General features: G+C 52.7%; 55 protein-coding genes, 2 tRNA genes, 2 rRNA genes, 1 pseudogene and 1 riboswitch (1 of these 61 cut by a window edge). Of the genes and pseudogenes, 44 read left to right on the top strand and 16 right to left on the bottom strand.

Going from position 1 to position 57274, the window contains the following annotated elements; genetic code table 11:
- The 12 genes from BZG74_RS06055 to BZG74_RS06110 form a co-directional block, all read left to right on the top strand.
- Positions 1–101 (top strand): 23S ribosomal RNA (locus tag BZG74_RS06055); the annotation flags it as partial.
- Positions 102–187: 86 nt separating this feature from the next.
- A 5S ribosomal RNA gene (gene rrf / locus BZG74_RS06060) occupies positions 188–303 on the top strand.
- A gap of 160 nt (positions 304–463) precedes the next feature.
- A tRNA-Asp gene (locus BZG74_RS06065) sits at positions 464–540 on the top strand.
- A gap of 146 nt (positions 541–686) precedes the next feature.
- A tRNA-Trp gene (locus tag BZG74_RS06070) sits at positions 687–763 on the top strand.
- 149 nt (positions 764–912) lie between these two features.
- Entirely contained in the window at positions 913–1293 is a 381-nt protein-coding gene (gene crcB / locus BZG74_RS06075) for a fluoride efflux transporter CrcB (RefSeq protein WP_077771799.1), read from the top strand.
- Between the two features lie 56 nt (positions 1294–1349).
- A riboswitch (TPP riboswitch) is annotated at positions 1350–1449 on the top strand.
- A gap of 93 nt (positions 1450–1542) precedes the next feature.
- Positions 1543–3519, top strand: coding sequence for a phosphomethylpyrimidine synthase ThiC (gene thiC / locus BZG74_RS06080; RefSeq protein ID WP_077771800.1), 1977 nt, complete (start codon positions 1543–1545; stop codon positions 3517–3519).
- The gene (gene thiE / locus BZG74_RS06085) at positions 3516–4184 is read left to right on the top strand and encodes a thiamine phosphate synthase (protein ID WP_077771801.1); all 669 of its coding nucleotides are present in this window, start codon (positions 3516–3518) and stop codon (positions 4182–4184) included. The genes thiC and thiE overlap by 4 nt, the downstream gene beginning before the upstream one ends.
- Positions 4168–4935 (top strand): HesA/MoeB/ThiF family protein, encoded by a 768-nt coding sequence (locus BZG74_RS06090; protein ID WP_077771802.1) that lies wholly within the window; start codon positions 4168–4170, stop codon positions 4933–4935. Before thiE ends, BZG74_RS06090 begins: the two co-directional genes overlap by 17 nt.
- Positions 4919–5116, top strand: a complete 198-nt coding sequence (gene thiS, locus BZG74_RS06095) for a sulfur carrier protein ThiS (RefSeq protein ID WP_069586810.1) — start codon at positions 4919–4921, stop codon at positions 5114–5116. The genes BZG74_RS06090 and thiS overlap by 17 nt, the downstream gene beginning before the upstream one ends.
- 2 nt (positions 5117–5118) lie before the next feature.
- Positions 5119–5892, top strand: a complete 774-nt coding sequence (locus BZG74_RS06100) for a thiazole synthase (RefSeq protein ID WP_077771803.1) — start codon at positions 5119–5121, stop codon at positions 5890–5892.
- Positions 5892–7043, top strand: a complete 1152-nt coding sequence (thiH, locus tag BZG74_RS06105; RefSeq protein WP_077771804.1) for a 2-iminoacetate synthase ThiH — start codon at positions 5892–5894, stop codon at positions 7041–7043. Before BZG74_RS06100 ends, thiH begins: the two co-directional genes overlap by 1 nt.
- A 13-nt stretch (positions 7044–7056) precedes the next feature.
- Entirely contained in the window at positions 7057–7287 is a 231-nt protein-coding gene (locus tag BZG74_RS06110) for a glutaredoxin family protein (RefSeq protein ID WP_069361819.1), read from the top strand.
- A 52-nt stretch (positions 7288–7339) separates the two neighbouring features.
- Here the strand turns inward: BZG74_RS06110 and BZG74_RS06115 are convergent, their stop codons facing one another.
- Complete coding sequence (locus tag BZG74_RS06115; protein WP_077771805.1) at positions 7340–9127, bottom strand: aminopeptidase P family protein; 1788 nt, start codon at positions 9125–9127, stop codon at positions 7340–7342.
- A gap of 63 nt (positions 9128–9190) precedes the next feature.
- On the bottom strand, positions 9191–10171 hold the full coding sequence (locus BZG74_RS06120) for a LysR family transcriptional regulator (protein WP_077771806.1): 981 nt from the start codon (positions 10169–10171) through the stop codon (positions 9191–9193).
- Positions 10172–10269: 98 nt separating this feature from the next.
- Here BZG74_RS06120 and BZG74_RS06125 point away from each other — a divergent pair, with 98 nt between their 5' ends.
- The gene (locus tag BZG74_RS06125; protein WP_077771807.1) at positions 10270–11475 is read left to right on the top strand and encodes a multidrug effflux MFS transporter; all 1206 of its coding nucleotides are present in this window, start codon (positions 10270–10272) and stop codon (positions 11473–11475) included.
- 207 nt (positions 11476–11682) lie between these two features.
- Complete coding sequence (gene tsrA, locus BZG74_RS06130) at positions 11683–11976, top strand: H-NS-like global regulator TsrA (RefSeq protein ID WP_077771983.1); 294 nt, start codon at positions 11683–11685, stop codon at positions 11974–11976.
- Between the two features lie 56 nt (positions 11977–12032).
- Here tsrA and BZG74_RS06135 read toward each other — a convergent pair whose 3' ends face one another.
- Positions 12033–12938: a DMT family transporter gene (locus BZG74_RS06135; RefSeq protein ID WP_077771808.1), complete on the bottom strand. Its 906-nt coding sequence runs from the start codon at positions 12936–12938 to the stop codon at positions 12033–12035.
- 132 nt (positions 12939–13070) lie between these two features.
- On the opposite strand from BZG74_RS06135, the gene rmuC reads away from it, so the two are divergent.
- The 9 genes from rmuC (at position 13071) to hemB (ending at position 21063) form a co-directional block, all read left to right on the top strand.
- Complete coding sequence (rmuC, locus tag BZG74_RS06140; RefSeq protein ID WP_077771809.1) at positions 13071–14603, top strand: DNA recombination protein RmuC; 1533 nt, start codon at positions 13071–13073, stop codon at positions 14601–14603.
- Positions 14604–14681: 78 nt separating this feature from the next.
- Positions 14682–15449, top strand: coding sequence for a bifunctional demethylmenaquinone methyltransferase/2-methoxy-6-polyprenyl-1,4-benzoquinol methylase UbiE (gene ubiE, locus BZG74_RS06145; RefSeq protein ID WP_077771810.1), 768 nt, complete (start codon positions 14682–14684; stop codon positions 15447–15449).
- 9 nt (positions 15450–15458) lie between these two features.
- On the top strand, positions 15459–16073 hold the full coding sequence (locus tag BZG74_RS06150) for a ubiquinone biosynthesis accessory factor UbiJ (protein WP_077771811.1): 615 nt from the start codon (positions 15459–15461) through the stop codon (positions 16071–16073).
- Positions 16070–17716 carry a ubiquinone biosynthesis regulatory protein kinase UbiB gene (gene ubiB, locus BZG74_RS06155; RefSeq protein ID WP_077771812.1) on the top strand — a complete coding sequence of 549 codons (1647 nt, stop codon included), beginning with the start codon at positions 16070–16072 and terminating at the stop codon, positions 17714–17716. Before BZG74_RS06150 ends, ubiB begins: the two co-directional genes overlap by 4 nt.
- 53 nt (positions 17717–17769) lie before the next feature.
- Positions 17770–18018, top strand: a complete 249-nt coding sequence (gene tatA / locus BZG74_RS06160; protein WP_077771813.1) for a Sec-independent protein translocase subunit TatA — start codon at positions 17770–17772, stop codon at positions 18016–18018.
- A gap of 3 nt (positions 18019–18021) precedes the next feature.
- Entirely contained in the window at positions 18022–18375 is a 354-nt protein-coding gene (gene tatB, locus BZG74_RS06165; RefSeq protein WP_077771814.1) for a Sec-independent protein translocase protein TatB, read from the top strand.
- 38 nt (positions 18376–18413) lie between these two features.
- A complete protein-coding gene (tatC, locus tag BZG74_RS06170; RefSeq protein WP_077771815.1) occupies positions 18414–19163 on the top strand; it encodes a twin-arginine translocase subunit TatC in 750 nt (249 codons plus the stop codon).
- Positions 19160–19942 carry a TatD family hydrolase gene (locus tag BZG74_RS06175; protein ID WP_077771816.1) on the top strand — a complete coding sequence of 261 codons (783 nt, stop codon included), beginning with the start codon at positions 19160–19162 and terminating at the stop codon, positions 19940–19942. The genes tatC and BZG74_RS06175 overlap by 4 nt, the downstream gene beginning before the upstream one ends.
- Before the next feature lie 68 nt (positions 19943–20010).
- Positions 20011–21063, top strand: coding sequence for a porphobilinogen synthase (gene hemB / locus BZG74_RS06180; RefSeq protein ID WP_069361806.1), 1053 nt, complete (start codon positions 20011–20013; stop codon positions 21061–21063).
- A 74-nt stretch (positions 21064–21137) separates the two neighbouring features.
- On the opposite strand, the gene asnC is transcribed toward hemB, so the two are convergent.
- On the bottom strand, positions 21138–21599 hold the full coding sequence (gene asnC, locus BZG74_RS06185) for a transcriptional regulator AsnC (protein WP_074213846.1): 462 nt from the start codon (positions 21597–21599) through the stop codon (positions 21138–21140).
- 128 nt (positions 21600–21727) lie between these two features.
- Between asnC and BZG74_RS06190 the strand changes: the two genes are divergently transcribed.
- The 4 genes from BZG74_RS06190 (at position 21728) to BZG74_RS06205 (ending at position 26675) form a co-directional block, all read left to right on the top strand.
- Positions 21728–24877, top strand: a complete 3150-nt coding sequence (locus BZG74_RS06190; RefSeq protein WP_235605716.1) for an ABC transporter substrate binding protein — start codon at positions 21728–21730, stop codon at positions 24875–24877.
- A gap of 35 nt (positions 24878–24912) precedes the next feature.
- Positions 24913–25692, top strand: coding sequence for a class I SAM-dependent methyltransferase (locus BZG74_RS06195; protein WP_077771817.1), 780 nt, complete (start codon positions 24913–24915; stop codon positions 25690–25692).
- Complete coding sequence (locus tag BZG74_RS06200; RefSeq protein WP_077771818.1) at positions 25693–26001, top strand: hypothetical protein; 309 nt, start codon at positions 25693–25695, stop codon at positions 25999–26001.
- A gap of 320 nt (positions 26002–26321) precedes the next feature.
- Entirely contained in the window at positions 26322–26675 is a 354-nt protein-coding gene (locus tag BZG74_RS06205; RefSeq protein ID WP_077771819.1) for an Hpt domain-containing protein, read from the top strand.
- 85 nt (positions 26676–26760) lie between these two features.
- Here BZG74_RS06205 and gorA read toward each other — a convergent pair whose 3' ends face one another.
- A complete protein-coding gene (gene gorA / locus BZG74_RS06210) occupies positions 26761–28116 on the bottom strand; it encodes a glutathione-disulfide reductase (RefSeq protein WP_077771820.1) in 1356 nt (451 codons plus the stop codon).
- Positions 28117–28399: 283 nt separating this feature from the next.
- Between gorA and prlC the strand changes: the two genes are divergently transcribed.
- Positions 28400–30442, top strand: a complete 2043-nt coding sequence (gene prlC, locus BZG74_RS06215) for an oligopeptidase A (protein WP_077771821.1) — start codon at positions 28400–28402, stop codon at positions 30440–30442.
- Between the two features lie 69 nt (positions 30443–30511).
- Here prlC and gppA read toward each other — a convergent pair whose 3' ends face one another.
- The gene (gene gppA, locus BZG74_RS06220) at positions 30512–32026 is read right to left on the bottom strand and encodes a guanosine-5'-triphosphate,3'-diphosphate diphosphatase (RefSeq protein ID WP_077771822.1); all 1515 of its coding nucleotides are present in this window, start codon (positions 32024–32026) and stop codon (positions 30512–30514) included.
- Between the two features lie 30 nt (positions 32027–32056).
- The gene (gene rhlB / locus BZG74_RS06225) at positions 32057–33349 is read right to left on the bottom strand and encodes an ATP-dependent RNA helicase RhlB (protein WP_077771823.1); all 1293 of its coding nucleotides are present in this window, start codon (positions 33347–33349) and stop codon (positions 32057–32059) included.
- Between the two features lie 112 nt (positions 33350–33461).
- On the opposite strand from rhlB, the gene trxA reads away from it, so the two are divergent.
- The 5 genes and pseudogenes from trxA (at position 33462) to fre (ending at position 38767) form a co-directional block, all read left to right on the top strand.
- The gene (gene trxA, locus BZG74_RS06230; RefSeq protein WP_021022211.1) at positions 33462–33788 is read left to right on the top strand and encodes a thioredoxin TrxA; all 327 of its coding nucleotides are present in this window, start codon (positions 33462–33464) and stop codon (positions 33786–33788) included.
- Positions 33789–33971: 183 nt separating this feature from the next.
- The gene (gene rho, locus BZG74_RS06235; RefSeq protein WP_077578169.1) at positions 33972–35237 is read left to right on the top strand and encodes a transcription termination factor Rho; all 1266 of its coding nucleotides are present in this window, start codon (positions 33972–33974) and stop codon (positions 35235–35237) included.
- A gap of 136 nt (positions 35238–35373) precedes the next feature.
- Complete coding sequence (locus BZG74_RS06240) at positions 35374–36393, top strand: hypothetical protein (protein ID WP_077771824.1); 1020 nt, start codon at positions 35374–35376, stop codon at positions 36391–36393.
- A gap of 74 nt (positions 36394–36467) precedes the next feature.
- Positions 36468–37907 (top strand): annotated as a pseudogene (gene ubiD, locus BZG74_RS06245) (4-hydroxy-3-polyprenylbenzoate decarboxylase); the annotation flags it as partial.
- A gap of 143 nt (positions 37908–38050) precedes the next feature.
- The gene (fre, locus tag BZG74_RS06250; RefSeq protein ID WP_077771826.1) at positions 38051–38767 is read left to right on the top strand and encodes an NAD(P)H-flavin reductase; all 717 of its coding nucleotides are present in this window, start codon (positions 38051–38053) and stop codon (positions 38765–38767) included.
- An 82-nt stretch (positions 38768–38849) separates the two neighbouring features.
- On the opposite strand, the gene BZG74_RS06255 is transcribed toward fre, so the two are convergent.
- Together BZG74_RS06255 and BZG74_RS06260 are read right to left on the bottom strand one after the other, a co-directional pair.
- Positions 38850–39734: a carboxylate/amino acid/amine transporter gene (locus tag BZG74_RS06255; RefSeq protein ID WP_077771827.1), complete on the bottom strand. Its 885-nt coding sequence runs from the start codon at positions 39732–39734 to the stop codon at positions 38850–38852.
- Positions 39735–39884: 150 nt separating this feature from the next.
- The gene (locus BZG74_RS06260; RefSeq protein ID WP_077771828.1) at positions 39885–40310 is read right to left on the bottom strand and encodes a universal stress protein; all 426 of its coding nucleotides are present in this window, start codon (positions 40308–40310) and stop codon (positions 39885–39887) included.
- A gap of 221 nt (positions 40311–40531) precedes the next feature.
- Between BZG74_RS06260 and ftnA the strand changes: the two genes are divergently transcribed.
- From ftnA to BZG74_RS06285, 5 genes are all read left to right on the top strand, one after another.
- The gene (gene ftnA, locus BZG74_RS06265; protein WP_046074610.1) at positions 40532–41062 is read left to right on the top strand and encodes a non-heme ferritin; all 531 of its coding nucleotides are present in this window, start codon (positions 40532–40534) and stop codon (positions 41060–41062) included.
- A gap of 52 nt (positions 41063–41114) precedes the next feature.
- A complete protein-coding gene (locus BZG74_RS06270) occupies positions 41115–41462 on the top strand; it encodes a universal stress protein UspB (RefSeq protein WP_077771829.1) in 348 nt (115 codons plus the stop codon).
- A 97-nt stretch (positions 41463–41559) separates the two neighbouring features.
- Positions 41560–42681 (top strand): mechanosensitive ion channel family protein, encoded by a 1122-nt coding sequence (locus BZG74_RS06275; protein ID WP_077771830.1) that lies wholly within the window; start codon positions 41560–41562, stop codon positions 42679–42681.
- Between the two features lie 76 nt (positions 42682–42757).
- Positions 42758–43942 carry a BaiN/RdsA family NAD(P)/FAD-dependent oxidoreductase gene (locus BZG74_RS06280; RefSeq protein ID WP_077771831.1) on the top strand — a complete coding sequence of 395 codons (1185 nt, stop codon included), beginning with the start codon at positions 42758–42760 and terminating at the stop codon, positions 43940–43942.
- A 241-nt stretch (positions 43943–44183) separates the two neighbouring features.
- Positions 44184–46064 carry a methyl-accepting chemotaxis protein gene (locus tag BZG74_RS06285; RefSeq protein ID WP_077771832.1) on the top strand — a complete coding sequence of 627 codons (1881 nt, stop codon included), beginning with the start codon at positions 44184–44186 and terminating at the stop codon, positions 46062–46064.
- A 57-nt stretch (positions 46065–46121) separates the two neighbouring features.
- Here the strand turns inward: BZG74_RS06285 and BZG74_RS06290 are convergent, their stop codons facing one another.
- Together BZG74_RS06290 and BZG74_RS06295 are read right to left on the bottom strand one after the other, a co-directional pair.
- Positions 46122–46757 (bottom strand): tRNA-uridine aminocarboxypropyltransferase, encoded by a 636-nt coding sequence (locus BZG74_RS06290; protein WP_077771833.1) that lies wholly within the window; start codon positions 46755–46757, stop codon positions 46122–46124.
- 87 nt (positions 46758–46844) lie between these two features.
- Positions 46845–48350: a hypothetical protein gene (locus BZG74_RS06295; protein WP_131825622.1), complete on the bottom strand. Its 1506-nt coding sequence runs from the start codon at positions 48348–48350 to the stop codon at positions 46845–46847.
- A 94-nt stretch (positions 48351–48444) separates the two neighbouring features.
- Between BZG74_RS06295 and BZG74_RS06305 the strand changes: the two genes are divergently transcribed.
- Positions 48445–48900, top strand: a complete 456-nt coding sequence (locus tag BZG74_RS06305; RefSeq protein ID WP_077771836.1) for an EVE domain-containing protein — start codon at positions 48445–48447, stop codon at positions 48898–48900.
- Between the two features lie 47 nt (positions 48901–48947).
- On the opposite strand, the gene BZG74_RS06310 is transcribed toward BZG74_RS06305, so the two are convergent.
- From BZG74_RS06310 to BZG74_RS06320, 3 genes are all read right to left on the bottom strand, one after another.
- Entirely contained in the window at positions 48948–49757 is an 810-nt protein-coding gene (locus tag BZG74_RS06310; RefSeq protein ID WP_077771837.1) for a Cof-type HAD-IIB family hydrolase, read from the bottom strand.
- Positions 49758–49858: 101 nt separating this feature from the next.
- Positions 49859–50878, bottom strand: coding sequence for an alpha/beta fold hydrolase (locus BZG74_RS06315; RefSeq protein ID WP_077771838.1), 1020 nt, complete (start codon positions 50876–50878; stop codon positions 49859–49861).
- A gap of 136 nt (positions 50879–51014) precedes the next feature.
- Positions 51015–52613 (bottom strand): AbgT family transporter, encoded by a 1599-nt coding sequence (locus BZG74_RS06320; protein WP_077771839.1) that lies wholly within the window; start codon positions 52611–52613, stop codon positions 51015–51017.
- Between the two features lie 250 nt (positions 52614–52863).
- Here BZG74_RS06320 and BZG74_RS06325 point away from each other — a divergent pair, with 250 nt between their 5' ends.
- The 4 genes from BZG74_RS06325 (at position 52864) to BZG74_RS06340 (ending at position 55449) form a co-directional block, all read left to right on the top strand.
- A complete protein-coding gene (locus tag BZG74_RS06325; RefSeq protein WP_077771840.1) occupies positions 52864–53868 on the top strand; it encodes an acyltransferase in 1005 nt (334 codons plus the stop codon).
- A 144-nt stretch (positions 53869–54012) separates the two neighbouring features.
- On the top strand, positions 54013–54372 hold the full coding sequence (locus tag BZG74_RS06330; protein WP_077771841.1) for a DUF4145 domain-containing protein: 360 nt from the start codon (positions 54013–54015) through the stop codon (positions 54370–54372).
- Between the two features lie 139 nt (positions 54373–54511).
- Positions 54512–55147, top strand: a complete 636-nt coding sequence (locus BZG74_RS06335) for a lysoplasmalogenase (RefSeq protein ID WP_077771842.1) — start codon at positions 54512–54514, stop codon at positions 55145–55147.
- A gap of 2 nt (positions 55148–55149) precedes the next feature.
- Positions 55150–55449: a putative signal transducing protein gene (locus BZG74_RS06340; RefSeq protein WP_077771843.1), complete on the top strand. Its 300-nt coding sequence runs from the start codon at positions 55150–55152 to the stop codon at positions 55447–55449.
- Positions 55450–55452: 3 nt separating this feature from the next.
- On the opposite strand, the gene BZG74_RS06345 is transcribed toward BZG74_RS06340, so the two are convergent.
- Together BZG74_RS06345 and rsmD are read right to left on the bottom strand one after the other, a co-directional pair.
- Positions 55453–55719, bottom strand: a complete 267-nt coding sequence (locus BZG74_RS06345; protein ID WP_077771844.1) for a DUF1145 domain-containing protein — start codon at positions 55717–55719, stop codon at positions 55453–55455.
- A gap of 10 nt (positions 55720–55729) precedes the next feature.
- A complete protein-coding gene (gene rsmD, locus BZG74_RS06350; RefSeq protein ID WP_077771845.1) occupies positions 55730–56341 on the bottom strand; it encodes a 16S rRNA (guanine(966)-N(2))-methyltransferase RsmD in 612 nt (203 codons plus the stop codon).
- A gap of 87 nt (positions 56342–56428) precedes the next feature.
- Here rsmD and ftsY point away from each other — a divergent pair, with 87 nt between their 5' ends.
- Positions 56429–57274, top strand: the 5' portion of a protein-coding gene (gene ftsY, locus BZG74_RS06355; RefSeq protein ID WP_077771846.1) for a signal recognition particle-docking protein FtsY. 417 nt of this gene lie beyond the right edge of the window; the window shows 846 of its 1263 coding nt (coding positions 1–846); the start codon lies at positions 56429–56431; the stop codon falls past the right edge of the window.

Genomic DNA, 57274 nt, shown 5'->3' on the forward strand with positions numbered 1-57274 from the left:
CTCTAAAGGGTTGTTCTAGACTAGAACGTTGATAGGCAGGGTGTGTAAGCGCTGTGAGGCGTTGAGCTAACCTGTACTAATTGCCCGTGAGGCTTAACCATACAACACCCAAGAGGTTTTGGGTTGGACTTGAAATAAGCCAGTTGATTGTGGCGAGAACGAACAGCTTTCTAGATTACCGAATTTGCTTGGCGACCATAGCGCTTTGGACCCACCTGACTCCATGCCGAACTCAGTAGTGAAACGAAGCAGCGCCGATGGTAGTGTGGGGTCTCCCCATGTGAGAGTAGGACATCGCCAGGCTTTAATTATAAATTGCGCCTATTGCTTGCGATTTTTGATAGCTGCGATGCTCATGTATTGGCATACACTGTGCGTCTCGCTTCAAAACTCTCTGCGCATAGCTCGCAATTTAATCATCAAAGCAGATTTGCGTAAGACTTTGATGAGACAGAATTGGTGCGGAGTGGTAGTTCAGTTGGTTAGAATACCGGCCTGTCACGCCGGGGGTCGCGGGTTCGAGTCCCGTCCACTCCGCCACTACTTAGAAACCCTAGCTGAAAAGCTGGGGTTTTTTGTTATTGGGTCGTTGGGGTGATTTGCTTTATAAATAAGCGATTAAACGTCTGAAGAGTAATTGGTGGTGGTAATTTGTCGCGGGATCGCTACAATAGGCATCTATCTACAGGGGTATAGCTCCAATTGGCAGAGCAGCGGATTCCAAATCCGCGTGTTGGGGGTTCGAATCCCTCTACCCCTGCCAAATATCAAAGCATCGACATTGTCGGTGCTTTTTTTGTATGTGAATCATCAGGCTTCTAGCAACTCAGCGTCTCTTCCCTTTTTCTTCCTCCTGTTTCTTGCCCACATGTCGCGGTATGATGACTTTTTACCAATCGAAAGGAGTACCCAGTGGTAAGCATATTGTGGGTAGGACTTGGTGGCGCACTAGGAGCGTCTTCGCGCTTTTTGGTCTCAGAGTGGAGCATCACAGTCTTTGGCCGTGGATTCCCTTACGGCACCTTAATCGTTAATGTGCTGGGCTCATTGGCGATGGGGGTCTTTTTAGCGGCGATGAGCCAAGAATTAATCGCCCCAGCTCCTTGGCGGCAGCTATTTGCGATTGGCTTTTTAGGCGCGTTCACCACCTTTTCAACCTTTTCTGTGGATACTTTGATGTTGTTCCAGCATGGTGAGACGGTAAAAGCTTTGCTAAACGTGGGCCTCAATCTCGCGTTGTGCTTGGGGGCGGCAGCTATGGGGGCTTGGTTACTAGCACGCATCACTGGCTAGGTGAAAACATTGTGTTACGTCGCTTGTTGTTGCGGCGGTGATTTCTTATACTGGCGTTGAACTTGTCGGAGTGCCAATTGGCTGAGACCACGTTAAGTGGGATCCGTTGAACCTGATCTGGTTAGGACCAGCGAAGGGAACAAGAGATGCATCAGATCACAGACCGTACGCGTCTGCCAGTTTGCTCACATCTCAATTCAGCGTTTTCCGGCAAGCATTAATTCCCATAATGAACACCGGAGTAATGCTATGTCGACCCGTAAACAGGCCCGTCTTGAGGCCAAATCTTTTATCGATTCTCTCTCTACGCAAACCTACCCTAACTCGGAAAAAGTCTATGTCGAGGGCTCACGACCTGATATTCGCGTAGGCATGCGAGAAATCCATCTGTCTCCGACCTTTGTGGGCGGGAGTAAAGACAATCCAAAGTACGAGGCCAATGAATCCATTCGCGTTTACGACACATCAGGACCTTATACCGACCCACAGAGTGCTATCGATATTTACCAAGGCTTAGCTCCAGTGCGCAAAGCCTGGATTGATGAGCGTGCTGATACTGAGTTTCTTGATGCAGTGAGCTCAGACTATGCAAAGACCCGCCTCAGTGATGAAACCTTGGATGATCTTCGCTTTAGTGCCTTACCGCCTATCCGTCGGGCGAAACCTCACCAATGTGTGACCCAACTTCACTACGCACGCCAAGGCATTATCACCCCAGAGATGGAATTTATCGCTATCCGGGAAAATATGGGTCGTCAGCAGTATCGTGAAGAGCAACTAAACCGCCAGCACCCAGGGGAAAGCTTTGGCGCGCATTTACCCTCAAACATCACCCCCGACTTTGTGCGCCAAGAAGTTGCTGAAGGGCGTGCGATTATTCCTGCCAACATTAACCACCCAGAAGCGGAGCCGATGATCATTGGGCGTAACTTTCTCGTGAAAGTGAATGCCAATATTGGTAACTCGGCGGTGAGCTCCTCCATTGAAGAAGAAACCGAAAAGTTGGTGTGGGCGACCCGTTGGGGCGCGGATACAGTGATGGATTTATCGACCGGACGCAATATCCACGAAACCCGCGAGTGGATTTTACGCAATAGCCCAGTCCCGATTGGCACTGTGCCTATGTATCAGGCGCTTGAGAAAGTGAATGGCATTGCCGAAGACCTGACTTGGGAAGTGATGCGCGATACCTTGATAGAGCAAGCCGAGCAAGGGGTCGATTACTTTACCATTCACGCTGGGGTGCGTTTGCACTATGTGCCCATGACCGCCAATCGCGTGACTGGGATTGTCTCGCGTGGTGGGTCGATTATCGCCAAATGGTGCTTGGCGCATCATCAAGAAAGCTTCCTCTATACCCATTTTCGTGAAATCTGCGAGATTTGTGCCGCGTATGATGTCTCTCTGTCACTAGGCGATGGGTTACGTCCCGGCTCAGTGGCTGACGCGAACGACGAAGCGCAATTCAGTGAGCTACGTACTCTGGGCGAGCTTACCAAGGTGGCATGGGAATACGATGTGCAGGTGATGATTGAAGGCCCCGGCCATGTGCCCATGCACATGATCAAAGAGAACATGGACGAGCAGCTCACCCATTGCCATGAAGCGCCTTTTTATACTTTAGGCCCGCTGACTACCGATATCGCGCCTGGTTACGACCACATCACCTCCGGGATTGGTGCGGCGATGATTGGCTGGTTTGGGTGTGCGATGCTTTGCTATGTCACGCCTAAAGAACATCTGGGTCTGCCCAACAAAGAGGATGTTAAAACTGGGCTTATCACCTACAAGTTGTGTGCGCACGCCGCCGACTTAGCCAAAGGACATCCGGGCGCGCAGGTGCGAGATAACGCCATTTCCAAAGCGCGCTTTGAATTCCGCTGGGAAGATCAGTTCAACCTTGCTTTAGATCCGGTGACGGCGCGTGCTTATCACGATGAAACACTGCCTCAAGAGTCTGGCAAGGTCGCACACTTTTGCTCCATGTGTGGGCCGAAATTCTGCTCCATGAAAATCAGCCAAGAAGTTCGAGATTATGCCAAAGAAAATGGCTATGCCGCCGCGGGCGAAGCTATTGATGTCACTATGCTGGAAGACCCGTTAGCAGGTATGCAGCAAAAATCGCAAGAATTTCGAGAAAAGGGCAGTGAGATCTACCTGCAAAAATCCCATCATTCGTCACCACAAGGCGCTGAGGTAGCGGACAGCGATAAGGTGGAGTCATGAGCCTGACCCCGTTTGCGCCTATGTCTGAAGGTATAGGCCCATTATATCCGGTGGTGGACGATGTGGACTTGCTCGAACGCTTACTTTGCTTGGGGGTGAAAACCGTGCAACTGCGTGTGAAGCAGCCAGCATATCCACAATTGCGAGATTGGGTACAGCGCGCGGTGGCATTGGGCCGCGCGCACCATGCGCAGGTGTTTATCAACGATCACTGGCAGCTCGCGCTTGAGGCTGGCGCTTATGGCGTTCATCTGGGACAGCAAGACTTACAAGAGGCGGATCTTGACCGGCTTGCGCGGCAAGGCGTGCGTCTTGGCGTATCGACACGCAGTCCCGAACAGCTCGCCGCAGCGGTTAACCTCTCGCCCAGTTATCTCGCCATCGGCCATATTTTTCCCACCACCACCAAACAGCTCGCCGAGCCACCGCAAGGCGTTTCAGCGTTAGCGCAGCAGGTGGCGACTGTGGATGGCCGTTTCCCGACGGTGGCGATTGGCGGTATTGATCTCGACCGAGCCCCTGACGTTTGGCGCACCGGCGTGGACGCCATTGCGGTGGTCCGTGCTGTGACGCAAGCGCCTGATTTAGCGGCGCGCATTGACGCATTTAATCGCTGTCTTAATCCATCAAGACAACAAGGAGGGCGTGATGCTATCGGACAGTGAATACCTGCGTTATAGCCGGCAAATCATGCTGCCAGAAGTTGGAGAGTGCGGGCAACAGGCACTGAGCAAGGCGCGCGTGTTAATGGTCGGTGCCGGTGGGCTTGGAACCACCGCGGGTCTCTATCTTGCAGGCGCTGGCGTGGGTCAGTTAGCGATTGCTGACTCAGACCACATTGAGCTATCTAATTTGGGGCGTCAGGTGGCGTATCGGGATGAACAAATCGGCACCGATAAAGCCGCAGCGCTAGCCGCTAACTTGGTCGCGCTGAATCCACATTGCCAGTGCCGAGCCATCAATGCCTATCTAGAAGGTGAACGTTTGGCGCTTGAAGTGGCGATGGCGGATGTGGTCCTTGATTGCAGTGATAATCTCGCTACTCGCCATGCAGTCAATCAAGCCTGTGTAGAGGCTGGCACACCCTTGGTGAGCGCAGCGGCGATCGGTTGGCAAGGCCAGTTATTGGTTTATCAACCGCATAGCGCATGTTATGCGTGCGCCTTCGCAGACGTGACGCTTTCTGAACCCACGCGCTGTTCTGAAGCTGGGGTAATGGGACCTGTGGTCGGCATGATGGCCACCGCGCAAGCGTTGGAAGGAATAAAACTGTTATTAGGGCAGGCGGTCGGTACCAATCGCTTGTCACTACTGGATGGACAAACCATGACATGGCAGCACTTTTCGCTGTCCGTTAATCCGCACTGTGCGGTTTGTCAGCCAATGCGGGAGGTAAAAGATGCGGTTAATCATTAATGACACGCCTACAGAGGTCAATGCCACGACCGTCGCGCAACTGATTGAGGAGATGAAGGTGCCGGCCGAATCAGTCGCGGTCGCGCTAAATCAGACCATTATTGCGCGTGATGCTTGGTCATCCACGTCACTCACCGCTGGCGATAGCTTGGCGGTCTTTCAAGCGATTGCTGGAGGATAATTATGTTAACCATTGCGGATACGACGTTTTCATCTCGCCTGTTAACCGGCACCGGCAAGTTTGCCAGTCGCAAGACCATGGCCGAATCACTGGCGGCCAGTGGTACTGAACTGGTCACCATGGCGCTAAAGCGAGTCGATGTGCATGCCACACAAGACGATATTTTAACGCCGCTGCGCGAGCTCGGTGTGCGCCTGTTGCCCAATACCTCAGGGGCGAAAAATGCGCAAGAAGCGGTCTTTGCCGCGCGTCTTGCTAGAGAAGCATTGGGAACGCATTGGGTGAAGCTGGAAATTCACCCCGACCCCAAGTATTTGATGCCTGATCCGATTGAAACCCTTCAAGCGGCGAAAACCCTTGTGGATGAGGGGTTTGTGGTGCTGCCATATTGTCATGCCGATCCTGTGCTGTGTAAGCGTTTGGAAGAGGTGGGATGCGCGGCGGTGATGCCCCTTGGTTCACCGATTGGATCCAACCAAGGACTGGCCTCAATGGCGTTTCTCGACATCATTATCGAGCAAGCCCGTGTGCCGGTGATCATTGATGCCGGCATTGGCGCACCGTCCGATGCGGCGTTAGCGATGGAGCGCGGTGCCGATGCAGTTTTGGTCAACACCGCCATTGCCACGGCTGGCGATCCGATTGCCATGGGCGCGGCGTTTAAACAAGCGGTTGAAGCCGGACGATGTGCGTATCGCGCTGGGCTGGCGGGCACACACAATCACGCCCACGCATCTAGCCCCTTAACCGCGTTTCTTGACGTTAAGGAGGCGTGATGAGCTTTTCTGAGCGGTGGGCGGCACTCGATTGGGATCATCATCGCCTTTCGATTTACAGCAAAACGCGCCAAGATGTCGAGCGGGCGCTGGCTAAGTCCTCGCGCAATTTGGACGACTTCGCTGCCCTGATCAGTCCTGCCGCTGAAGCCTACCTTGAGGCCATGGCTCAGCAATCTGCGGCGCTGACGCGGCAGCGGTTTGGCTACACCATGGGGTTTTATATTCCGCTGTACCTCTCCAATTTATGCGCCAACGTGTGTACCTATTGCGGTTTTTCGATGGAAAACCGAATCAAACGGCGCACGCTGGATGAAGCCGAAATCGCCGCCGAGTGTGAAGCGATCAAGAAAATGGGCTTTGACAGTGTGCTCTTGGTGACCGGTGAGCATGAAACCAAGGTAGGGCTCGAGTATTTTCTCCGCGCCTTACCCGTGGTGAAGCGATACTTTCATCATGTGGCGATGGAGGTGCAGCCGCTAGATACCGAGGCGTATCGCGCCTTGGTGGCACAAGGTGTGGATGCGGTGATGGTGTACCAAGAAACCTACCACGCTCCAACCTATGGGGAACACCACAAGCGCGGGAATAAAACCGACTTTCACTACCGGCTGCAAACCCCAGATAGGTTGGCACAAGCAGGGGTCGATAAGATCGGTCTCGGCGCCTTGATTGGCCTTGAGGACTGGCGCACCGACAGTTTTTTTACCGCCCAGCATCTGGATTATCTGGAAAAGCAATACTGGCAAAGCCGCTATTCGTTGTCCTTTCCACGCTTACGTCCTTGCGCGGGCGCGCTGCAGCCGAAATCAGTGATGACGGATAAGCAGCTGGTTCAGTTGATTTGTGCCTATCGGTTGTGGAATCCGCAGGTCGAGCTGTCGCTATCGACACGAGAGTCACCCCACTTTCGCGACAATGTGTTACCCCTTGGCGTCACGAGCCTATCCGCGGCGTCAAAAACCCAACCGGGCGGCTATGCGAACCCTGAGCCACAATTAGAGCAGTTTGCCATCAGTGATGAACGTAGCGCGGCAGAGGTGGCCGCCAGCGTCCGTGCCCTCGGTTTTGAGGTGGTATGGAAAGATTGGGATAACATCTACGATGTGGCGCGTCAGGCGCAAATGGCTTCACAAACGGCAGCGGGTTAGCGACAATGCGGGCATGAAACGTATTACTGTATATGTAGGTCCGCGCTGTCCTCACTGTGAGGCGGCCAAAGCTTACTTGGATAAAAAAGGGCTGCGTTATCGTGTTGTCGATACGGCCACGCCTAAAGGCAAGAAGCTGCTGGCGGCAACTGGCTCGCGGGGTGTCCCGGTGATTTGCATTGGCGATACGACTTTGCGCGGCTTTTCGCCCAAAGCGGTCGAGAAAGCCCTGAAAGGGGAATAAAAAAGCGTCCAATCGGACGCTTTTTGTTTTTCACACTCGGTGAAGACACGACTTAACGGCTTAGCGGTGCGGTCGCTTGTTTTAACCAAGCTTGGTCTTGATCATCGAGGTGGGGACTGATTTCATCCCACACGGTTTGATGATAGCGATTCCACCACTGGATTTCCGCCTCGCTAAGTAAGCTCACATCGACCAAACGGCGATCGATCGGTGCACGCGTGAGTGAGGCAAACCCGAGCATCGTCATGTCACCCTCGGTGGGCTTTTCTTCAATCAACTCGAGGTTTTCAATCCGGATCCCAAACGCGTCGGCGCGATAGTAGCCCGGCTCGTTTGATACCACCATGCCCGGCAATAGCGCGACGCTATTGGGCGCTTTGGAAATGCGCTGCGGACCTTCGTGCACGTCCAAGAAATGCCCGACACCGTGACCGGTGCCATGGTCAAAATCATAGCCGTGTTGCCACAAATACTGGCGTGCTAAGGCATCAAGCTGGCTGCCTGAGGTGCCTTTCGGGAACAGCGCGGTGGCCAGCGCAATATGCCCTTTAAGCACCAGCGTGAAGGCCTTTTTGATCTCAGCGCTGCATTCGCCCACCGGCACGGTACGGGTAATGTCGGTGGTGCCGTCATAGTATTGACCGCCTGAGTCGACTAAGTAGACGTTGTTGCTCTCAATCACGCTCGGTTTAGGCTGATTGTTGTGGTTATAGTGACACATGGCCGCATTGCCACCGGCGGCAGAAATAGTATCAAAGCTTAAGTCGACCAGTTGATCGTCTTGTTGGCGGAATTGATACAGGGTGTCCGCGAGCACGGCTTCATCAGGGCGTTCACCGGCGTCGACTTGACGGTCAAACCAGGCCAAAAAGCGGGTCACGGCAACTCCATCGCGCACGTGACAGGCACGCATACCGGCGATTTCTTTCGGGTTCTTGGCTGCTTTTTCAAGCGCACATGGGTCTTGCGCTTCCACCACAGTGACTTGCGCTTGTTGGAGGGTGTCCAGTGTCCACGCATTGGCACCGTTTGGGTCGACCAATACACGTTGACCGCTCAGCGCTTGCAGGGCATCAACCAGACTGTCTGGGTGCGCGACGCTCACGCCTTGGCCCACGTGTGCATCAAAGCCTTCGGGGAGACGGTCAGGGTCGATAAACACGGTGACGTCACCGGATTGCTTGATAATCGCTTGGGTCAGCACCACGGGTAAACGTGGGATGTCGCGACCACGGATATTGAGCAGCCAACAGACGGCATCGGGTTGAGTGAGTACCGCGGCATCAAGGTTCTGATCGGCTAACTGCTGGCCAATGGTTTGACGCTTATCTAAGCTGGCGCGGCCGGTTTTCTCTTCACCCAGTAAAATGGCAGGGCTATTAAGCGGGGCGGGGCGATCGTCCCACAAGCTTTCAATCGGGTTTTGCTCCACACTCACCAGTGTCAAAGCCCCATCCAACGCGCGTTGGGTACGTTTGTACCAAGCAGCGCTATGCATGCGAGCGTCGATAGCCAGCTTGGCACCCTTTGGCAATTGTTGCTGGGCCCATTGCACCGGTGGCTCATCAATCAGGTGGCAGTAGTCAAACAGGCCGGCGGGGACTTGCTTACGGACTTGAACCACATAGCGGCCATCAACAAAAATCGCTGCCTTGTCGCGGGTGATCACCGCGGCGCCTGCTGAGCCGGTAAAGCCGGTCGCCCAGTGGAGGCGTTCGTTGTGCTCAGGCACATACTCACCGAGATATTCGTCTTCATGGGGGATGAGTAGGGCGTCATAATCGTGTTGAGCCAGCCAGTGTCTTAGCTGCTCAATACGCTTGGTAAGGGTCGCGTCCATTATTCTTCCTTCTTTGTAGGGGGTGAACTTGCCATGTTCGGCTACGCGTAAAAAACCAGTGCGTTAGACCCTAGCGCGATTGGCGATAGGCTGCAATTTTGCTGGGCTAAATTGCTGACAGCGTGAAATAATCAAGGCTTTCAGCCATTGGTGCCCCGGGTCATTATCTTGATTTTGATGCCAAAACAAGGTGTACGCCATCGGCGGTATTGGCGTTGGTAACGGCCGTACCACCAAATTGAGCGACGCGGCAATATAATGCGCAAACTGGCTTGGTGAGGTAAACACCAGGTCGGTATAGGTACACAGGCTCGCCGCACTGTTGAAATCTGGCACGTACATGGCAATGTCACGCTCAATATTACGCTCTGCTAGTTTATAGTCCAACAGCCAGCGGTCATTCCCATCACACTTCACCTGTACATGTCGCAGTCCAAGGTAACGCGCTTCATCCCATGGGCCCTTGAGTGCTGGATGATCAGCGCGCATCAACACACACTGGTGATCTTGGCAAAGCTCTTGGTAGCGTACGCCTTTGGGCGGCATCATGGTCAGCATGGCATCGGCGGGATTTAAATCTTTGCCGGTAATGCCAAAGTCGATATTACCGCGCGCGAGACCATCAAAGGTGGTTTGATCCCAAGCAGCGGTATTAAGAGTGATAGCTGGAGCCGCTTCCAGCATATCGCCAATAAACTGTGGCAAAAGCAGTGGATAGGCGCTTTCTACCAACGAAAACCGGAAGCAGCGATCACTTAAGTGTGGTTGAAAGTGGTCCGGCTCGGTCATCGCCGCAACATCATTGAGTAAAGCCCGTAGTTTGGGTTGTAAGGCTTGTGCGCGTGCTGTGGGCTTTAACCCGTGAGCTGCACGGGTAAAAAGCGGATCGTTAAACTGCTCTCTCAGTCGCGCTAAGTTTTTACTCACCGCCGATTGGCTTAAATGCAGGCGTTTTGCCGCCCCCGTGACATTACACTCTTCCAATAATACATGTAAGCACACCAATAAATTAAGGTCGGTGCGCTGCAGCTGGTCCAAATCCATTACAGGTATTCTCCGTGGGAATAACTGCTTTTACTATAAACCATTATGGTTCATATCGTGAAGCCACTATACTGCGTGCCTGTATAGAGGAGTAACCAATGACACACACAAATTCACCGACATCGAATCGCTTACTGGTCGCCTTAATGGTGTTACTGGTGCTGTTTAGCCCGATGGCGATTGATATTTATCTGCCTGCATTACCGTATATGGCAGGTGACTTTAATGTGAGCCCAACCTTGGCGCAAGATACCGTCACTTGGTTTATGTTTAGTCTCGGTTTAGGCCAGCTGTTTGCTGGGCCATTGGCTGACCGCTTTGGTCGTAAGCCTGTCGCGATCATTGGTATTTCACTGTATGGCCTGAGCTCACTGATGGCGTGGCTCGCGACCTCGATGGACATGATGCTGGTGGCGCGTTTGCTGCAAGGTTTTGGCGCGTGTGCCACGTCCGTGTGTGCGTTTGCGGCGGTGCGTGACCGGTTCGGTGCCGAGCGCAGCGGCCATATGATTAGCTATCTCAATGGTGCGATTTGCTTTGTGCCCGCCCTGGCTCCGCTACTGGGTAGCTGGCTCACTCAAATGTTTGATTGGCGTGCCAACTTTAGCTTTATGCTGGGTTACGCGGCTTTGGGCTTGGTCTTGGTCAGCGTATTTTTGCCTGAGACACGCCCGACACACACAGACAACTCTGGGCGCTTATTCAGCTTACGCCGCTATTGGCAAGTGCTACGCGTGCCGACATTTACCTATCACATTATTCTTTGCATGCTGGCGATGGCGGTGATCTTAGCTTACGTCACTTCCGCACCTGTATTGTTGATGGATAGGTACGGTATTTCCATGAACAGCTTCACTTTTTGGTTTGGTGCCAACGCGGCCTTAAATATCGCTGCGGCGATGTTAGCGCCGCGCTATATGCAAAAATTCGGCAGCCGCCGTGCGCTCAATATTGGCTTGATGATGCTGGTTGGCTCAGGCGGGTTGATGCTGGCATTAAGCCCCATCGCCGCCCCTTGGGCTTTTATGTTGCCGATTTTTACCTCCTCATTCGGCTTTGCCTGGGTGCTAGGTGCGTCAGCAGGTGCAGCCTTAGCGCCGTTTTCTGACCGTGCTGGCACAGCGGCAGCCTTGTTGGGATTGTTCCAAATGAGCGGCGCAGGCCTGTTGGTTAGCCTGACTCAGCGTTTAGGTCTATCGGCCAGTGATTTAATGACCGTCCATATGTGGTTGCTGCTACCTGGCTTAATTATTTTGTGGTCACCGAAAGGCAAGCAATGGCATGCCAAAGCAGTAAGAGATTAAATAATCAGTAAAAGCGACAATTCAGTTGGCAAATATAATAAGACGTGCAAAACGCTGGGGTCTCGACAACCCATCATCCCTTTTCGCTGGCTTCGGCCAGCGTTTTTTTTATTTTGCTAAAAGCCCCAAATTGAGAGTATATTTACTAAGCAAACCAAATTAATGCTCATTCCTTTTCGTTTTATATCCAAAGGTCTGTTACACACTATGTCATTATCGGCAATCGAAATGGCGCGCGTCCTTGAGCAACTTGAGGAATCGCCCGAGAAAATCATGTTTGGCAAATTGCTGGCAGAATTAGGCAGCCAAAGTGAAGAGCGTGTACGTAGCGCCGCTCATCAGGTGCCACTGAAATATTTACGCGAACTGGTTTATCAATTTAATCAAGTGATAGATGAGCGCCGCTCTGAGCGCATTGAAGAAATCACTCAAGGCTTGGCGCAAGACGGTTTATCTGTCGACGAGCTTTATGAATATGTAATCCAACGCAAGATGGGCTGATCGCCCATCACTGAAGGGATTAAACGCGAACGCGTGGCGTGTGGATCGCGCCACCATTATGCGCTTGTGGCTGGTTGCTCACGCTTTTTGGGTTTACGTTGCTGAATAAGCAGGCCCACCACAATAAAGCTAAGGCCGATGAGGGTGCTGACATGAATGGTTTCGCCAATAATGGTGGCCAGTAACACCAAAGAGATAAAGGGCGAGATAAAGATCAGATTACTGATGCGAGAGGTATTCTGGGTATATTTCATTGCGCTTAGCCACAACATGAACGTCACGCCCATTTCAAATAATCCCACATAGCTTACCGCGAGCCATCCTTGCCAAGGGATCCCTGTCCACGATGCTGTCATTCCGGCTAACAATAAGGACACCGGTAGCGACAGCATAAAACTTAACAGAATGCCGAGCACGGGATCAGCGGGGTTTTTAGTGTTAAGTACCCAAAAACCTGCCCACAATAGGGTGGAGAGCAGCGCGAGACCAATCCCCAGCGGGCTATCAAATTGTAGCGAGAGCAATTGCCCTTTGGTGGCAATGACCACCACACCAAAATAGCCTAATGCTGCCGCGATCCAGTCTTGGCGGCGAATGGTTTGGCCGAGAAACACTGCTGCCATTAAGGTGAGCGTAATGGCCCAGCTGTAGTTCAAGGGTTGCGCTAAGGACGCGGGGAGAAGGTCGTAGGCTTTGAAAAGGACCAAATAATAAATTAAGGGGTTAATCATCCCTAGCAGGCAATAATAGCCTGGCCGACGACGAAACGTCGGCCACAGTGCCGATAGTTTGCCTTGCACAGCGGCAATGGCGGCGAGTACGACTACCGATACGACACTGGCGGCGGCCAGCATTTGAATCGGGGTCATATAGTTTAGGGTGATTTTGAACGCGGTCGCGACCGTCGACCACAATAGCACGGCAGACAACCCAAATATCAGTGCCTTACGCTCGTTGTGCATACTACCTCCTTGCAAAAATGCCTTTTAAATTAGGCAGTCTACGGTATTCGTACGCACCGAGATAGACTGGACATCTATCCAGTATCCCATTAGCCTTGCTGACATCAGTGACCGTACAATAGAGAACCCATTATGCTTGATGGCCTATCATTATCCACCTTGTCTATCCTGACGTTTTGTGTCGGCGTTATCAGTGCCTCAGGGCTGAGCTATTGGCTGCATCGGCGTGTGGTTGCCCAATATCAACAATGGTTTGATAGCCAATATGCCCAACAGCAGTCGACCGCGGACATGCAACAACAACAGCTTCGTGAGCAACTAGAGCAGCAACAACAAGAGTTGGATAGTTTGGATATTGAGCGCGATCGTCTGACGCAAGAGTTGCGCCAGTATTACGGCAAATTAACCTCTGCCAGTGAGAAGCTACGTCAACAGGAGCAATTACGCCAAGACAATCAAGCGCTATCAGACAAGCTGGATGCAGTACGCGAGGAAAAGTCAGAGCTGTTAGCTGAGCTTCGTGAAGTCAAAGCGAGCGCGGAGCAACAACTCAATGCGGCGAAAGAAAAGCACGCCTTATTGGAAAATGCAGAGGAACGCTTACGCGCCCAATTCGAACAGCTGGCCAATCAAGTGTTTGAACAAAAAGTTCACTCCGTTGACGAGCAAAATAAAATGAGTCTCGAGACCTTACTCGGGCCGCTGAAATCGCAATTAGAAGGGTTTAAAAAGCAAGTGACCGACAGCTTTGGCGAACAAGCGAAAGAACGCCATACCCTGATTCATGAAATCAAAAACCTTCAGCAACTGAACGCGGATATGACCCGTGAAGCGCACAACCTGACGCAAGCACTAAAAGGTGACAACAAGCAACAGGGCAACTGGGGCGAAGTGGTGTTGGCGCGTATTTTGGAAGAGTCTGGCTTGCGTGAAGGGCGTGAGTATCAAACCCAAGTGAGCTTTGAAAACGAGCAAGGTAAGCGCTATCAGCCCGATGTGGTGGTGAAATTACCCCAAGAAAAAGACGTGGTGATTGATGCCAAAATGGCTCTCGTCGCCTATGAACGTTACTACAACGCAGACACCTTGGCTGAGCAAGATGCGGCGCTCAAAGAGCATGTACAAGCCATTCGCCAGCATATCCGTGGGCTGGGGCGTAAAGACTATCATCAGCTTCATGGGGTGCGTTCACTGGACTATGTATTGATGTTCATTCCAGTGGAACCGGCTTTCCAAGTTGCGGTCGAGGCCGATGCCCGCCTGATCCGTGAGGCGATGGACAATAATATTATGTTGGTCAGTCCCACCACTTTGCTGGTGGCACTGCGTACCATCAATAACCTATGGCGCTATGAATACCAAAACCAAAATGCCAAACAAATCGCAGAGAAAGCGAGCAAGCTCTATGACAAGGTGCGTCTATTTGTCGGTGATATGGAAGCGCTAGGCAATGCACTGGGTAAAGCCAGTGACAGTTATCAAGGGGCGATGAATAAACTCAGCCAAGGCCGCGGTAATATTATTCGCCAAGCAGAGGGGTTTAAAGCGCTGGGGGTTGAGGTAAAAAGGGATATCAGCCCGTCGCTCGCCAGTGTCGCTACCGAGCCGGCGGCAGATGAACCTCTTAACCTGACCCAGGCCGAACGGGACGCCAGCCAGCAATAATTCTAATAAACTTGGCTGCACGCTTGGAGTCGGGATGGGCGATAAAGTAAACTGGAGCCAATACGTTAGGGGAACAAAATGACAGATAAAAACGCGCACCAGGATCAAGAGACCATCGACTTTGGCTACCAGCAAGTCAAACGCCAAGAAAAAGAAAGCCTCGTGGCCAATGTGTTTCACTCGGTGGCGGCGAAGTACGATCTGATGAATGATGTGATGTCGATGGGCATTCACCGGATCTGGAAACGCTTTACCATTGATTGCAGTGGTGTTCGTCCTGGGCAAAAAGTGCTCGACTTAGCCGGCGGGACAGGCGATCTGACGGCAAAATTTTCTCGCCTTGTCGGTGAGCGCGGTGAAGTGGTGCTCGCCGACATTAACAACTCAATGCTCAAGGTGGGCCGTGACAAACTGCGCGACAAAGGCATTGTCGGCAATGTCAGTTACGTGCAAGCCAACGCCGAGGCGCTGCCTTTCCCAGATGACCACTTCGATTGCATCACTATCGCGTTTGGCCTGCGTAATGTGACGGACAAAGATGCGGCCTTACGCTCAATGTTTCGTGTCCTTAAACCCGGTGGGCGTTTGCTGGTGCTGGAGTTTTCCAAGCCGGTTGCCGAGCCGTTGTCAAAAGTCTACGACGCCTACTCTTTCCATGTGTTACCGAAAATGGGACAACTGATTGTTAATGACCCAGACAGCTACCGCTACTTGGCCGAGTCGATTCGCATGCACCCTGATCAAGAAACATTAAAAGGAATGATGGAACAAGCCGGGTTTGAACAAACCAGCTACCACAACCTGACCGGTGGTATTGTCGCCCTGCACCGCGGATTTAAATTCTAAGGAGCCCACATGGCGCTTGATTCACTTTTATGCGCGGCCCTTGAAACAGCGTTAAATGCTGTGATTACCAAAGACGCCGACAGCCAGCGTCGCCTGGCTCGGCTAAAAGGGCGTTGTATCGGTGTTACGCTCCAAGAGCTTGATCGACAAATGATTTTTGTCTTCGGCCAACGTATTGATGTACTCAGTCATTATGAGGGCGTACGTGATGCGGATTTGTCATTATCACTATCGGCACTGCCGCAGTTACAGCAAAAGGCCAATTTAACCGCGCTAATCAAAGCGGATAAACTCACGCTTGATGGCGATATTGACGTGGCACAGCAGTTCTCACAGTTGCTCAGCGGTATCGAACTGGATGTGGCTGAGTGGTTGGCACCGTACACTGGCGATGTAATTGCCCACACGGTAGTGAGTCACGCCCAGCAGCGTTGGCAGCAACTCCAGCAATTGGCTCAGCAACAACAGCGTTATGTGGGGGATGTGATTACTGAAGAGTGGCGTTTAGCGCCTGGGCCACTTGAAGTCGCCGCCTACAGTGACCAAGTGGACGAGCTGCGCAGCGACGTGGCGCGACTGGAAGCCAGGTTTAAGCAGTTGGTAGAACGGGTGGAGTCTGCATGACACTCAATGAAATTCGTCGCTTGTATTTTATCATCCGTACCTTACTTCTGTACGGTGTCGATGCTTTATTGCCCAAACAGCCGTTAACTCGGCTTGCCCACCTTGGTCGTCAATCACTGTTTTGGTTGAAAAACCAGCACCCAGACAAGCCGGTAGGAGAACGCTTGCGGTTGGCGCTGCAAAGCTTAGGGCCAGTATGGGTCAAGCTGGGTCAAATGATGTCAACGCGTCGTGATCTCTTTCCGGGGGATATCGCCAACGAGCTGGCGCAACTGCAAGATAAAGTGGCGCCGTTTGATGGACACAAAGCCAAGGCACAAATTGAAGCCTCGCTAGGCGGCCCATTAGAAACCTGGTTCAGCGACTTTGATCCCCATCCACTCGCCTCCGCCTCAATCGCCCAAGTGCATACCGCTACGCTCAAATCGAACGGCCGCGAAGTGGTGCTGAAAGTGATTCGCCCCGATATTTTGCCGGTGATCCAAGCTGACTTGCGCTTAATGTATCGTGTGGCACGGTTGGTGGCGCGTTTTCTGCCTGATGCGCGGCGGTTAAAACCGGTCGAAGTGATCCGCGAGTACGAAAAAACCTTGCTCGATGAGCTAGATTTGATGCGCGAAGCGGCCAATACCATTCAGCTGCGCCGCAATTTTGAAAACGACCCGGCGCTGTATGTGCCCGAAGTGTTCAGCGATTACTGCCGCAAAGACGTGATGGTGTCTGAGCGAATCTATGGCATTCAAGTGTCGGATATCGAGGCGCTACAAGCCAATGGCACTGATATGAAGCTGCTGGCTGAGCGCGGGGTGGAGGTGTTCTTTACTCAGGTGTTTCGTGACAGCTTTTTCCATGCGGATATGCACCCGGGCAACGTGTTTGTCTCCTACGAGCACCCGGATGACCCGCAGTGGATTGGGCTGGATTGCGGGATTGTCGGTACCTTAAATCGCGACGATAAACGCTATTTGGCGGAAAACTTTATCGCCTTTTTTAACCGCGATTACCGCAAAGTGGCCGAATTACACGTCGACTCTGGCTGGGTGCCGCACGACACCAACGTGGATGATTTTGAGTTTGCCATTCGCACCGTGTGTGAGCCCATTTTCGAAAAGCCACTGTGCGAAATCTCGTTCGGTAATGTGTTATTAAACCTATTTAATACCGCGCGCCGGTTTAATATGGAAGTGCAGCCGCAGCTGGTGTTGTTGCAAAAAACCTTACTCTACATTGAAGGACTGGGGCGTCAGCTCTATCCGCAGTTAGATTTGTGGACCACGGCCAAGCCGTTTTTAGAGTCGTGGATGAAGCAGCAAGTGGGGCCCCAAGCGGTGTGGGCAGCGGTCAAAGAGAAAGCGCCATTTTGGGCAGAGAAGCTGCCTGAAATTCCAGAGCTCGTATACGATGGTTTACGGCAAGGTCGTCAGGTCAATCAGCGTTTAGAAGCCTATTATCACGGTTACTTGCAGACCAAACAGCGTCACTCGCGCGCCACTTATATGCTCGGGATTGGTGCGACGTTACTGCTAACGGCGACCATTTTGTTTGCCAATCGAGTCGAGACCTTACCGAGTGTCGCCGCTGCAGGTGCGGTTATCTTTTGGTTGTGGGGCTGGCGACTTTGTAATAAAACCTGTAATAAATAGCAGTTACACTGCTGCGCACATCAAGTTAACCAAACGGAAGAAAGGGAACCGGTATGGGTGGAATTAGTATTTGGCAGTTGCTGATCATTGCGGTGATTGTGGTGTTGTTATTTGGTACCAAGAAGCTACGTAACATGGGGGGCGATCTTGGCTCAGCGGTCAAAGGCTTTAAAAAAGCAATGAACGATGATGAAACCAAAACCACTGACAAAGATGCGGATTTTCAGCAGCAGTCGCTGGATAACAGTGACACCGATGCGTCGAAAAATGAGCAAGCACGCAAAGATAAAGAGCAGGTGTAAGCCGTGTTTGATATTGGTTTCTGGGAACTAGTACTGATTGCCATCATTGGTTTGGTGGTGCTTGGCCCAGAGCGATTACCGGTCGCGATACGCAATGTGTCGCGCTGGATGGGGGCGGCAAAGCGGATGGCAGGCTCCGTCCGTGATGAGCTTGAGCAAGAGCTCAAACTCAAAGAGCTCCAGGACAACTTACATAAGGCCGAACAAGCGGGGATGAAAGATTTGTCACCTGAGTTACAAGAGTCGGTCGACACCCTACGTCAACGCGCGGCGGATGTACAACGCCCTTATGCAGCATCACCTGCTTCTCATCACCCAGATGAAGGCGACGATGCGCCATCAACGGATAAGCGATAACGAGCCCGACGCTTTATGTTTTCGGTGAACAAACCACTATGTCTGTAAACGATACTCAGCCTCTTATCAGCCACTTGATGGAGCTTCGCAACCGCCTGCTGCGCGCAATTATCGCCATTTTGGTGGTGTTTGCCTGCTTGGTGTATTTTGCCAATGATATTTACAGCCTGATAGCCCAACCGCTGATCGACAAACTGCCCGAAGGGGCGAGCATGATCGCCACCGATGTGGCCTCACCCTTTTTTACCCCCATTAAGCTTACGCTAGTGATATCGGTATTCGTGGCCATCCCTGTGGTGCTGTACCAAATCTGGGCGTTCGTGGCCCCCGGCCTCTATAAGCACGAACAGCGGTTGGTGATGCCGCTTTTGGTTTCCAGTTCATTGCTGTTTTACGCGGGCGTGGCGTTTGCGTATTGGGTTGTGCTGCCATTGGTCTTTGGCTTTTTCACCTCTATCGCGCCAGAAGGGGTGCAAGTGGCAACCGATATTGCCAGTTATCTCGACTTTATCTTGGCGCTGTTCCTCGCCTTTGGGATTGCCTTTGAGATCCCTATCGCGATTATACTGCTGGTGTGGACAGGCGCGACCACGGCACAAAGCTTAACCCGCAAGCGGCCTTATGTGATTGTAGCTGCGTTTGTGGTGGGGATGATGCTGACACCACCGGATATGATTTCACAAACCCTGCTGGCTATTCCTATGTGCTTGCTGTTCGAGCTGGGCGTGGTTCTGTCGCGCTTTTATGTCCCGCGTGAAAAGTCCACATCCGAAGAGGCCAGTGAATGATCGATATTGGTGTTAACCTGACCAGTACACGGTTTGAGCAAGACAGAGACACCGTGGTGGCGGATGCCAAACAGGCGGGCATCACGGGCATGATTTTGACCGGCACCAGTGTTGAAGAAAGCCAAGCGGCGGCCGCGCTAGCGAGGTCTTATCCTGGTTTTGCCTATGCCACGGCGGGTGTTCATCCGCATGATGCCAAATCGGTCGAGGCGACAGATTTAAGCGCTATTCAGCAATTAGCGCAGCGTCCCGAGGTGGTGGCGATCGGTGAGTGTGGGCTCGATTTCAATCGCGATTTTTCGCCGCGGCCGCAACAAGAAGCGGTGTTTGAGGCGCAGCTTGCGCTAGCGGCTGAGTTATCGATGCCAGTGTTTATGCACTGTCGTGATGCCCACGATCGCTGGTTCGCCATTTTGCGGCCATGGCTCGACAAACTGCCCGCAGCGGTACTGCATTGTTTTACTGGCGATGACCGTGCACTGCGCGATTGCCTCGATGCCGGCTTATATATAGGGGTGACGGGGTGGCTATGCGACGAGCGCCGCGGACAGCAGCTGCAGCAACAGGTAAGCTGGTTGCCCAATGATAGGCTGATGATAGAAACCGATGCGCCGTATTTACAGCCTCGCGACATACGGCCGCGACCCAAACGCAGTCGCAATGAGCCGAAATATTTGCCACACATTGCCCAAACAGTGGCACGATTGCGCCAACAGCCTGTCGAACATATTATTGATTGTACAATAAAAAACACTCAGCGCTGCTTTTCGATTCAGTGACTGGGTGAACACTACACGAGGCAGTTCGCTGCCCCAAAGCCCAGGTCTGCAACTTAAAGGAGGATACTGTGACCGTATCCATTCAAGGCGCCTTTCCTGCTCGACGCCTGCGTCGTACACGCAAAACTGACTTTAGCCGCCGTATGGTGGCGGAGCACTCATTATCCGCAAGCGATTTGATTTACCCGATCTTCGTGTTGATGGGTAAGAATCGTCGTGAGCCAGTCGCATCCATGCCCGGCATCGAGCGGCTCTCGATCGATTTGTTGCTCCATGAAGCGGATTACCTGGCCAAGCTGGGTGTCCCTGCCATTGCGCTTTTTCCTGTGATCCCGAAAGAGTTTAAGACCAGCTGTGCCTCGGAGGCATTTAACCCCGAAGGGTTAGTGCCACGCGCGGTGCGCTTGCTCAAAGAGCATGTGCCACAAATGGGCGTGATCACCGATGTGGCGTTAGACCCTTACACCGTGCACGGCCAAGACGGGATCATTGATGAAGACGGCTATGTGATGAATGAGCCCACCACCGAGGTACTGATCAAACAAGCCCTATCTCATGCCGAAGCGGGCGTCGATATTGTCGCGCCTTCTGACATGATGGATGGACGAATTGGTCGTATTCGTGAGTCGTTGGAAGCCAATGGTCATATCAATACCCAGATCATGGCGTACTCTGCCAAGTATGCGTCCAATTACTATGGCCCGTTTCGCGATGCATTAGGCTCGGCGGCGAATCTGAAAGGCGGTAACAAGGCCAACTATCAAATGGATCCGGCCAACAGTGATGAAGCCTTGCACGAAGTGGCGATGGATATTGCTGAAGGGGCGGATACCGTGATGGTTAAACCCGGGATGCCGTATTTGGATGTGGTACGCCGGGTAAAAAATGAGCTTAAGGTGCCAACCTTTGCTTACCAAGTATCGGGTGAATATGCGATGCACAAAGCGGCAATCGATAATGGTTGGCTAAAAGAGCGCGAGACGGTGATGGAGTCATTATTGTGCTTTAAGCGTGCGGGGGCCGATGGCATCCTGACTTACTTTGCTAAGCAAGTGGCCGAGTGGTTAGCGGAAGACGCCGGCGCTACTTTGCCTCCCAGACCGGAAGAGACGGTCGGTTAACTCTCCTTTTATGACAGCGCCCTTGCCCCGGGCAAGGGCGTTTTTTTAGCCTGCCCAGTATAACCCCACAAAGTTCAAGGGATCACATTGCGATTAATGGGGTTCTGTAGTGAGATCAGTGTTTCGGTGGATTGCACTTCGTCGATGGCTTGTAGCTTGTCAATCAACACAAACTGTAATTCTTCGATAGAGCGACACATGAGCTTAACGAAAATATTATAGGCCCCCGTGGTGTAGTAGGCTTCTACTACCTCGTCGAGCTGATTGAGTTTGTCCAGCGCCGAGTGGTAATCCCGCGCCGCTTTAAGGTTGATACCGATAAAGCAGCACACGTCGTAGCCGAGTTTTTTGGTATTGACCAATATTTCCGTGCCTTCGATGATGCCCGCAGCTTTCATTTTCTCAACCCGCACGTGAACTGTGGCGGGACTGACATTAAAGCGCTTGGCCATTTCTGCGTAAGGGACGCGTGCATCATCCAACAGGGTAGAGAGAATACGACGATCTAGGTCATCTAATTTTGGCAACTCGTTCATTGTTTTAGTCTTTTTGTTATAGCATGGCCAGACTTTTCGTTAACGCGGTTGCTTAGCCACTTCGTTAACGCCTAATGTAGGGTATCGCGTTGTTTAGCAAGATACCAACAAACCAACAGGAAGGGGATGTGGGGATCAGATACATTTTCGGTGGTTTATTACTGCTTATCGCCAGTAGCGTCAATGCCGCACAAAAAGATGTGCTGGTGGTGCATTCCTATCATCCTGGCTTCTTTTGGAATCAGGCGCTGGTTGAAGGGTTGGAAACGGCGACACAAGGCGAAGAGATCGCCTTCCAGCATTCCTACCTAGAAAGTAAACGCTACCAATCGGATGCCTATCGCGAACAGCTTAAAGATGTTTATATCCATAAACTGACCAACCATGATTTTGATGCCATTCTCACCACGGATAATGCCGCACTCTGGCTCATCCATGAGCTGCATGAATACGTGGGGGAGACACCGGTGGTGTATGCGGGGCTCAATAACTTTGGTCGCCAACACTACCCCTTGTTGCCCAAGGTCACTGGGGTGAAAGAAGAAATAGACTTACCGCGCAACTTGTCATTAATGAAGCGCTTACACCCAGATTTAAAGCGGGTGTACGTACTGCTCGATGAGACCTTTTCCAGTCGTCAGTATTGGAATGTGGTGAAGGCTCAGCTGAGAAACGATGGTAACGCGGGTGTTGAGGTTGTCAGGCTATCTAGCCTCTCTTTCCAAGCGTTGCATGACCGCATTCAAGCGATGCAGCCGGGCGAGGCGGTATATTATTTATCCTACTTTCGCGATAAAAATGGCACCTTTCTCGATAGGCTCAGTGGCATCAACTCACTGATCCAAAACGCGCCCGTGCCAATTTATGGTGCGATGAGCTTTATGCTGGGTCAGGGCGTGATCGGGGGCATTGTCATCGATGGAAAAACTCAAGGTCAGCACCAAGGTCAGCTGCTGTTGGATGTACTGGCAGGCAAGCTTCCCCCTGAGCGAGACAGTACGAACCTGATGTTATTCGATTACCCGGCGCTGAAAGATTGGGGCGTGGATGTGAGCGCCATCGAAGACGCTGTGGTGATCAATAAGCCTCAGCCGCTGTGGCTAAAGCACCAAGTTGCGTTTCAAGCCGTGGCATTGGCGGTGTTGGTATTGGGAAGCGTGATTGCCATGCTCGGTGCCAATATTCGCCAGTTACGCCGCAGTGAATCAGCGTTAAAGCGCCACCGAGCGATGCTTAAAGGCATTTTTGATCAAAGTAACCAGTTTATTGCGCTGTTGGATGAGAACGGGATCTTGGTCTCAGGCAATGCCAGTTTTAACCAATTAATCAGCGTGAGTCACCCTTATCGTGGTCGGCCTTTGTGGTTTTGGCCGATTTGGCGTAACCCCGCCCGCCTGGAGGAGTACCTCAAGCTCACCGATTTCTCCCAGCCTCGCCGGTTTGAGCTTTGCCTCAGTGAAGCGCATCGTGAGGTGATCTTGGATGTAGCGGTCAAGGGGTTTCCCAGCGAAAATGGCCAACGGCGCGTCCTGTTAGAGGCCCGTGATATTACCCAGCGCAAACAAACCGAAGAGAAGCTACAACGAAGCGAAATTGAATATCGCATGTTGTATGAACAGCAACCTGTGATCCTATTAACCATTGATTACCAAGCACGTATTCAATCGCTCAATCAGTATGCCGCCGATTTGTTTGGTTATGACAAAGCCGCCTTATTAGGGCACAAGATCACCTCTTTATATGAGGATCATCAAGTGCCTCCCCATCGAATGATTAAACGCGATCACAACAACCAAGAGCAGGTATGGCGGCGTGAGATCCCGTATCGTGCCGGCAATGGTCATACCTTGTGGGTGCGTGAAACCGTGCGCGCGATGCATAATCAGACGCAGTTGCTGGTGGTGGGCGAAGACATCACTGCGCATCGAGAAATGGAAAACCAGCTGACTTATCAAGCCCATCACGACTACTTAACGGGGCTGTATAATCGTAGCTATTTTGAGCAAAAGCTCGCCGCCGCGCTGTTACAGGCGCGAGAGGAAGATCAGTGTCACGCGATGTACTACATCGATATGGATCAATTTAAGCTGATTAACGACACCGCCGGACATGAAGCAGGGGACGAGGCGCTCAAACAAGTGGCGCAGATTATCCAGCAACATCTGCCAACAGGGGCGGTCTTATCGCGACTCGGGGGCGATGAATTTGGCGTGATTGCCTATCATCACTCGGCCGAACGCGCGCTGACTTGGGGACACCAACTCCTGGCAACCTTGGCGGACAGTGAGTTTTTCTGGCATGGCAGCCGTATGCGCTTAGCATGCTCATTGGGTATTCGCCTTCTAGATCGTACCGCCGGTTCGCCGCAGCAAGTGCATGCGCAAGCGGATACCGCCTGCTACGCGGCGAAAGATGAAGGGCGTAATCGCCTGCACCTTTACCACCCAGATGATGAAGAGCTGCAACGTCGCGAACAAGAAATGGCCTATGTGAGTCATATCCATGATGCCATTGCCCACGATCGCTTTGATATCTACGCGCAGCAAATCGTGGATATCCGTCCGGGCACCGAAGACAAGCTGTATATTGAAGCCTTGGTGCGGATGCGTGATACCAAAGGCGGTTGGTTACCGCCGAGCATGTTTATCCCAGCCGCCGAACGCTACAACATGGCGCATCAACTGGACACCGTCGTAGTGACCAAAACCCTGGCGTGGTTTGATGCTCACCCTGAGCAAATTGCTAAGCTTGGGAAAGTCTCTATAAACCTATCGGGGCGGTCGATCACCCAAAAAGATTTTGTCACCTTCTTAATCGCCGCGATTAAGCAAACCCAAGTGCCTAGCGAATGCATTTGTTTGGAGATCACGGAAACGGCGGCTATCACTAACATGAGTAGTGCGATCGATCTTTTCTCCCAGCTGAAGGCATTAGGGTGCGTCATTGCGCTAGATGACTTTGGTGCGGGCATTTCATCGTTTGGATACTTGAAGCGCTTGCCGGTCGATATCATCAAGATTGATGGTCAATTTATTCGCGATATCGCCACCGATGCCACCGATTATGCAATGGTGAAAGCAATTAATGAATTGGCCAAACAAATGGGTAAGCAAACCGTGGCAGAGTTTGTGGAAAATGCTCACATTCTCAACAAACTGCGCGCACTGGATGTGGATTTTGCTCAAGGGTACCACTTTAGTGTGCCCGCGCCCTTGGATGAGCAGGTAAAAAGTTGGTCTGCACGTCGAGAGACGATGAAGGAAAAAATCCATCTCTGATATACTCGAGCGGTAACCCGCTGTGGAGATCCAATGTGCAACTCAGTTTGATTTGCGAGGCCCCTGAAAAAGAGCACGAGTTTGAGGAGCTAAAAAGTAAGTGGACACTTACACACACACCTGATTCGTCATTTGCGCTGGTGATGACCGAGGCGCGTCTTGAGCTGCGTAAACAGGATGAACCTAAACTAGGCGCAGTATTTGTGGATTTTGTCGGTGGTGCGGTCGGTCATCGGCGTAAATTTGGCGGCGGAAAGGGGCAAGCCATTGCCAAGGCGGTGGGGCTCAATAAAGGCGTGACGCCAAGCGTGCTGGATGCGACCGCGGGACTCGGACGTGATGCGTTTGTCTTAGCTTCCTTGGGTTGCCAAGTGCAAATGATTGAGCGGCACCCGGTGGTCGCCGCACTACTCGACGACGGCTTACAGCGTGGCTATCGCGATCCAGATATTGGCGCGTGGATGCAATCGCGTATGACATTGCTGCATGCCAGCAGTGAGCAAGCACTCACCGATATGGCGCAGACCCCCGGGCTGCGACGGCCTGATGTGGTCTATTTAGACCCCATGTATCCGCACAAGAAAAAAGCAGCCCTGGTGAAGAAAGAAATGCGCGTGTTCCAGTCTTTAGTGGGGGCGGACACGGACGCCGACGCCTTGTTATCGCCAGCCTGTCAACTTGCACGTAGTCGTGTGGTCGTTAAGCGCCCAGATTATGCTGAGCCTTTGGCGGCCATTGCCCCGCACTCGAGTATTACCACCAAGAAAAACCGTTTTGACATGTACATCAACGCGGCGTTAAGTGCGGAGGTGTAAATGGCTAAATCTTTGTGTAAATGGCGACGGGGTGAGGTTGAGGCTAACTTGAGTACCCTTGCGGCAATTACCATGCCACCGCGAGCTGCTTGTAGCAAGTGTGCGCGGGTGGCCAGTGATAAAGGCTATTTATGTCGTCCCGTTTCGCTTGTCGATGGCGCGGAGAAGAAGGTGGCCAAAGGCGCGGATAACGTCGACAAAAAGGCGAAAAAAGCCAAGAAGAAAGTGAAGCAAAAAGCCGAAAAGAAAGGCAAGAAGAGTAAGAAGGATAAGAAAGAAAAAAAGAAAGCGAATAAGGGCAGTCAGTAACAAAGGCTCCATAGCGAACCATGGAGCCTTTGAGCGCTTAGTCGAGGCCTTTTACCATCAGTACGGTTAGCAGTCCGGTAATTACTGAGATAATCAGGCCAGAAACGATTAGCCAAGGCAACATATCCATCATGTTCTGCACTCACTTCTTTTTTTATGAATTGGGGGAAAAGCGAGCATGATTGAGCCTGAGTTTAGCCACGTTCGCAACGTGCTAGACGTAGCCAGTTAAGCTTAGTAACTATTAGAAACAAGGTGGTGATAAAGCCATCAACAAGCCCCCGTGGCACATAGGTCTATTAGTACAAAGGGTCTCCATCATGAGTGTCAATCAAGGAAAAGCCGAGATACCGGTTTGGGATAAAGAGGAAGCATTGAGCCGGCTAATGGATAGCCCGGCGCTTCTCGATGAGGCTTGCAGTATATTTGTTGAGGAAAGTGAGCAACAACTGCCAAGCATGGAAAAGCAGCTTGCCAATGCCGACTATGCCGCCTTGGCGCGCGAAGCACATAAGATGAAAGGCAGTGCGGGCAACCTTGCTGCGCTAGAGCTGCATCAGCAAGCGCTTGCGCTCGAGCAAGCGGCAAAGCAGGAAGCCGCCGACCACGCGGCTGAGGCGCTATCGGACATCAAAGAAGGCCTGGCGCGATTTTGCGCACAGCTTACCTACTAGCATTGTGTTGGACAGAGTAGTGAGCTGCCAATAAAAAACGCCGTGTGTTGACACGGCGTTTTGATATGAGCCCATCTTGCGCGGCTTAGCGCATAGTAACAAACTCTTCCGAGCCGGTGGGGTGAATCGCGACCACACTGTCAAAGTCTGCTTTGGTGGCGCCCATCTTCATCGCCACCGCAAAACCTTGAATCATCTCGTCAACGGTAAAGCCAATACCGTGTAGTCCGACCACTTTTTCTTCATCACCGACACATACCAGCTTCATTTTGCAGGGTTGGCGGTGCTGAGTGACAGCGGTATACATGGCCGCAAAGCTTGATGTGTAAACCTTGATATTGTCATCACCGTATTTGGCACGTGCCTCTGGCTCGCTCAAACCAATGGTGCCGATTGGCGGGTGGCTAAAGACCACGGTGGGGACCAAATCATAGTCCATTTTGGCATGCGTTTGGCCGTTAAACAGACGTTCTGACAGTAAGCGCCCCGCTTTGACGGCGACAGGCGTCAGCTCAATCCCGCCATCCATGATATCACCGACACAGTGAATGTGCGGGACACTGGTGGTCTGATACGGGTCAACCTTGATGTAGCCATCGGCCGTGGTCTGCACGTCGGTGGCGCCGAGGTTGATTTTATCCGTGGTTGGGTGACGACCGATCGCCCAAATCAGGGTGTCCGTGTTGTGAGTGGTGCCGTTTTCAAAGGCAAGCGTCAGGCTACCGTCGCTTTCTTCCGTTACCGACACGGGCACATGCTGGGTGTGAAGGGTGGGGCCTTCTTTTTCCATCACTTCGACCAAGGTATCGGTCACCATGGGGTCAAAGGTGCGCAGTGGGCGATCTTTACGCACAAACAAGTGGGTATCAGAGCCTAGCGCATGCAGGACACCGGCGATTTCGACCGCGATGTAACCGGCGCCCACCACAGCCACACGCTTAGGTTGCTCGGGGAGGGCAAAGAAGCCGTCAGAGTCGATCCCTAATTCCGCACCCGGAATAGTTGGAATGGTTGGCGTGCCGCCCACGGCGATCAAAAAATGATCGGCGGTGTAGTGCTCGCCATCTACCTCTACCGTGTTGTTATCGACAAAGCGGGCAAAACCGCGGATGACATCGATATTGTTTTTGCCCAGTACGTTGTCGTAGGCCTTGTGAATGCGGCTAATGTAGGCTTCACGGTTATCCACTAAGGTTGACCAATTAAAGCCTTTTACATCCACATCAAAGCCGTAGTCTGATGCATAGAGGTTCAGCGCTTCAGCAACTTGAGCGCCATGCCACATGACTTTTTTAGGGACACAGCCTACGTTTACGCAGGTGCCGCCAAGGTGTTTTGCTTCAATAAGGGCGACTTTAGCACCGTGCATCGCGGCACGGTTGGCTGAGGCAATACCGCCGCTGCCGCCACCGATACAGATGTAGTCGAAATGCTTCGCCATGTCTTTCTCCATCTTATAGGCACTGGGTGCCACTGGCATTGATATCGAGGTCAGCTTGTCGTGTTTGGCGTCGCTTGTAAAGCCACCATCTCTGACCCACTGAGCAATAGCATACCAAACCGGCAGTGAGGCAGCAGTCTCAGAATCATTTTGTAACGCTCGCAATACACGCCGGTAAACGGGGAGGGATTGAAAAGCGTCAAGAGAGACGGCATATAAAGAAAGTTACTTATCTGCCCGGGGCTCGCAATGTGAGCGCCTTATCAGCAAAAAGGAAGGCACTATGTCCAACCCGCTTCTTCAATTTGAGGATTTACCTCCGTTTTCCGCCATTAAGCCAGAGCATGTTAAACCGGCCGTCGAAGCCGCGATTGCTGACTGTCGCCAAGCGGTGGATGCCGCAGCGGCGGCCGAGCAACCAAGCTGGGATACTGTTAGCGTGCCGGTCACAGAGGCGGAAGATCGTCTTGGCCGCATCTGGTCACCGGTGAGCCATATGAATGCGGTGGTCAATAGTCAGCCATTGCGTGAGGCGTATGAAAGCTGCCTGGCGTTGCTGTCGGAATACTCCACCTGGCGCGGTCAGCATAAAGGCCTATACCACGCATACAAAGCGATGAAAGACAGTGCTGAGTTTGCTGCTCTCGATGTGGCGCAGCAAAAAGCGATTAACGATGCGTTGCAAGACTTTGAGCTGTCCGGGATTGCCCTGCCAGCCGATCAGCAACACCGCTTTGGTGAAATTCAAAAACGCTTGTCGGAGCTTTCCTCTTCATTTAGCAACAATGTGCTCGATGCCACCATGGGCTGGAGTAAGCTGATTAGCGATGAAAGTGAATTAGCCGGCTTGCCTGAATCGGCGCTCAATGCAGCGAAAGCGCAGGCTGAAAGTAAGTCGCAATCAGGTTACTTATTTACGCTGGATATTCCCTCGTATCTGCCAGTCATGATGTACTGCGATAACCGAGCGCTGCGCCAGGAAATGTATGAAGCCTTTACTACACGCGCCTCTGATCGCGGCCCGCAGGCGGGGCAGTGGGACAACACTGAGCTGATGAATGAGTCGTTGCGCCTCAAGTATGAGCTATCACGTTTGCTCGGCTTTAATCACTATAGTGAGCTGTCACTGGCCACGAAAATGGCAGAGAGCACGGAACAAGTGATGGGCTTTTTGAACGACCTGGTTGATAAAGCGCGTCCGCAAGGTGAGCGAGAGTTTGCAGAAGTAAAAGCCTATGCCAAAGAAGAGTTTGGTGTTGATGTGCTCGAGCCTTGGGATATCCCTTACTACAGCGAAAAACTCAAACAAGCCCGCTACACCATCTCTGATGAAGCGCTGCGCCCTTATTTCCCTGAGGCACGTGTGCTTTCTGGCTTGTTCGAAGTAATGAAACGCGTATTTGGCATGACCATTACTGAGCGCAAGGGCATCGATACGTGGCATGACAGTGTGCGCTTTTATGATATTCATGATAGCGAAGGTACCTTGCGCGGCAGCTTCTACCTTGACCTGTACGCGCGTGAAAACAAACGTGGCGGCGCATGGATGGATGAATGTCGTGTCCGTCGCCGCAAAGCTAACGGCGAGCTTCAAACGCCAGTGGCGTATCTAACCTGTAACTTTAATCCGCCAGTGGGCGATGACCCGGCGCTGTTTACCCATGACGAAGTGGTCACTTTGTTCCACGAATTTGGCCACGGCATTCACCACATGCTGACAAAAGTAGAAGTAGCGGATGTGTCGGGGATCAATGGTGTCCCTTGGGATGCGGTTGAGTTACCCAGCCAGTTTTTAGAGAACTGGTGCTGGGAACAAGACGCACTGAGCTTTATCTCGGGGCATTATCAAACTGGGGAAGCCTTACCGGAAGATATGTTGGAGAAAATGCTGGCGGCGAAAAACTTTAACTCAGCGATGGCCATGTTACGCCAGCTCGAGTTCAGTTTGTTCGACTTCCGCTTGTTTAGCGAGTTTGACCCAGAGGTGGGCCCACGGATCATGGAAACGCTAAGTGCGGTGCGTGAGCAGGTTTCTGTGGTACCAACACCAGAGTGGAACCGCTTCCCTCACGCGTTTGGCCACATCTTTGCCGGTGGCTACAGTGCCGGCTACTACAGCTATAAATGGGCAGAAGTGCTGTCGAGCGATGCTTACTCGCGCTTTGAAGAAGAAGGGATCTTTAACCGTGATACCGGTGAAGATTTCCTTAACCATATTCTTAGCCGCGGTGGCAGTGAAGCGCCGAAAGACTTATTTGAGCGCTTTAGAGGGCGTGAACCACGCCCTGAGGCCTTGTTGCGTCACAGTGGTATCACCACCGCGTAGCGGCTGAACCCTCACCATAAAAAAGCCCGCATCGGTAACGACGCGGGCTTTTTTGATTCATCGGTAGGGTCAGAGGCTTGTATCATCCGTGAGCACCACCAGGGGCAACCCTAGGCTTGATTGGCGCAGTGCTTCTTGCTCTAACTCTGCGCGGAGCAATGGGCTGGCCTCAAGCAGTGTGGTATCCAAGTGGAGAGTCAGGGCGTCCTCCTCGGCAGTGAGCGCTATCACCGGGCGGACGCGGCTGTCACGGCGATGGCATAAAATCACCGCAATGCGTAGGAGACGCAACAGCCGATTGGCGCTGGTGGTAGACAGCGCATGCTGGCCATCAATTAACACCAGTTGCTCTCGGTAGTAGCGCAACAAGGTCGCAACCAGCTGTTTCTGCGCTCGCGTAAAGCCGGGCAGGTCGAGATGGGTGATTAAATACGCTGCATGGTCACCATCTTGCTTAAAGCCAATGCTTAAGCCAATCTCATGCACGCACGCGGCGGCATGGAGCAAGCTTTGTGCTTCTGGCTCTGGCACCCAAGAGGCGGGACATTGGTTGAGCAGCTCGAGAGCGGTATCGGCGACGTTGATGCCGTGAGCTTGGTCAAGCTGATAGCGGGATTGAATGCTGGCGATGGTACGGGCGCGAATATCACTGTGGCGCATCGCGGTCATCATTTCATACACCAACCCCTCGCGCAGAGCACCACCCGCTAAGGTCATGCGTGTCACCTCTAAGCACTCGAAAATGGCGATCAGTATCGATAAGCCGCTGGGAAAGACCAGTGCACGCTCTAAGGTCAAGCCTTCGATGTCCAGCGCGTCCATTTGCCCACAGGCAATGGCTTGATCGCGCAACCGGTGAAGCTTCTCTAGGGTGATCACTTCATCCATGCCTTGGGTGACCATGATCTCTTGCAGTGCCTGTACGGTGCCGCTGGCACCGACGCAGCAGTCCCAGCCGAGCGCACGATATTGCTCTATCAGCGGGGCTAACTCGGCTTTAGCGCCAGCAATCGCAGTATCGAAGGCGGATTGATTGAGCACGCGGTCGGCAAAATAGTCTTCTAAAAAGGTGACACAGCCCATGTTGAGGCTTTGTAGCACTGTCGGCTCAAATTGCTCGCCAATGATAAGTTCGGTGCTGGCACCACCGATGTCGACCACCAAGCGTTTGCCCGCTCCGCCAGAAGTATGCGCGACCCCTTGATAAATGGTGCGTGCCTCTTCTTCCCCGGAGATAATCTCAATCGGGTGACCAAGCAGGGTGTTGGCTTTAGCTAAAAACGCCTCGGCGTTACTGGCACGACGCAGGGCCGCGGTGGCGACGACACGGATGTTGTCAGTGTTGAAGTCTTGCAAACGTTCGGCGAACAAGGCCAAGCAATCCCAGCCACGCTGCATGGCTTCGTCGCTCAGCTGTTGTTGGTCGTCCATGCCGGCTGCAAGGCGAACCTTTCGCTTAATTTTAGCGAGCGTTTGCACGCTGCCTGCCACTTGGCGCACCACCAGCATATGAAAGCTGTTGGAGCCTAAATCAATCGCGGCGTACAGCGACGGGGTCGATGTGGGATGTCCGTGACCACTCATGATGCGCTCTGACCTATCTGTCGTGAAACCTTATGCCGACTTTTGCGGACGACGACGTTGGCGGTTGCGGTTATTTCCGCCACCTTTGTTATTGTTACTGCGGCGCTGCGTATTAGGGCGCTTTGCCATTTTCTTTGGCGGTGGCAAATCTTTTAGCAGTGCACTGCGGTCGAACTCGCTAACCGGGATGCTGTGTTCGATGTACTCTTCAATCGCGGGCAGGTTTACCGCATACTCTTCACAGGCAAAGCTGATGGAGCTGCCACTGGCACCCGCGCGTCCAGTACGGCCAATACGGTGCACATAGTCTTGCGCGTCGTCTGGCAGATCGTAGTTAAACACGTGAGTCACTTGCGGAATATGCAAGCCACGCGCGGCGACATCGGTTGCGACCAATAGATCGAGCTCGCCATTAGTGAATTGCTCGAGGATTTTAACCCGTTTTTTCTGGGGAACGTCGCCGGTGAGCAAGCCCACACGATGGTTATCAGCCGCTAAATGGGCCCAAATTGATTCGCAGCGATGCTTAGTGTTGGCAAAAATAATCGCGCGCTCAGGCCAATCTTCTTCAATCAAGGTTTGTAACAGCGGCATCTTTTCTTTGTTTGATGGCTGGAACAACTCTTCTTTGATGCGATGACCGGTAATTTGTTCGGGCTCGACCACCACATGTTCTGGGTTGGTCATATGCTCAAAAGCCAGCTCTTGTACGCGATACGACAAGGTCGCCGAAAATAGCATGTTCAAGCGCTGATCGGGGGCGGGCATGCGGTTAAACAAAAAGCGAATGTCTTTGATAAAACCGAGATCAAACATGCGATCCGCTTCATCGAGCACCACAGCTTGAATGCCGTGTAAATCAATCACTTTCTTTTTGTAAAAGTCGATAATACGGCCACAGGTACCGATTAAAATATCGACACCCTGTTCTAGCGTCTGTTGCTGTTGGTCGTAGCCTTCGCCACCATACGCGAGCCCTGCGCTGATCGATGTATTCGCTAAAAGCGGCTCAGCATCATTATAGATCTGAATCGCTAATTCACGCGTAGGAGCTAATATAATGGCACGCGGCTGATTTTTTTTACGCGATGCAGGCGCATCGGTCGTCAGGAGGTGATGAAACGTCGCAGCCAGGAACGCCAGGGTTTTGCCTGTCCCCGTTTGCGCCTGTCCTGCAATGTCTTGGCCGGTGAGCAGGACCGGCAATGCCAGGGCTTGGATAGGGGTACATTGAGTAAACCCTTTGGCCTCCAAGCTCTTGAGAACATCGGCGTGCAAGCCGAGCTCGGCAAATTTCTGCTCTGTGATATGCGTCATTTTCATCCGGATAGAATATCAGCTTAGGCTTGCAATACGGAAGCGAATCCAGTCAAATAGTCCCATAATTTACTGGTCGCAATTTAGCCAGTAACAAAAACATGTATTGGAGTAGAAGATGAGCGACAAAATTATGCAGCTAACCGACGACAGCTTTGAGGCAGACGTTCTAAAAGCTGCAGGGCCTGTATTGGTGGATTTTTGGGCAGAATGGTGTGGGCCATGTAAAATGATCGCGCCTATCCTGGACGAAATCGCTGAAGAATACGCAGGTAAAGTCACCATCGGAAAACTGAACATTGACCAGAACGCAGGTACACCGCCTAAGTTCGGCATCCGTGGTATCCCAACACTGCTGCTGTTTAAAGATGGCAGCGTGGCAGCAACCAAGGTTGGTGCTGTGTCAAAAACTCAGCTGAAAGAGTTTCTTGACGCCAACCTATAATGCTAAAGTAACCGTCGCTGCCTCTCAGCGGCGGTTGTTTTTCTGCCAACTAGACGATACCCCATTTAGGTGCTACCTTATTGCACGGAATTTGTACTTCTGTTCATCTCTCGAACATACCACTGGTCTCGACACGCTAACTAATTTCAGACCTCAACTTTGACAAACAAGACACTCACCACTATGAATCTTACCGAACTGAAGACTCAACCCGTCTCGACGCTGGTTGCGCTTGGCGAAAGCATGGGACTTGAAAACCTGGCTCGCTTGCGTAAACAGGACATCATTTTTTCGATCCTCAAACAGCACGCAAAAAGCGGTGAAGATATTTTCGGCAATGGCGTACTGGAAATTCTTCAAGACGGGTTTGGCTTCTTGCGCAGCGCAGACAGCTCGTATTTGGCCGGCCCTGATGACATTTATGTATCGCCAAGCCAAATTCGTCGCTTTAACCTGCGCACAGGCGATACCATCGCGGGTAAAATTCGGCCGCCAAAAGATGGCGAGCGTTACTTTGCGCTATTAAAAGTCAACCAAGTGAACAGCGATAAGCCGGACAACGCGCGCAGCAAAATCCTGTTTGAAAACTTGACCCCACTGCATGCCAGCGAGCGTATGGTGATGGAGCGTGGCAACGGCTCCACGGAAGACATCACAGCACGTGTGCTGGATTTGGCTTCGCCGATTGGTAAAGGCCAGCGCGGCTTGATTGTGGCACCGCCAAAAGCGGGTAAAACCATGTTGCTGCAAAACATTGCGCAAAGCATCGCGTTTAACCACCCAGACTGTGAATTGATGGTGCTGTTGATTGACGAGCGTCCGGAAGAAGTGACCGAGATGCAGCGCTTGGTACAAGGCGAAGTGGTTGCCTCAACCTTTGACGAGCCCGCGAACCGCCACGTGCAAGTCGCCGAAATGGTGATTGAAAAAGCCAAGCGTTTGGTGGAGCACAAAAAAGACGTGGTTATCTTGCTGGACTCGATCACCCGTCTGGCGCGTGCTTACAACACAGTTGTGCCATCATCAGGCAAAGTATTGACCGGTGGTGTTGACGCCAATGCCTTGCACCGTCCGAAGCGTTTCTTTGGTGCGGCGCGTAATGTGGAAGAAGGCGGCAGCCTGACCATTATCGCCACTGCGCTGGTAGACACGGGCTCTAAGATGGACGAAGTCATCTACGAAGAGTTTAAAGGCACGGGTAATATGGAATTGCACCTGTCCCGTAAGATTGCTGAAAAACGTGTTTTCCCTGCTATTGACTTCACCCGCTCTGGTACCCGTCGTGAAGAGTTGCTGACCAAGCCCGATGAACTACAAAAAATGTGGATCTTGCGCAAAATTGTGCATCCAATGGGCGAGCTGGAAGGCATGGAATTCTTGATTGGTAAATTGGCGATGTCCAAAACCAACAACGAATTCTTTGATGCCATGCGTCGGCAAAACTCGTAATTGGTGACGCAATAGTGTTAAGCACTGCGCATTCGCAGTGCTTTTTTATTGCTCAGCGCATACCGAGCTCGCACAATACGAGTCACCAAGGAAAGGTGACGCAGGACGCGTGACACCGAAGATAGGATTGCAACGGATGGCAAGACGTTTTCGCATCAAGCTAGCAGGGATATGCCTAGGGATCGTGGGCTTTGTTTCCTCCACGGTATCGGCATCCAATGAGCCAGCGGCCGATGGGCAAATCGTAGCGCAGCCTTTTATTGAGCAAGTGTTAGATAAAGCCAGTACGGCGGATGCGATGCGTACTGCCTTTACCCTCCAAGCCAACGGCGATATCAATGCGCTTGAGTCACACATTCGCCAGCTTCCTCCTCTGACGCGTGAGGCAACCTTATATCGGCTGCTCTCTTCACCGTTGCGTCTGGATAACGAGAAATGGCGCGATTATCTCGTGACCTTAAGTCAGCAGCAGCCACACTTTCTGTTACGTCACCAACAAGACGGTTATTGGGTGACCACGCCTGCGTTTCATTACGCCGCCGCGGCGCGCAAGCAGCTTAATCGCTACCGCCAGCAGCAATTAACCCAAGAGCTCGGCATGCTATTGAGCTATCGTCAGTTGGTCGTTGCTGATTGGGTGAAACCTGATGAGGCCGATTATGCGCGACGCCGTGATGCCTTGGTAAGCATGATTGCTGACTATGACGGCGATGGCTTAGCGTATCTGACCGATCAGTATCTTAATGATCCGACCTTAATGTGGATGCCAGACAACGCGATTTTAGCCGCGTTGGCACAGGCCACGGATCGTCCCGCGCTGTATGAAAGGTTATGGCGCCGAGGCACCGATCAGTATAGCCTTGCAGCCTTGCACGCGCTGCGTGACCGCGGAGCAGAGCCGTTTGCACTGCAGCAGATGATGGCCGCGGCCGATAACCCCTCGTTGCGTGGACCTGCGATTCGCCAGCTGGCCAACCTATCACCACTGCCTGCACCGGTTGCCGATTTTCTTCTGACACAACTGTCGTTGCGACAAGGCAATCACGTGGCGCAGCTGCTGGTGGAGGCGGGTAAAGGTGACTGGTTGAGTAGCTTGCAAGATCAGTTAGGGCCGCTTGGGCAGCAGCACATTGCATCTGCGTTGTCGTCGCGCTAATGTCGAGCCTTTACCGATCCGGATACCGCTTAACTTGGTATCATAGAGGTGACCATTAACCCGTTGAGCCTGATATGAAACTTTCCGATCTGCGCGATTTCATTGACTACCTTGAAGCTCAAGGTGAGCTAAAACGCATTACCCAGCCGGTTGATCCAGACCTGGAGATGACCGAGATTTGCGACCGCACCCTACGAGCGGGCGGGCCGGCGCTGTTATTCGAAAACCCGGTGGGTTATGACATCCCGGTGCTGGCGAACCTTTTTGGTACGCCCAAACGTGTTGCCTTGGGGATGGGCCGAGAAGACGTGCTTGAGCTGCGCGAGGTAGGCAAATTGCTTGCGTACCTCAAAGAGCCTGAGCCACCCAAAGGCTTTCGTGATGCCCTCGATAAACTGCCCGTGTTTCGTCAAGTGCTCAACATGCCAGCGAAAACCGTGCGTCGTCCACGCTGCCAAGAGGTGGTGCTGAGTGGTGATGAGGTCGACTTGGATAAGATTCCGGTGATGCGCTGCTGGCCCGGGGATGTGGCACCCTTGCTGACCTGGGGGCTGACGATTACCCGCGGACCGAATAAAAAGCGGCAAAACCTCGGCATCTATCGCCAGCAAAAAATCGGCAAAAACAAAGTGATCATGCGTTGGTTGGCTCATCGCGGTGGCGCGTTAGATTTACATGATTGGATGCAAACCCATCCCAACGAGCCTTTTCCGGTCACCGTGGCTTATGGCGCTGACCCTGCCACCATTCTCGGGGCAGTGACACCGGTGCCTGATACCTTGTCGGAATACGCGTTTGCTGGCTTATTGCGCGGCAGCAAAACCGAAGTGGCCAAGTGTATCAGCAATGATTTGGATGTACCGGCCAGTGCGGAAATCGTGATGGAAGGCTACATCGACCCCAATGAATACGCTGATGAAGGGCCTTATGGCGATCATACCGGGTACTACAATGAGGTTGAGCGCCACCATGTGTTCACCGTGACGCATCTGACCATGCGCAAAAAACCGATTTACCATAGCACCTACACGGGGCGTCCACCCGATGAGCCCGCGGTACTGGGCGTGGCGCTGAACGAAGTGTTTGTGCCGATTTTGCAAAAGCAGTTCCCAGAGATTGTCGATTTCTATCTGCCGCCTGAAGGCTGCTCGTACCGTATGGCGGTGGTGACCATGAAAAAACAATACCCCGGTCATGCTAAGCGAGTGATGATGGGGGTGTGGTCATTTTTGCGCCAGTTTATGTACACCAAGTTTGTGATAGTGTGTGACGACGACGTCAACGCGCGTGATTGGAATGACGTGATCTGGGCGATTACCACGCGTATGGATCCGTCGCGTGATACCGTAATGGTAGACAACACCCCGATTGACTCACTCGACTTTGCCTCACCTGTGGTGGGGCTGGGATCGAAAATGGGTCTCGATGCCACCAATAAATGGCAAGGGGAAACCGATCGCGAGTGGGGCACACCGATTGCGAAAGACCCAGAGGTCGTCGCACGTGTCGATGCGATTTGGGATGAATTAGGGATCTTAGACTAATCCTATTGGAATGCGCTAGCATTCACCGTTAACGATAAAAACACAGCCCAAGGCGGTAGTGATGCCGCCTCTTATAACCTCATCGGCTGTAGCAAAACGAACAGAGGAACAGAATGTCAATACTATGTGAAGTGACAGCCGTTGAGCCGTTGGCATGTCACACCTACCGCATTGTCCTGAAGCCACAGCAGGCGGTGAGCTACCAGCCAGGGCAATACGTGATGGCGGTGATGGGCGAAAAAGATAAGCGCCCGTTTTCGCTGGCGAGTAGCCCATGCCGTGAAGATGGTGCCGAACTCGAACTACACGTTGGCGCGGCAGACGAGAACCCGTTTGCGCTAGAAGTGGTTGAGAAAGCCAAAGCTGTGCTAGAAAGCGGTGAAGCGGGCTTTGAAATCACAGAGCCTGCCGGTGACGCTTGGCTACGTGATAGCGATCGCCCCCTGTTGTTGATTGCCGGCGGTACCGGTTTTTCTTACGTGCGCAGCATGGTCGATCACTGTATTAGTCAAGGAATACAGTCACCTATCTTTATTTATTGGGGCGCGCGTACCCCTTGTCAGCTCTATGCCCATGACGAGCTGCAAGCACTGACTGAGTCACATAGCAATATTACCTTCATGCCCGTGGTGGAGCAGGCTGAAGGCGAGTGGCGCGGTAAAGTAGGCAATGTATTAGAAGCGGTGATGGAAGATTTTGTCAGCCTTGGCGCTTATGACATTTATATCGCGGGCCGTTTTGAAATGGCAGGTGTCGCACGCGACATGTTCTGTAAAGAGCGTGGTGTGAGTCGTGATCACCTCTACTCAGACGCGTTTGCCTTTATCTGATTAAGTCTTTTTCTCGGGTAAGTAAACAGGCAGGGATTTCCCTGCCTGTTTTATATTTAGGTGACTGAGATGTTGGGGCGGCCTACTGTGGGGTGGCACTCCGCTGGGCTTCGACGCGGCGCTTTACCCAGGTTTGGTTAAACCACAGTGCGGCTAAAATTAGCACCCCGCCACTGAGTAAGGGCAGCAGATCAGCGTCGCGGTTCCAGATCAATACATTGACCACAATGCCGGCTGGAATTAAGGCGTTATTCATCACTGCAAGCGCCCCCGCATTCACCAGCGTCGCTCCCTTATTCCAAAAGAAATAGCCCAGCCCTGAGGCGATGGTGCCTAGGTAGATTAATACACCCCACTGGGTGGGTGTCGTGGGCAGTTTGTCACTGTGGCCCAGCAGGGCGAAAGCCAGCACACCCACCACTAAGGCGCCAAGATAAAACCATCCAAACACCGCATGCTGAGGCAATTGAGTGTGCTCTTTCTCAAGCAGGTATTTGTAACCGACTTGGCCAATCGCAAAGCAAAGGTTCGCCCCTTGCACCACCAAAAAGCCGACCAGAAAATCTGGGTTGACGGTGGCATAGCGGATCACCACGGCGCCGAGCACCGCCATCGCGGCGGTGAGCAGATACCACGCGCTAAACTGGCGCTTTAAGGCATCGTAAATCAAGGTGACGTAAAGCGGGGTAAAGACGGTAAACAGCAGCACCTCTGGCACCGACAAAAATAAAAAGGACTGATAGAAAAAGCAGTACATAATGCCGAGTTGAAAGGCGCCGACCAACATCAGCTTAGCGGCAAACGCTGGTTTTACTTGGCGAGGACGCAAAAAAGGCAAAAACACCAATCCGGCCAACACAATCCTCATCAGGACGGAAAAGTAACTGTCCACTTGGCCGGCGAGATACACGCCAATCAGGCTAAATGAAAAGGCCCACAGCAGTGTCACGCCGCTAAGATACCCCATGGCTTCGGTTCCTTCGATAAAGTGATAAAAAGGGCAGTGTACCGTTTCGTCGCGGGGACGCAATCGGTTCGTCTTGCGTAAGTAAGAGTAGGCGATCGTGGAAGCAGAAGGCGGGATCGCCGCCTTCACAGGAAAGAAAGTGCGGTGCGGCTAGTCGCGGATAGGCACCATCAACAAATCGACCGGTGTTTTATTGAGTAATTGCTTGGTGGAGGACAGCAGCGAGCTCCAAAAGTCTTGGTGGTGGCCGACCACAACCAAATCAATCCCCATGTTTTGAATCGACTCCGTGATTTCTTCGGCCAAATCGCCGCTGCTCACCAAGGTATGTGTCACTGCACTTTGCGCATCACTGGCCAGTTGATTGAGCTTTTGCTGCGCCTCTTCAATCACGCGATTACGCGATTCGACTAAGTTGATATCGATGAGCCCAGTGTAGAGCTCCGCATAGTTGACGTCGATATGCACCAAGGAGAGCTGGGCGTTGAGGGCACTGGCTAAGGCATCGGCTTTTTTAAGCAGGCGTTCACTGTCATTTGATAAATCGACAGCAACCAAAATATGCTTGTATGACATAGGGTTATCCTTTTTCTTCGAGGTTGTCATCGCAGTCTAGCGAGCTTGCGTATAAAAAACAGTCACTGTGATCGCATTCCGATCAACAATTCGACGATGACACGAGTCATAAATTCGATACAAGACTCGGTATCGATGCAGTTAGTCGGCGTGATCCGCTTGAAAACCAACGTGCTGCTGGTCAGAATGGCAGCTAACCCCGAATAAAGAGGATGTTTTATATGCTAGCACCTGCCATGGTTGACAGGCTCAATGAGCAGATCAATTTGGAGTTTTTCTCATCAAATCTATACTTACAAATGAGCGCTTGGTGTGAGGATCAAGGCTTCGAAGGAGCCGCGCGATTCCTGCATAAGCACGCACAAGAAGAAATGCAGCATATGCAGCGCCTTTTTACTTACGTCAGTGAGACAGGGGCGATGCCTATTTTGGGTTCGATTGACGCGCCGCGTCATGAGTTCGCTTCACTGGGCGAAGTGTTTCGTGAAACCTATCAGCACGAGCGCTTAATAACGGAAAAGATTAACAGCTTGGCGCACGTTGCGTTTACCACGCAAGATTATTCAACCTTCAACTTCTTGCAGTGGTATGTGGCGGAGCAGCATGAAGAAGAGAAGCTGTTTAAAGGCATACTCGATAAGATCGAGTTAGTCGGCGAAGATGGTAAAGCTTTGTTCTTTATCGACAAAGACTTGGCATCGATGGCAGTTGAAGAGTCTACGTCAGTGATGGACGGCTCAGCAGGGCAGTAATCGACTTACCCCTCCCTCTGAGCGCTATCCGGCGTAGCGGAGGGAGAGGTCTATGAACGGTGATATCCTAATCGTGGCAGTATTTACCGTCACACTGATTAATTTCGCGCGCTACCTGTCTTCATTGCGCGCGCTGGTTGTGATGTTACGCGACGCCAATCCGCTGCTTTATCAGCAAATTTGTCGTGGAGATAACAACTTTTTCTCACTCTCACCCCAAGGCGATATCTCTCGGCAAAAACGCTTGTACCAATATATTCGCAGTCAGGAGTATCTGCATCACCACGATGAAGTTTTCGTGGGAAAATGCAACAAAGTACGCCACCTGTTCATCCTTAACGCTGCGCTGTCTGGTGCCTTGCTCGCGACCTTTTTTCTTGTCGCTTTTGCGGGCTGGTAAGCGGACGCCAACAAATTCGACAAAATGCTGACCTCGGTCAGCATTTTTTTTGTTAACCTGACGCCACTACTTGGATCACAGCGTAATTGAGGGAATCATGCAAAGCCTACTCCAATGGTGGCAGTCGCTTCATGAGGCAGCGGCGTGGGAATGGATCTCTGATGTTGTCACGTTAACGGGCATCAGTGCCATTGCCTGGACGATTTGGCACGTGCTGGTTGGGCGGCTGAAAGCCTTAGCGGAAAAGACCATCACCCGCTGGGACGACATCATCTGGCCGGCGATCGACACGCCTTTAAGTGTGTTGATTTGGTTATGGCCAGCTTCTCATTCGCTCGAAATCATTGTCGATAATACCTTAGGCAATGTTTCACTCAGTTGGCTCACCTTGGTGCAAGATTTGGTGGTGATCTGGGTCATCATTTGGGTGCTGTTACGCCTAGTTAACAGCGGCGAGCAGGTGATGATTGAGACGAGCAAACGCGATCACACCACCATTAATACCTTGGGTAATGTGCTTCGTGCACTTTTTGTGTGCTTCGGGATGCTATCCTTGCTCAAAAGCCTGGGGGTCAGTGTTTCTGGCCTACTGACCGTTGGTGGGGTCGGAGGTTTAATTGTCGGTTTTGCCGCCAAGGACTTGCTGTCGAATTTCTTCGGTGGGGTGATGATTTACTTTGACCGCCCGTTTAAAGTGGGCGACTGGGTGCGCTCCCCCGATCGCAACATTGAGGGCACGGTGGAAAAAATTGGTATTCGCATGACGGTGGTACGCACCTTTGATTTGCGCCCTTTATACGTGCCCAACTCGGTATTCAGTAACGTAGTGGTGGAAAACCCCTCGCGGATGCTTAATCGCCGCATTTATGAAACCATCGGACTGCGCTACCAAGACGCCGATAAAATCAGCGCAGTGATTGATGATGTGTATGCCATGCTGGAAGCCCACCCAGACATCGAGACGCGACAAACCTTGATTGTGAACTTCAACAGCTTTGGCCCACACTCGCTCGATTTCTTTATTTACACCTTCACCAAAACGGTGAACTGGCAACGTTATCACCGCGTGAAGCAAGATGTGTTGCTGCAAGTGATTGGTATTATTCATCAGCACGGTGCGGATATTGCTTTCCCAACCCGTACGCTGCATATGGATCCAAGCATGATAGCTCAGGGCGCCGATGCCATGGTGCCACCGCCTGAAGCGCAGGCGCGTTAAATCGCGCTTGCCGCTCACGTGCGGGCTGCTACAATGCCGCTCCCACAGGGTGAGCAGAGAATAAACAGGTAAGCGTGTGACTGAGTATGATGTAATTGTGATTGGCGCCGGTGCGGCAGGATTGATGTGTGCGGCACAAGCCGGCCAACGTGGCCGCCGCGTTTTGGTGGTAGACCATGCCAAAAAGCCGGGCCGCAAGATCCTGATCTCGGGCGGCGGACGCTGCAATTTCACCAACTATGACGTCACCGCCAGTAACTTCCTGTGTGAAAACCCGCACTTCGTCAAATCCGCATTGGCGCAATACAGCCAATGGGACTTTATTGGTCTGGTGGCCACCCATGGCGTGGCCTATCACGAGCGTGACCACGGCCAGCTATTTTGTGATGACAGCGCTAAAGATATCGTTAACCTGCTGTTGGCCGAATGCGACCAAGCCACCATCAGTCAACGCTATCGCTGTGAAGTGCATGATATCGTGCAAGAAGAAACCGGCTTTCGCCTTAAACTCAATGGTGAGCCGGTACGCTGCCAGTCGTTGGTGGTCGCCACAGGCGGCCTTTCGATGCCCAAGCTTGGCGCCACTCCCTTTGGTTACCAGCTTGCCGAGCAATTTGGCCTAAAAGTGCTGCCCACTCGCGCCGCCTTGGTGCCATATACATTGCACCAAGAGGACAAAACGCGCTTTGCCGATATTTCCGGGGTGTCGGTGCCATGTTCGATCACCACTGAGTCTGGGGTGTGCTTTACCGAGAATCTGCTCTTTACCCACCGCGGTTTATCGGGACCGGCGGTATTGCAAACCTCCTCGTTTTGGCAGCCGGGCGAAGCGGTCACCATCGATTTACTCCCTAGTGAGTCGCTAAAAGACGTGCTGGTGGCGATGCGTGATAAGCATCCCAACCAAACCTTAAAAACCTCACTGTCTCGCCTATTCCCCAAACGCTTGGTCGAGGTCTTGATTGCGCGCGATAGCTTGCCGGATAAACCGCTCAAGCAGCTCGATGACAAGCAGCTCGATCAGCTTCATCACTATTTTCACCAGTGGTCTATTGCCCCAAACGGCACTGAAGGTTACCGCACCGCAGAAGTGACGCTTGGCGGGGTAGATACCCACGCGATTTCCTCGAAAACCCTGGAAACGCGCGATATCCCCGGCCTGTATTTTATCGGTGAAGTGCTTGATGTCACCGGCTGGCTCGGCGGCTATAACTTTCAATGGGCCTGGAGCTCCGGCTGGGTCGCTGGGCAGCATGTGTGACGTTAGTTCTAAATAATACCTACTTGACTGTTTTTTAACTTAAAAATGGCAATCTTTCTTGCGCGCTGTTACATTAGCGCGCGCTTGCCATGTCGGATAAAAACTATCCGGCGCTGTGAACCCGCGATGCGCTGGATGGGCTCGCGGTACCCTAGGGACGGGGTGACGGCTGTTCACTATTGCTACCTCGGTTATCCGGGGAGTTTGGAATTAACCTGTCGTTGCTTTGAGAGCCGTTCCCATGCAGTTATCACTAAAACAAAAATTAATTGGGGCATGCTTATCTGCTGTATTGCTGATGGCCGCCTTTCTCACCTGGCTTGCTGTAAGTCAAATTCAAGCCCAAACCCAGTCGAGCATCTATAGCCGCGTCAGTGGTATTGCCGATGCGGCGACCGAATCGATCAGCGGTTGGGTGCAAATCCGTGCTGATATCACCAGTGCCTTTACCGATTACACCAGCAGTAGCCGCCGTGTGAGTTATTTGCAGCAAGCGCGTGAGGCCGGTGGGTTTGACGATATCTACTTTGGTACCCCAAAAGGTGCCATGTATCGCTCGCGCCCTGAGCGTAACCGCGATGACTATGACCCTCGCGTCCGTCCGTGGTACAAGCAAGCGGTGAGTGCAGGTAGCCCGATTATTACCACCGCTTACAGTGATGCGATTACCGGTGCGATGCTGGTGACCTTGGCCGAGCCGGTGCGTCGTAATGGCGAATTGATCGGTGTGGTGGGCGCAGATGTGTTGATTGACCAGCTGATCCGTGACGTGACCCAATTAAAAGTGGGCAAAAATGCGAACGCGATGCTGCTAGGCGCTGATGGCACTTTTCTCGCCCACAAAGACAAAGCGCGCTTGCTAAAGCCGTATCGCAGCCTGTCTCCTGAGCTGAATGAAAACCGCGTGCGTCAGGCGTTGGCACAGCAATCGCTGGTGGAATTGCCTGTCGATGGCGTTGATAAACTGTTTTATTTTGCCTCGGTTCCTAACACTGATTGGGTACTGGCCATTGAGCTGGATAAGCGCACCGAATACGCCAGCCAGCGTGATACCTTGTTCGACCTAATGCTAACCGCGGTGGTGATCACTTTGTTGGTGGCCGGTGCCGTGACGTGGTTGATGCACGTGTTGTTCCGTGACTTGCTCAATGTGTCCGCTGCGCTAGAAGAAATTGCCTCCGGTGAAGGGGACTTAACCCAGCGCCTTGAGCCACACAGCAATGATGAAATTGGCAAACTTGCCAACAACTTCAACCGCTTTGTCGGCAACATGCATGCCATGGTGTCGCATTTGCGCCAGCTGTCTGGCTCGCTCAAGCAACAAGCCGAGCTGACTGCGGCACAAGCCGAAGAGCGCTCTACCCGTATTGGTCATCAGCAAGATGAAATCAATATGGTGGCGACCGCTATCCATGAAATGGCCTCGGCGACCCAAGATATTGCCGGCAATGCCGATAATACCGCGCGCACCGCCCAAGAGACCGAAAGCGTTGCCAATGATGGCGGCCAGCAAGTGGAGCAAAGTAAGGACTCGATCACCGAGCTTGCCCGTGAAGTGGAAGCGGCGACCGGTGTGATTGGTGAGCTCGACCAGCATGCGCATAGCATCACTAGCATCTTGTCGACCATTCAAGAAGTGGCCGAGCAAACTAATCTGCTGGCGTTGAATGCCGCGATTGAAGCAGCACGCGCCGGTGAGCATGGCCGTGGCTTTGCGGTGGTGGCTGATGAGGTACGGATTCTGAGTCAGCGCACCCATGCCTCAACCACCGAAATTCAGCAGATGATTGATACCTTGCAGCAGGCAACTGGTCGCGCGGTGACCATGATGCAAGATAGCCAGCAGCGTGCTCATGCCAGTGTGGAAGATGCCAGCGCGGCGAACGAAAGCTTGAGCCAGATTGTTGCGGCGGTGAGCCAGATTAGCGATATGGCTACCCAAATTGCCTCGGCAGCGGAAGAGCAATCGAGCGTCACCGCGGAGATCACCCGTAACTCAGAGGGTATTCGCGATGTGTCCAATGAGCTATCGACCGAAGCGGATGAAGCCGCGCGTCAAGCCGCGACGTTATCCGAGCTTTCTCATAGCCTTGAGCAAGAGATCAGCCGCTTTAAGCTGTAGCCGATAAACGACTTAAACGCCGAGCATGGCAACGCGCTGTGCTCGGCGTTTTTTTGTTCACGTGTTTGGTGTCAGCACCTTGGGGGCGGGGAGCGGTGTAGTGTGATGGTGGCGATCGGCCTCGTAGCTCTCGATAAAGTGGACAAGGAAATGGTCCAGCTGCGTGGCGGCGTTCACGTCGCCTTGGCTTCGTAGTAATCCACTCACCGCTTCACTGGTACACAGGTGTCCCGGTGGCTGGTTGCGCCTAAGCGTATATTGCGAGGCGGCAGTCGACGGCAAACTGACCCGCGGCAGACGATGGAGCCACGGGCTTTTATTGAGCATTTTTCGCGCCTGCTGCCAGGTTGCATCCAGCACCACAAACTGTAATGGCGCGCAAGAGACAGACCGAACCGCGTCAGCAAATAGTCTATCGGCGGGGACGGCATCATCACTGGGAAACAACAACCAAGGTGACACATCACCGCGTGCCCAGCTGTCGAGCAAGGCTTGCGGCGGGTGTTTGCGTTGCCAAATCTCTATCTGAGTGTGGGGTAGCGCCGCTTTAACCAGTTTGCCGGTGTTGGATTGGCGCGCCGCTTCGTTTTCATGCATCACCAGCACGCATTGCAATTGGCTTTGCAGGGGCCAATAGCAGTGACAGATACAGTGATAGGTAAAACCGCATTGGCGGCAGGGCAAACGGGCCATCAGACTCTCCTCAAGGTGTCAGGTCGTTATTGTGCGCAAGTCCGACAAGGAATGCGAGCCCGCGTGGCACGGTCGCGCGCGTCTACGTTATTCTTCTCCCAATACCGCCCCTTGTTGGGTGGCATAGATGCCATCGGCAAACAAGGTGGTGTCTGAGTCATCCGGTTTAGGCGCGCGAGGCGCAGTGCTGGGGTTGAGCGGATAACGCTGCCCATCAAATCGCATCACATGGTGGCCGGCCGGCGCACCGCCACCACCGACCGGCACGACCAAATCATGCCAACCCTGGCTTTGGCTGCGTGCTAATAAAAGGGGCACATGCACCAGTGTCATGCGGCTATTAAACTGCCAGCCTTGCGCCTCGCCCTTAAACACCAATAAGGTGCAGCCGCCACTGCCACAGCTGTCGGTCAAAACCAATAGCTCAGGTTGTCCGTCTTGATTGAGGTCGTGGGTAAGCCAGCGATAAGTGAGTGGGCCGGTTTGGCCGTTATCGCTAAGGTAGTCTTTGAGTGCTTGCTCGACGCGCGGGTTTTTCTCGGCGCTGCCTTTAACGCCCGTTTGGTTCGATTCGTTCACGGCATCCCCGACTTTGACCCTTAGCGTTAACCCGTCATGACCCAATGAATAGGTGTTGCCATTAAAGGTTTCCTCGGAGGCGGTGAGGGTAAACCCGTTACGTGTATATATGCGCTCAGACACCACCATCTGCTCACCGCTGCGGGTGGTGAGCACTTGCACTTGATTTTCTCCGACCGGCTGCCAAATCCCGGTTTCTTTGGTCACCGCTTCCCCTTGCGGGTGGTAAGTGGTGATGGCGCTATGATCAGGCAGCAACGTCAGTTGTGTGGTCAGTGCCGGTTGGCCGGGCGACTGGCTGGTACCCTGGTACTCACCGGCCCAATGCTGACTGGTATCTACCGAAGGCAAGATCGCACACCCTTGGTATGTGCCTTTCGCCGTTTGCAAACGTGCTTGCCAGCCATAGAGGGTGTTGGCGCTTTGTTGGCAGCCTTGCGCGCTAAGCGTTAAAGCGGCGTGTTGGGCGCGGAATTGTGCTTGGTCTTGGCTCATGCTTTGTCCACTGAGCGGGCGTTCTTGTGAGTCTTGCTCGCTTTCCCAAGCTAGGTGCCCTTGGCCGACGGCCGCCGACCAAGTGGTAGGAGTCTGGCCTTCCGCCAAGAGCGTGTTGCGAGGTTGCGCGCATCCTTCTAGTTCGCTGGTGATCATATTTAAGCGTGTCATGGTCACCGCAGCGGGGTAATCAGCACTGTATCCGCGGCGTGACACCGGCGTAAAGTAGCCCTCAAACTCACTGTATACCGGCCCGGCCTGCTGGGATAAGGTCGCGCGTTGTTCGGCGGTTAAATCAAGCCAATATTGCTTTTGACTGCCGCACGGCGTGAAGCTTGCTGTTTCGGGACTGACAGAGATTTGGCCGGTTTGCATAAAAGGCTGCGGCGTATGAACCAGACCCGTGTCAACCTTATCGCTACGGTGACCCAGCTCTACGGGGCCCGAAGGACTGCTGCTGCAAGCTGCGAGGGTCAGCATACCGACCGACGCGATAATAAGAGGGCGAAGAGATGGCACGAAAAACTCCTTGTACTGAGCGAAAAGAGAGGCTTGCGCCTTGAATGCGGGCAGGGCAAGATTGCCGCCATCATCCGGTTAAGAGCAAGCTAGCATGAGTTATTGGTTATTTAAAACAGAGCCAGATACCTTTTCGATAGACACACTAAAGCAGCAAAAGGTTTCATGTTGGGAGGGCGTACGCAATTACCAGGCACGTAATATGTTGCGTGATGAGGTAAGCGTTGGCGATGAAGTGTTGATTTATCACTCCTCGTGCAAACACGTCGGTGTGGTAGGCGTCGCCACAGTCGTGCGCGCGTGTTACCCCGATCATACTCAGTTTGAGCCACAAAGCGGCTACTTTGACCCGAAAGCCACGCCTGACAGCCCACGTTGGTTTATGGTGGATGTGGAATATCAGCGTCATCTGCCACTGATTGAGTTGGCTGAAATGAAGCAAAACCCGGCACTGGCTGAGATGCCTTTAGTGAAAAAAGGTAACCGGCTGAGTGTGATGCCGGTTACCGCAGCGCAATGGCAGGCAATCTTGGCGATGGCGGGGGAATAGTGCATCGCAAGCTGCTGCCTGTAGGCCCACCCTGTGGGCCAAACCGCTTAGGACAGGTTGTCTAACAGATGGGCTTTTAAGTAGCGTGCCACCGCCTCATCAGCGTGGCTGCCAATAATGGCTTTATCTGAGAGGGTGGCCTTAACGCGAGCTTGGGCGGTGGCCATTACCAAGCCTTGCCCAGCGGCGCGCAACATTTCCACATCATTCATGCCATCGCCAAAGGCGATACAGTCGGCCAAGTTGAGCTGATGGCGACGCGCCACTTCCTCCAACGCCGCGCCTTTAGACACCCCATTGCCCATGACCTCCAGACAGAATGGCGTCGAAAATGCCACGCTGACTTTCTCGCCATACTGGGATAAAAACTGGTGCTCGTATTTGAGTAAGTGGTCGTGATCGTGGCGAATAAAGAAAATCTTCGCGATGTTATCGACGGGTGGATTCTCTACGTCAAACTCCTTGGCGTTAAAGCCGGAGTCTTTGTGGTAGCGGGCGAGCTCTTCATCCATTTTGCTCAGCAGCCAGTCATTATCGCGGTACAGATGAATGGTGACGGTCGGGTCGTGTTTCACCTCATTGATGAGGTTGGCGACAATCTCAGGGTCAACATTATGCTGGAATACTAAATTGTCATCACTGTCATGCACGCGCGCGCCATTGGAGGTGATCATGTATGCAGGAATGCCGACGGTCTCACGAATGCTCGCTACGTCAACATGATGACGACCCGTGGCAAACACAAAATGGATGCCTTGCTGGTGCAGTTGTTCCAACACCTGTTTGGTATAGGGCGCGATACTGTGCTCTGGGGTGAGCAGGGTACCATCTAGATCGGAAGCGACGAGTTTGTACATCATGTCCTCATTAGTTAGGCGATCACAATCACAGTATGCTTGAGTCTACTGCAACTGACGATGGTGAAAAAGGGAACCCTCTCACTGATAGATTTCCGCTTTTAACGTTGGCACTGAGTTTGAAAAAAATCATCAATGGCCACGAACGCCGCCGAGCGATGCGTATCCGATTCAAACAAGATTTCGTGCTGAGCCCCCTGGAAAGACTGCCATTGGCTGGGCTGTTGTGCTTGCTGACGTAAAAAGTGAAATTGGGCCATCGCGGGGTTCGATACGATTTGGTCATCACTGGCTTGGCAGATCAGTGTGGGGGTGGTGAGCTGCGGCGCGATTGTCAGGCAGCGCTGGGCCGCCGCCATCCCCTCGGCAATCCAACGCGCACTTGGCCCGCCAATTTGTAATTGAGGCTGATTGATGTAGAGCTGGCGAAACCAGGCGTAGCGTGCGCGTGAATGGGTTAAGCGGTTTTGCTCAAAGGGCACATGACGATAGCCGACTTGGCCGGGACCAAAGCGTGGTGGATGTTGATAGCGCGCTAGCGAACGGCATAGCCAAGGTGCGATACGCCCAAGCCAGGGGTTGACTTGCACGCCAAACATCGGCGCAGTCATCGCAAGGCCGTCTATCGCATGGGGAAATTGATGCGCATAAAGTGCAGCAATCGCTCCGCCCATGGAGTGGGCGAGCATGAATGTTTGGTCGTATTGCCGGTGCGCGCCAATAAATTGCATAAAGGTCGCCAGATCAGTGACATAGTCGTCAAAGCGTTCGACATGACCCAGATCGCGCGGCTTGATCACCAGCCGCTCGGACAAGCCCTGGCCGCGGTGATCAAAGCTGTAAACGTCATAGCCCATCTGCACGAGATCATAAAAGATCTCTTGATACTTCATCACGCTTTCAATCCGGCCATTGACCACCACGACCGCTTGCGTGTTGTGCGGACGGGTAAAGCTGCACCAGTGTAAACGCAGCCCGCCCTCACCGTGGAAGTAGCCTTGTTCACGTTGTTGCCAAAAAGGTGTTATGTGGTGCTTAAATGCGTCGCTCAGCACTGCTTCACGGGCGAGAGAGTGCGCGTCAAAAGCCGGCTGATCCTTACTGTCGGCGAGATCTGTCATCTTGGTTTACCATCACTGAGATAGGCTTACTATAACCGTCTTAGGGGATGGATGAAAATGACACTTATGGGAAAAGCACCGCGCAAAAAAGAAAAGGCAAGCGCTCGCGCTTGCCTTTCCACCGAATAACGAGAAGTTACTGGTTGAAGTTGTAGTAGGTTTCTGCACCAGGGCCAACGGGTAGACCAAGCACGAAAACCCATACGTAAAACAGGATGCTCCATCCGACCATAAAGATCATCGAATAAGGCAGCATGGTGGCAATCAAGGTGCCTATTCCAAGGTTTTTCACATAGCGACACGCCACTGCCAAAATCAGCCCGAAGTAGCTCATCATCGGGGTGATGATGTTGGTCACGGAATCACCAATCCGGTAGGCCGATTGAATCGTCTCTGGGGCATAACCGACCAGCATTAACATCGGCACAAAGATCGGGGCAGTGATCGCCCACTGCGCCGATGCCGAGCCGACCGAGAGGTTAATGACGCCACACATCAAGATGAAGGCAAAGAATAATGCTGGCCCTGTTAAACCGATAGTTTGCAAAAAGTCAGCGCCGCCGACGGCAATCACTTGGCCAAAGTTGGTCCATTTAAAGAACGCCACAAATTGCGCCGCGAAGAACACCAGTACGATATACATGCCCATGGCGCTCATCGACTTAGACATCGAATCAATCACGTCGCGATCGTTGTTGATGGTGCCGACGGTGCGGCCAAACACGATACCAGGGACAGCAAAGAACACCATGATAAAGGCAACAATCCCTTTCAAAAACGGCGAGCCTGCCACTTCATTGGTCTCGGGGTGACGCAGTGGTCCCCACTCAGGGACAATGGTGAGCGCTAAAATACCGCTGACAATCAGCACCGCAATGCCTGCGTTACGAAGACCGCGCTTCTCGTCGTCATTCAGCTTGCTCGCGGAGGCGGCAGCGACATCTTCAGAGGCTTGGCTGTGGTCATACTGACCGAGCTTAGGCTCAACAATCTTATCAGTGATCCACGCACCAACAATGGCAATGAAGAAGGTAGAAACGAACATAAAGTACCAGTTCATTTCGGGCCCAACGATGTAATCTGGGTCAATCATTTGCGCGGCTGACTCGGTGATCCCCGACAGCAAGGGGTCGACCGTGCCTAACAACAAGTTCGCCGAATAACCGCCGGATACGCCGGCAAACGCCGCGGCAAGCCCGGCCAATGGATGACGGCCTAATGAGTGGAAAATCATCGCCGCTAGCGGGATTAACACCACATAACCGAGCTCTGAAGCTGTATTTGAGATAATACCGGCAAATACGATAGTGAAGGTCACGGTACGACGCGACGCGCCCATCACTAGCCCGCGCATCGAGGCAGACAGCAGCCCGGAGTGTTCTGCAACCGACACACCCAGCATGGCCACCAGCACGGTGCCGAGTGGGGCAAAGCCGGTAAAGTTTTTCACCAAATTAGTGACGATCATTTGCAAGCCTTCGGCATTGAGCAGGCTTTGCACATAAATCATGCCATCGGCCGCACGCCCTTTGGCACCTTCTGGGCGAGGGTCGGCGACAGACACATCAAAGTAGCCAGCGACACCCGAGGCGAGCAGGATAGCGACACAGAAAATCGCGAATAAGGTCACTGGATGAGGGAGCAGGTTACCGAGCCACTCGACGGTATCGAGAAAGCGCGTAAACAGTTTGCGCTTGTGCGGCCCACCTTGTTGCTCTGTGGTACTTGAGTGCATGGGATTGGTCTCCTTGGTTGTACTGCATTTCCCGTCTATGGGAAAAGGAGGCCGAATGTTAATTGTTTTTTAAATAAAATAGCAAGATTAAAAGCTAGTTATTGAGTTTAAAACGCGATCTGTGTGCTACTAAAAAGCCTATAAAGAAACATATTTGACTGGATAATGACTTTAACGGACATCATTTGACGGGAAGTTGGCGTATGATGGATACGTGCTCGAACCGGTAACGGGTTAAAAGTATTAACAAATGCAACAGACTAAGACACATATTGATTACCTCGACATATTGCGTGTCCTTGCCGCTTTTTTCGTGGTGGCGATTCATGTACTCGGCCCGTATCGATTTCAAATCGGTGATATCGCGCTGAGTGATTGGGCCGTTGCGGTAGGGCTAAACAGTGCAAGTCGCTGGGCGGTGCCGATTTTTATTATGATTTCAGGCTTACTATTGCTCTCGTCGACGCGCCCTTTCAGTTTGCGCCATTTTATCCGCCGCCGCGTGATCAAGGTGGTGGTGCCTTTTTTGGTGTGGTCGTTCGCGTTTGCGTGCCTGTCTGGACTGACACCGGATGGTTTTTCGTGGCAGACCGTCATTCAAACACTCGAGGCGGCGCCTGACCATGAAACCTATTATCACCTCGGTTTTTTCTACTATTACATCCCGCTACTACTTTGGGTGCCCTTGCTACGCCCGTTAATGCCACGCTTACCGTCATGGTCAGTGGCTTTTATCGGATTGGCGTGGATAAGCTTAACGGCTTGGTATTTAACCGGCGCGCATGGCTGGTGGCGGAATGATTTTATCCTTTACGGAGGCTACTTATGGCTCGGCTACTGGCTACACCAAGCGCCACGAGCGTTGTCACTGTGGTGGGGGCTGGGCTTGCTGGCGTTGGGAATGACCGAGTACCACGTGTTAACCACCAGTGTCGCGCATCAGCGATATATTACCGAGGGGTGGCTGTCGTATACCACGGTTAATACGGTACTGATCAGTGCCGCCCTGTTTTTGGCGGTGAGGCAATGGCGAGCGGGGAAAGCAACCCCACCGTGGCTGGCGACCTTGAGCCGTTATAGTCTCGGGATCTACTTGATTCACCCAGTGTTTCTTTGGCCCGTGCGTGCTTATTGGCCCACCTTATCGCCCGCACTGGTTTGGATCCCCCTGCTGACGCTGTATGCCTTTACGGGGGCAGCGCTGACCACTGCCGCACTCCAGCGATATCGCGCGACTGCTTGGTTGGTACCCTAAATGATGACACTTTTGGCGACAACAGTGGTCATAACTGGTTGAATGTAAAATGGCAGGTTCAGATCGCAATCATGAAGCCTGATGCCGCTAAATGGTATAAAAACCACCATACTCATAAAATGGGAGCCGGTTAGGAGAAACACCATGGATGACGTTGCAGTCGTGATTAAGCACAGTAAGCGCTTAGAAAGCTTGCTGCGTGAGCACTATCACGCCGAAGGGAAGGGGCTCCATCAGCTCATCGACAGTAGCCAAAAACGCCTGCCGCATGATGTGATCAAAAAATTGCGTTTCGTCGCCACTATTCGCAACAAGGTCGTCCACGAAGACGAGTATGAAGTGGATGACATTCGTGAATTCATATCAGTGAGCAAGTATTGTGAGTCAGAATTAGTGCCGCGAAGCAACCGGTTGATTTGGCGGCTTGCCGCGGGCCTCATCCTGCTGTTTACCGCTGGGGCAATTGGGTTTTACGCGCAAGTGTGGCCGCAATGGAGTGGCTAGCCAACCATCGTTATCAGTTGTCACTTCACGGTTAACGTTACGATTTTTTTAAACTGGATCTTGTTCTCATCAAGGGACGCTGGACATCTGCCCAACGGGGCATAGACTTGGCGTCCTTGTCTTGAAAGGAATGATACTCATGTGGAGCTGGTTCGCTGTCTGTTGTTCTGGACTGCTGCATATCTCCGCAGCCTACCGGGGCCCGCGTTGGCAGTTTTATCTTTTTAAACCGCTGACTATTGTGATGCTCATGGCGATAGTGGGCACTCACATTAGCGCATCTCATTATGCGCAATGGGTGTTCGTCGCGTTGTTGTTCTCCGTGGTGGGTGATGTCTTTTTAATGCTGCCCAAAGACAGATTTGTTCAGGGGCTAACCAGCTTTTTACTCGCCCACCTTATCTATATTTTCGCGTTTTGGGCACAGTTTGATGGCCATATGGTGTGGTGGTTGCCCGCCATGCTATCGGGGCTGGGCATTATCGTCTTTCTTTTACTGCTCCCAAACTTGGGCCAGCTCGCGCTGCCTGTGGCCGTGTATATTGCCGTGATCACCCAGATGGTATGGGCGGCGGGTGAATATTGGCTCAATACCCACTCGCCCGCGGCGGCGCTCGCACTGGCCGGCGCGATCAGCTTTATGGTGTCAGATACCGTGCTGGCGTTTGCCCGCTTTAAAGGTGAGTTTCGCCCCGCACAAGCGATGGTGATGTCGAGTTACTTTTTCGCGCAAGCACTGATCAGTGCCTCGGTGGTGATCGCCCAAGGAGGGTGAGGATGGAAAAAGTCTATCAAGCGATGAATACATTGGAGGCCCATAGCTTAAAAGGCCTGTTATCTAGCCATCACATTGAGTGTGTATTGAAAGGCGAAGCGCTGAATGCGGCAGTGGGCGAGTTACCTGCCGATGTGCAAGGCGTGACCTTATGGGTTGCGCCAGAAAACGTCGCTCAAGCAAGGCAATTACTGCAGGCGTATGAAAGGCAAAGCGAGACGCTCTGGGTATGCCAACACTGTGGAGAAGAGAACGCCGGCAGTTTTGAACTATGCTGGCAATGCCAGCATAGTCGCGAGTGAGAACTACATCATATGCTTGCGGCGAATATCGAGCAGCGCAAAGATCCCAAAAATCAGGATTGACCATTTTTCCCAGCGCGTCATCGCGATTTTATCGCCAAATGCCCCCAAGAAAATCAGCATTTGTAGCCCGTGCATGACCAGCAAAAAGCCCGTCATAATATAAAGCGCCATGGCGGCCACACCCGGAAATGGATGGACAATGTTAGCCAGCAAGACCACCCAAACAAAGGCGATGGCCGCTTTGGCGAGTATAATTAATCCTTTCATTGCGTTTCTCTTATGCCTTGTCGTTGAAATATAGACGGAAGTTGACTTGTCCGGCACGCTTTTCACGGTGGCAGTGCCAGTGCGCGGGGACGTGATAATCATCCAGCTCACTTTCCGCTTCAACGTAAATGCATGCCCCAGGTGCGAGCCACCCGTTGTTTTCTAGCGCGGTCAAGGTGTCGTTAAGTAACCCTTGATGAAACGGAGGATCGACGAAGACCACGTCGAATGGGCCGTTTTGCGGCGGCGCGGCGAGAAGCGTTAGGGCATCGGTGCTGTCTACTTGCGCATTCTCTGCGCCAAGCTGCGCGAGGTTATCTCGCAGTTGCTTAGCTGCTGCGGGGTTTTTTTCACAAAACTGCGTCCAAGCTGCACCGCGAGAGAGGGACTCAAACCCCAGTCCGCCACTGCCCGCAAACACATCCAAGCAGCGTGCCCCTGGTAAATAGGGTGCCAGCCAATTAAATACGGTTTCTTTTACCCGGTCTGTGGTCGGGCGTAACCCTTGTGCGTCTTGCACCACAAGCTTACGGCCACGCCAGCGGCCAGCAATAATACGAACAGACCCAGCCCCACGAGAGCTGTGAGCCGATGAAGATTTGCGGTTGGCGCGTTTAACCATAGATTTTTTGACCGTAAAGAAGGTGATAGACTATGCCGATTCGGTATTGAGCCGCTGATTGTATCAAGCATGCTTTAGGATTTGCCAATGGCAGAAAAAAAGAAACGTGGATTTATGTCATGGCTTGGTCTGGGTCGGAAAAAAGACCAGACACAGCCTGAACCAGAACAAGAGTCGCCAACGACTGCGCCAGACGTGGCGGAAGAGACGGCAGAGTCAGCCACATCGGTAGAAACACCGATTGATGAGGCGAGCGCGCAACAACCGCAAGAAACCCTTGCATCTGATAGCGAAAGCGAAGCCAATACCGTGCCAGAGCCAGAGCCAGAGCCAGAGCCAGAGCCAGAGCCAGAGCCAGAGCCAGAGCCAGAGCCAGAGCCAGAGCCAGAGCCAGAGCCAGAGCCAGAGCCAGAGCCAGAGCGAGAGCAACGCGAGGGCTTCTTTGCCCGCTTAAAACGTGGCCTGCAAAAAACCAAAACCAACTTAGGGTCTGGGTTTTTTGGCCTGTTTAGCGGTAAGAAAATCGATGATGAGCTGTTCGAAGAGCTCGAGGAGCAGCTACTTATCTCTGATGTGGGGATGGATGCCACCACCAAAATCATTGATAACCTGACCGATAAAGCCAGTCGTCGCGATTTAAAAGATGGCGAAGCTCTGTATGGCATCCTCAAACAAGAAATGGCGCAGATGCTGGAAAAGGTCGAGCAACCGCTGGTGCTGACCGACCAAAAGCCGTACGTGATCTTAATGGTCGGGGTCAATGGCGTGGGAAAAACCACCACCATTGGCAAATTGGCGCGCCAATTCCAAGATCAAGGTAAGTCGGTGATGCTGGCTGCCGGTGACACCTTCCGTGCGGCGGCGGTGGAACAGCTGCAAGCCTGGGGCGAGCGCAACCAGGTGCCAGTGGTCGCGCAACACACAGGCGCCGAC

The organism is Salinivibrio sharmensis, from assembly GCF_001995985.1.
Lineage (GTDB): Bacteria > Pseudomonadota > Gammaproteobacteria > Enterobacterales > Vibrionaceae > Salinivibrio > Salinivibrio sharmensis.

Bases quoted from the DNA above. Each gene is read 5' to 3' on its own strand.
- thiC (WP_077771800.1), top strand. From the start codon at position 1,543: ATGTCGACCCGTAAACAGGCCCGTCTTGAGGCCAAATCTTTTATCGAT.
- thiE (WP_077771801.1), top strand. From the start codon at position 3,516: ATGAGCCTGACCCCGTTTGCGCCTATGTCTGAAGGTATAGGCCCATTA.
- BZG74_RS06090 (WP_077771802.1), top strand. From the start codon at position 4,168: ATGCTATCGGACAGTGAATACCTGCGTTATAGCCGGCAAATCATGCTG.
- thiS (WP_069586810.1), top strand. From the start codon at position 4,919: ATGCGGTTAATCATTAATGACACGCCTACAGAGGTCAATGCCACGACC.
- BZG74_RS06100 (WP_077771803.1), top strand. From the start codon at position 5,119: ATGTTAACCATTGCGGATACGACGTTTTCATCTCGCCTGTTAACCGGC.
- thiH (WP_077771804.1), top strand. From the start codon at position 5,892: ATGAGCTTTTCTGAGCGGTGGGCGGCACTCGATTGGGATCATCATCGC.
- BZG74_RS06110 (WP_069361819.1), top strand. From the start codon at position 7,057: ATGAAACGTATTACTGTATATGTAGGTCCGCGCTGTCCTCACTGTGAG.
- BZG74_RS06115 (WP_077771805.1), bottom strand. From the start codon at position 9,127: ATGGACGCGACCCTTACCAAGCGTATTGAGCAGCTAAGACACTGGCTG.
- BZG74_RS06120 (WP_077771806.1), bottom strand. From the start codon at position 10,171: ATGGATTTGGACCAGCTGCAGCGCACCGACCTTAATTTATTGGTGTGC.
- BZG74_RS06125 (WP_077771807.1), top strand. From the start codon at position 10,270: ATGACACACACAAATTCACCGACATCGAATCGCTTACTGGTCGCCTTA.
- tsrA (WP_077771983.1), top strand. From the start codon at position 11,683: ATGTCATTATCGGCAATCGAAATGGCGCGCGTCCTTGAGCAACTTGAG.
- BZG74_RS06135 (WP_077771808.1), bottom strand. From the start codon at position 12,938: ATGCACAACGAGCGTAAGGCACTGATATTTGGGTTGTCTGCCGTGCTA.
- rmuC (WP_077771809.1), top strand. From the start codon at position 13,071: ATGCTTGATGGCCTATCATTATCCACCTTGTCTATCCTGACGTTTTGT.
- ubiE (WP_077771810.1), top strand. From the start codon at position 14,682: ATGACAGATAAAAACGCGCACCAGGATCAAGAGACCATCGACTTTGGC.
- BZG74_RS06150 (WP_077771811.1), top strand. From the start codon at position 15,459: ATGGCGCTTGATTCACTTTTATGCGCGGCCCTTGAAACAGCGTTAAAT.
- ubiB (WP_077771812.1), top strand. From the start codon at position 16,070: ATGACACTCAATGAAATTCGTCGCTTGTATTTTATCATCCGTACCTTA.
- tatA (WP_077771813.1), top strand. From the start codon at position 17,770: ATGGGTGGAATTAGTATTTGGCAGTTGCTGATCATTGCGGTGATTGTG.
- tatC (WP_077771815.1), top strand. From the start codon at position 18,414: ATGTCTGTAAACGATACTCAGCCTCTTATCAGCCACTTGATGGAGCTT.
- BZG74_RS06175 (WP_077771816.1), top strand. From the start codon at position 19,160: ATGATCGATATTGGTGTTAACCTGACCAGTACACGGTTTGAGCAAGAC.
- asnC (WP_074213846.1), bottom strand. From the start codon at position 21,599: ATGAACGAGTTGCCAAAATTAGATGACCTAGATCGTCGTATTCTCTCT.
- BZG74_RS06200 (WP_077771818.1), top strand. From the start codon at position 25,693: ATGGCTAAATCTTTGTGTAAATGGCGACGGGGTGAGGTTGAGGCTAAC.
- BZG74_RS06205 (WP_077771819.1), top strand. From the start codon at position 26,322: ATGAGTGTCAATCAAGGAAAAGCCGAGATACCGGTTTGGGATAAAGAG.
- gorA (WP_077771820.1), bottom strand. From the start codon at position 28,116: ATGGCGAAGCATTTCGACTACATCTGTATCGGTGGCGGCAGCGGCGGT.
- prlC (WP_077771821.1), top strand. From the start codon at position 28,400: ATGTCCAACCCGCTTCTTCAATTTGAGGATTTACCTCCGTTTTCCGCC.
- gppA (WP_077771822.1), bottom strand. From the start codon at position 32,026: ATGAGTGGTCACGGACATCCCACATCGACCCCGTCGCTGTACGCCGCG.
- rhlB (WP_077771823.1), bottom strand. From the start codon at position 33,349: ATGAAAATGACGCATATCACAGAGCAGAAATTTGCCGAGCTCGGCTTG.
- trxA (WP_021022211.1), top strand. From the start codon at position 33,462: ATGAGCGACAAAATTATGCAGCTAACCGACGACAGCTTTGAGGCAGAC.
- rho (WP_077578169.1), top strand. From the start codon at position 33,972: ATGAATCTTACCGAACTGAAGACTCAACCCGTCTCGACGCTGGTTGCG.
- BZG74_RS06240 (WP_077771824.1), top strand. From the start codon at position 35,374: ATGGCAAGACGTTTTCGCATCAAGCTAGCAGGGATATGCCTAGGGATC.
- fre (WP_077771826.1), top strand. From the start codon at position 38,051: ATGTCAATACTATGTGAAGTGACAGCCGTTGAGCCGTTGGCATGTCAC.
- BZG74_RS06255 (WP_077771827.1), bottom strand. From the start codon at position 39,734: ATGGGGTATCTTAGCGGCGTGACACTGCTGTGGGCCTTTTCATTTAGC.
- BZG74_RS06260 (WP_077771828.1), bottom strand. From the start codon at position 40,310: ATGTCATACAAGCATATTTTGGTTGCTGTCGATTTATCAAATGACAGT.
- ftnA (WP_046074610.1), top strand. From the start codon at position 40,532: ATGCTAGCACCTGCCATGGTTGACAGGCTCAATGAGCAGATCAATTTG.
- BZG74_RS06270 (WP_077771829.1), top strand. From the start codon at position 41,115: ATGAACGGTGATATCCTAATCGTGGCAGTATTTACCGTCACACTGATT.
- BZG74_RS06275 (WP_077771830.1), top strand. From the start codon at position 41,560: ATGCAAAGCCTACTCCAATGGTGGCAGTCGCTTCATGAGGCAGCGGCG.
- BZG74_RS06285 (WP_077771832.1), top strand. From the start codon at position 44,184: ATGCAGTTATCACTAAAACAAAAATTAATTGGGGCATGCTTATCTGCT.
- BZG74_RS06290 (WP_077771833.1), bottom strand. From the start codon at position 46,757: ATGGCCCGTTTGCCCTGCCGCCAATGCGGTTTTACCTATCACTGTATC.
- BZG74_RS06305 (WP_077771836.1), top strand. From the start codon at position 48,445: ATGAGTTATTGGTTATTTAAAACAGAGCCAGATACCTTTTCGATAGAC.
- BZG74_RS06310 (WP_077771837.1), bottom strand. From the start codon at position 49,757: ATGTACAAACTCGTCGCTTCCGATCTAGATGGTACCCTGCTCACCCCA.
- BZG74_RS06315 (WP_077771838.1), bottom strand. From the start codon at position 50,878: ATGACAGATCTCGCCGACAGTAAGGATCAGCCGGCTTTTGACGCGCAC.
- BZG74_RS06320 (WP_077771839.1), bottom strand. From the start codon at position 52,613: ATGCACTCAAGTACCACAGAGCAACAAGGTGGGCCGCACAAGCGCAAA.
- BZG74_RS06325 (WP_077771840.1), top strand. From the start codon at position 52,864: ATGCAACAGACTAAGACACATATTGATTACCTCGACATATTGCGTGTC.
- BZG74_RS06330 (WP_077771841.1), top strand. From the start codon at position 54,013: ATGGATGACGTTGCAGTCGTGATTAAGCACAGTAAGCGCTTAGAAAGC.
- BZG74_RS06335 (WP_077771842.1), top strand. From the start codon at position 54,512: ATGTGGAGCTGGTTCGCTGTCTGTTGTTCTGGACTGCTGCATATCTCC.
- BZG74_RS06340 (WP_077771843.1), top strand. From the start codon at position 55,150: ATGGAAAAAGTCTATCAAGCGATGAATACATTGGAGGCCCATAGCTTA.
- BZG74_RS06345 (WP_077771844.1), bottom strand. From the start codon at position 55,719: ATGAAAGGATTAATTATACTCGCCAAAGCGGCCATCGCCTTTGTTTGG.
- rsmD (WP_077771845.1), bottom strand. From the start codon at position 56,341: ATGGTTAAACGCGCCAACCGCAAATCTTCATCGGCTCACAGCTCTCGT.